Genomic DNA, 57671 nt, shown 5'->3' with positions numbered 1-57671 from the left:
CGGCGAACACCACGACCAGCGCGATCGCACCCAGCCACCCGGGCCGCAGCAAAAACTTGAGACGCACACCCCCACGGTAGGCCGCGTGGCGGAGGAGGCGGCTGAGACCCCGTCTCAGTGTGACCAGGTCGGGAAGATCACCCGGCCAGCGCGCGGCGAGCGGCCTGCACGGCCTGCGAGCCGAAACCGGAGCCGAACAGCACCGCGTGCACCAGCAGCGGGAACAGCTGGTGGAGCGGGATCCGGGATCGCCACCCGTCCGCCAGCGGGTGGACCTCCTCGTAGCCGGCGATCACGCGGTCCAGCTGCGGGCATCCGAACAGGTGCAGCATGGCGAGATCGGTCTCGCGGTGACCGCCGTGCGCGGCCGGATCGATCAGCCACGCCCGGTCGCGGCCCCACAGCACGTTCCCGCTCCACAGGTCTCCGTGCAGCCGGGACGGCGGTTCGGCCGGGCCCGCCAGCTCGGCGACGTCCTCGCAGACCCGGTCGAGGATCTTCCCCGACTCCGAGCTCAGCGTGCCCTCGTCGACGGCCCGGCGGACGTAGGGCTGGACGCGGTGGCGCGCGTAGAAGGTCGGCCAGTCGTCCTCCGGCTCGTTGCGCATCGGGGCCAGCCCGATCCACGCGTCGGCGGGGCCACCGGGAGGCGGGCTGCCGAAGGCCGGAGCCCCCGCGTAGTGCAGCCGCGCGAGCCCCCGGCCCAGCTCCGCCGCCGTCTCCGCAGTCGGTGCTCCCTCCGGCACGTGCTCGGTGACCAGGCAGTGGTCGCCGTCGCCGAACACCTCGGGCACCGCCACCACGCCCGGCTCGGCCAGCCACCGCAGCGAGGCGGCCTCGGCGGCGGCCGCGCCGGGCATCGACGGTGAGGTGGACTTGGCGAACAGCTCGCCGCCGTCGTCGAGGCGCACGGCGAAGGCAGCCGCGGTGTCCCCGCCGGAGAGCCTCCGCGTCTCCGCGACGGCCCGCCCGGTGAGCCGGGACACCTCGTCGGCGATCACACCCGCTCCCGCACCCACGCCATCAGGCCCGGCATCGCGGCCTCGACCATCGCCAGCACGTCGTCGAACCCGTTCCGCCCGCCGTAGTACGGATCGGGAACCTCGGTGCCGTCGGCGTCCGGGTCGAAGGACCGCAGCAGCCGCACCCGGTCCGGATCACCGGCCAGCCTGCGCACCGCGCGGAGGTGCCCCTCGTCCATCGCGACCAGCAGATCGGCTCCCAGGTGCCGATCGTCGATCTGCGCGGCGACGTGGTCGGTGGGGTAGTCGTGGGCGGCCAGCACCTTCTCGGTGCGCGGATCGGCCGGTTCGCCGACGTGCCACGGCCCGGTGCCCGCGCTGGAGACCTCCACCTGCGAGTCCAGGCCCGCGCGGCGCAGCTCCTCGGCGAAGATCAGCGCCGCCATCGGCGAACGGCAGATGTTGCCCGTACAGATAAAAGACACATGCACGCCTCGAGGGTACGGCCGCGTTCGCCCCGTGCTCGGGAACGCTCCGACGTGGACGTTTAAACTTCCCCTGATGAGCGGGGACGATCGGGAGCTGCTGCGCCACCACGGCGACGTGGACGCCGTGCGAGGACTCGCCGACTTCGCCGTCAACGTGCGGCTGGACCGGCCGCCCGAGTGGCTGCGCGCCCGGCTCGTCGATGCGCTCGACGATCTCGGCTCCTACCCGTCGGCGGACGCGGACCTCGGCGCCCGCAGTGCCGTCGCGACCAGGCACGATCGCGATCCGGACGAGGTCATGGTGCTGGCCGGAGCGGCCGAGGGGTTCGCCCTGCTGCCCGCTCTGCGACCCAGGCTCGCCGCGCTGATCCACCCTTCCTTCACCGAGCCGGAACTGGCCCTGCGCAACGCCGGTGTCCAGGTCGAACGCGTCGTGCTCGATCCTGCGGACGGCTACCGGCTGCACGCCGATCAGGTCCCCGACGAGGCGGACATGGTCGTGCTGGGCAACCCCACCAACCCGACCTCCGTGCTGCACCCGGCCGAGGAGATCCGCGCGCTGCTGCGCCCGGGCCGGGTCGTGGTGGTCGACGAGGCCTTCATCGACACCGTGCCCGGCGAACGCGAATCCCTCGCGCACCTCGCCGAGCCGGGTCTCCTGGTGCTGCGCAGCCTCACCAAGATGTGGGGTCTGCCCGGGCTGCGAGCCGGCTACGCGCTGGGATCCCCGGAACTGCTCGCCGAACTCGGCCGCAACCGTCCGCACTGGCCGGTCAACTCCCTGGTGCTCACCGCGGTGCGGGCCTGCTGCGAGCCGCGCGCGATCGCCGAATCGCAGCGCGCCGCAACCGAGTTCACCGAGCACCGCGAGGATCTGCTCGCCGAACTCGCCGGTGTACCGGGAATCGATGTGGCGCGCACGCCCGAGGCGCCGTTCCTGCTGCTGCGGGTGCCGGACGGTCAGCAGGTGCGGGAGTCGTTGCGGGAGCGCGGCGTCGCGGTGCGCCGGGGCGACACCTTCCCGGGTCTCGACGCGGACCACATCCGGGTCGCGGTGCGCGAGCCTGAGCAGAACTCGTTGTTGGTCAAGGCTTTTCGAGACGTTGTGGAACGTGGGTGACACTGTGCGGATTCGGGACGTGATCGGCGCGCTGGAGCAGGCTTACCCCACCGGACTCGCTGAGGACTGGGACGCCGTCGGTCTCGTCTGCGGCGACCCGGAGTCGGTGGTGCAGCGCGTGCTGTTCTGCGTCGACCCGCTGGAAGCCACTGTGGACGAAGCCGTCGACTTCGGTGCCCAGCTCGTGATCTCCCACCACCCGCTGCTGCTGCGCGGGGTGCACGGCGTCCCCGCCGACGACCACAAGGGGCGCGTGGTGCACCGGCTCATCCGCTCCGGCATCGGCCTGTACTGCGCGCACACCAACGCCGACAAGGCCAGCCCCGGCGTGTCCGACGCGCTCGCCGGTGCGCTCGGCCTGTCCCGAACCCGGCCGCTGATGCCCACTGCGCCCGGCGCCGACACCGGGCTGGGTCGCATCGGAGAGCTGGCGCAGGCCGAGTCGTTCCGCGAGTTCGTCCGCCGCGTGGCCGACGGCCTGCCCACCACCACGTGGGGAGTGCGCGGAGCCGGCGACCCGGACCGCGAGATCCGCACCGTCGCCGTCTGCGGCGGCGCGGGCGACTCCTTCCTGACCGCAGCGGCCGAGGCCGGCGTCGACGCCTACGTCACCGCCGACCTGCGACACCACCCCGCGGGCGAACACCTCGCCCAGGCCGACGTGCCCGGCGCCTCGGTGCCTGCGCTCGTCGACGTGGCGCACTGGGCCAGCGAATGGCCCTGGTGCCAGCAGGCCGCGGACCTCGTGTCCGCCGCGCTGCCGGATACAGTCGAAGTCCTCGTTTCCACCCGACGCACCGACCCGTGGACCGTGCACGCCGGTGCGACACCAGACCCAGGGAGGGCGCACGCGTGAAAGCCGACCCCGCCGTTCAACGACGGCTGCTCGATCTCGCGGACGCCGACGCGGAGCTCAACCGCGTCGTGCACCGCCGGCGCACGTTGCCAGAACTCGAGCAGATCGGTGAGGCCGAGCGCGACGTCCAGACCAAGCGCGACGAGCTGGTGGTCGCCCAGACCTCCTTCAGCGACCTCGACCGCGAGGTCAAGCGGCTGGAGACCGAGGTCGACAACGTCCGCAAGCGCGAGGCTCGCGACCGCGAGCTGATGGCCTCGGGCGGCCCCGCCAAGCAGCAGGAAGAGCTCGAGCATGAGCTGCAGACCCTCGCGCGCAGGCAAGCCGTCCTCGAAGACGAGCAGCTCGACGTCATGGAGCAGCGCGAAGCGCTGGAGACCAACGTGACCAAGTCGCGCGAGGCCGTCACCGAAGCCGAGCAGCAGCTCGCCGAGATCCAGTCCCGCCGCGACGAAGCGCTCGGCGAGCTCGAAGTCGCCGAGACCCGCCGTCAGACCGAGCGCGACCTCATCATCAAGGCCCTCCCGGACGACCTCGTGGCCCTCTACGAACGCGTCCGCGGTCAGCGCGGGGTGGGCGTCGGCCTGCTCCAGGGCGCGCGCTGCGGCGCCTGCCGCATCGAACTCGACCGGCACGCCCTCAACGAGGTCCGCGAGGCAGCCCCCGACGACGTGGTCCGCTGCGAGGAGTGCGGCGCGATCATGGTCCGGGAGACCAAGTGAGCGCACGCGTCATCGTCGAGGCCGACGGCGGATCGCGCGGGAACCCCGGCCCCGCCGGCTGCGGCGCGGTCGTGTTCGACGCCGACTCCCGCGCGGTCCTCGCCGAACGCGCCATCGGGCTCGGCGAGACCACAAACAACGTCGCCGAGTACCAGGGCCTGATCGCCGGGCTGCGCGCGGCACGGGAGCTCGGCGCGTCCGAGGTCTCGGTGCGGATGGACTCCAAGCTGGTCGTCGAGCAAATGGCCGGCCGCTGGAAGGTCAAGCACGCCAACCTCCAGCCGCTCAACGCCGAGGCGCGGCAGCTCGCCGGCGACTTCGAGCGCGTCGACTACGAGTGGATCCCGCGCGCCGAGAACTCCGCCGCCGACAAGCTCGCCAACGACGCGATGGACGGCAAGACGGAGGAAACCGGCCAGGTCACCGAGTCCGAGAGCGCTTCGGCGCGGACCCGGCCGTCCGGCTGGCAGAACCTCCGCGGAGCCCCGACCAAGATGCTGCTGCTGCGGCACGGCCAGACCCCCATGTCGGTCGACAAGCGCTATTCCGGTCGCGGCGACGTCGAGCTGACCGAGCTGGGGGAGCGGCAGGTGCGCGCCGCAGGCAAGCGCCTCGCAGCCATGGACGGCGTCGTCACGCCCGACGGCCCGGCCCCGATCATCTCCTCTCCGCTCGCCCGGACCCGGCAGAGCGCGCAGGCCGTCGCCGACGCCACCGGGAGCGAGCTGGAGCTCCACGACGGCCTCATCGAGACCGACTTCGGGGCGTGGGAAGGCCTCACCTTCCTCGAAGCCGCCGACGAGTACCCGGACCTGCACCGCCGCTGGATCGGCGACCCCACTGTCGAGCCACCGGACGGCGAGAGCCTCGAAGCAGTGCACCAGCGGGTCACCGCCGCCCGCGACGACCTCGTCGAGCGCTACGCCGGCAAGACGATCATCGTCGTCAGCCACGTCACGCCGATCAAGTCCCTGCTGCGCACGGGCCTCGGCGTGGGTGCGGAGATCTTCTACCGGCTGCATCTGGACCTGGCATCGCTGTCCATCGTGGAGTTCTACCCGGACGGCAACGCCTCGGTCAGGCTGGTCAACGACATCTCCCACTGGGCCTGATCCAGCGGCCCTGGCCGGGAGCCGCAGCGGGCACAGCGGTAAAATCTCCGCTGCGGAAGAGTCGGTTGGGCGATCGCGGCGGGCCACGACCCGTCGAGGAAAGTCCGGACTCCACAGAGCAGGGTGGTTGCCAACGGCAACCCGGGGCGACCCGCGGGAAAGTGCCACAGAAAGCAGACCGCCCGGCGCACGCGCCGGGTAAGGGTGAAACGGTGGTGTAAGAGACCACCAGCACCTCGGGTGACCGAGGTGGCTCGGTAAACCCCACCCGGAGCAAGGCCAAGATGGGCGCCATCCGGCGCCCGCGCGGACGATCGAGGGCTGCTCGCCCGAGTTCGCGGGTAGGCCGCACGAGCTCACCGGCAACGGCGGGCCTAGATAGATGGTTGCCGAACGGACGGCTGCGAAGCCGCCGGGAACAGAATCCGGCTTACAGGCCGGCTCTTCCGCCTTACTTCTCTGTTCTCGGGCCTTCTCGGGTCGTCTTCCTGCGTGCGTTGCTGTTCGTGTTGGGTCGGGTTCACTGCAACTACTCAGTGGTCCCTCTGCTTGGCGGTGCCAGATGCGGAACCTCAGACGCCTTCTGGCTCCGGGATCCGAGGCTTATGTATGCCAATACACGACACGTCGGCTGTCCTCCCCAGAAGGCGTCTGAGAACCCGCGGCGGTGCGGGTTGCTTGGGTGGGGCACTGAGGAAGCACCTTCGGTGCTTGCCTGGCCTGGGTTTGGTTGGGTGATTCGGTGCTGCGGAACCGGCTTCGCCGGTTGCCTGGCGTTGGCTTGTTCGGCGTCAGGGCCTTCGCATGTGGAGGAGCGGGTAGGGGCGTCCCTGGGCGTCGTGTTCGGAGCGGCCGATCTGGACGAAGCCGTGGCGTTCGTAGAAGCGGCGGGCGGACGGGTTCTGCTCGTTGACGTCCAGCGCGACCTCGGACATGGGGCCGGTCACCGAGGTGAGCAGTGCGGTACCCACGCCCTGACGGTGCGCGGCCGGATCGACGAAGAGCGCCTCCACCCGGGTGCCGTCCACCCCGACCCAGCCGACGGGTGCCCCCTCGGGCCACTGGGCAACGGTGATGGTCAGGCCCGGGAGGGCGTGCTTCCGGACTTCGGCTTCGATCTCGTCGACGTCGGCGCGGGTCAGGAAGTCGTGCGTCGCTTCCACCGCGCGGCGCCAGATGCGCAACAGGTCCGGCTGGTCGTCCGGGGTGGATGCGCGGAGGAGCACGGGATCGTCGTTCATGGGGTCATCGTGCTCCTCGCGGTCAAGCAGGTTCTCGGCCCCGGCGGCGCGGGTGCACCGCCGACCGCTCGACGGTGCGAGTTGCCTTGGTGAAAGCGACTTCGACGCTCGCCCGACGTTGATCGGGAGGGATGCCGCCCTCACCCGTCCGTTGGCCCTTTTGGGCTAGGCACTTTCGGCTGAACGGTCTCCGGGTGAAAAGTGGTGCCCTGGGGGGAACTCTTCGTGTGGGTGCCGTTACCCTGATTCGTGCGCGCCAAGATCACCCGTCCCTTTCGGGTTCGGTGATCACGTCGAGTGATCCAGTCGGGTGCTTCCTGGTGCGATGTGCGGAAATCCACTGGACCGCCGGAACGATCACGGTGCGTTACGAAGGAGCTCGCAAGCGGGTGAACAGCCACGAGAATCAGGCTCAAATCCGGCCCACTATGCGGCATTTCCGCGATGGCCAGCTGGTGATCGCTTGCTCGAATGGCCTATTCGCTGCGTGATGGCCGATGTGTCGTCCCGCTGTAACCCGCCACACCCGAGCTCGCAACCACTACTTCTGGTGACCATGTCATGTTCTACTCGTATCGGCGCGTTGCGGATCACCGCGACGCGCTGAGGCACCGGCCCGCAGACACTCCGCGCACTCAGGGGTAAAGAGATGACCGCCATGCCGCTGGAAACACTGGCGCACCTGGACGTACTCGCCCAGCAGTCCCAACTGGGCACCGATGGCATCCGCGGTTGGATCCTGGACAACGTGCTGCCGCTGCTGCTGCTGACCGTTGCGATCCTGCTGCTGTGGCTAGGTGGCGGCAAGGGCGACAACGCGGGCGTGATGCGCCGCGTCGGCGGCGTGCTCGTCGCGCTGGCGATCGTCGGTATCGCGGTCACCAACGCGGGCATCGACATCGGCACCTTCATCGCACAGCTCTTCAGCACCAGCGGGTGATGTCCAGTGCGGATACGCACCGATGACGAGGTTTACCGGGTAGACGCCGTCTGGCTCGGCCCGCCGAAGGCGACCTTCCCCTTCCGCGCGCGCTACGTCGCGTGGGGCGTCGGCACGTTGGTGTTCCTGCTGGTCCTCGCGGTCGAACGCCGGATGAACATCGGATTCGGCTTCTTCTCGACGGCGTGGGCGCTGGTGATCACCATCGCCCTGACGCGGTTGATCACCGCGAAGATCGGGCACGAGCGCCCGCTCGGCGCGGTCCTGACCATGTGGGTGCGAGAGCTGACCGCTCCCGGGGAGAAGTCCCAGGCGGAGGGCGGCGCGGCCAGCGCCGCCCGAGTGCGGGTCCGACGACGTCGTCCCGTTCCCAAGAACAAGCGCCCCCGCCGGGGGCAACCTCGGCAGCGGCAGACCCAGCAGCAGTCGCAGGGCAGGAAGCAGCACACCCGGCAGGCGCAGCAACAGCCGCGCTCCACCCGGTCCACGCAGCAGGTCGGAAGCAGGCGCACGCGTAGCAAGGAGGTTCGCGGTGTTCGGTCGCCGTCGAGGCGGTGAGCAGCAGCCGCAGCAGGTTCCCCGCGGCTCCAGCGGCAAGATCCGCGGTGCCAACAAGGGCAGCGGCAAGCAGCGCAAACGCGCGCGGGGTCTGGGAGACGAGCAGTCCATCCCGACCTACACCCCGTCGATCGCCGCACGCACCATCGACGGGCACCTGCTGCGAACGGGCCAGGACGTCTTCGCCTGGTACCGGCTCTCGCCGCAGCGCTGGTCCTTCCGCTCCGATTCGCAGCGCCAGGACCTCGTCGCCGCCATCGCGGGCCAGTACTCGGAACTGCAGGGGCGCTGGATGCACCTGCGGGTCACCAATCGGCCCTACCCCATCCGGATGTGGGCCGAGGCGCACGTGCACAACGCGCGCAACCCGCTGCCCGACGCCGAGGGCGCGCTGTCCTTCGACGACTACATGGTCGGCGAGCAGCAGCAGCTGATGGGCCGCTCCATGGCGGAGAAGGAGGTCTACCTGGGTGTCCAGGTGCAGACCCGCAACGTCGTGGACCGAGCGGTGGAACGCGCGGCGCCCCTGCTGCACAAGGTCTTCCCGGAAGCCGTCGATGCCGAGCTCATAGCGCTCGACAGCGAGATCGAGCACCTGGACCAGGTGATCGGCTCCGCGGGGCTGGACGGCCGTCCGGTCACCGCCGAGGAGGTCTCCTGGCTGATGCACCGGTCCTGCTCCCTGGGCCTGCCCGCACCGCGCAACCTGCCTGCGGTTCCCGGCGCGCCGTGGGAGCCCGAGGACCTCGCGTCGTTCACCGACGCCTCCGACATGCACCAGGACCCGTACGCGCCGACGGTCACCGTGCGCGGCCGGACCGGTTCCAACGCCGGGGTCACCCGGCACGTCGCGGTGCTCACGGTCGGCCAGACGCACGGCCTGCAGATCCCCGAGATCGACGATCCCTGGATGCAGCACTCCGACCGGCTGCCCGCGCCCGTGGAGTGGTCGGCGCGGATCTACGTGCGGCGTCCCGAGGACGTCGGCGGTGAACTCCAGCGGCAGATGAACAAGGTCCGCTCCCAGGTCCGGCACTACACCGAGGAGCACGGCCTGGAGCCGCCGACCTCGCTGGCCCGCCAGGCGGGCCGGGTGCTGGAGATCGACGACGAGATGACCTCCGGCTTCACCGCCCTGGCCACCCGGGTCAAGTCCTGGTGGCGGATGTCGGTGTCCGGCCCCACCGAGCGCGACGCGCTGCGGCTGGCCCAGCAGATCCTCGACCTGTACAAGCCGAAGGTCGCCATCGAGCACCCCGAGGCGCAGTACGCGATGGCGCGCGAGTTCATCCCCGGCGAGCCGCTGGCCAACTCCGCGTACCTCCGGCGAGGCTCGGTGGTGTGGGCGGCTTCCGCGGTGCCGCAGGCGACGGCGGAGGTCGGTGACCGGCGCGGCATCCTGCTCGGCGAGACCTGCACGGCCACCCGGCGTCCCGTCGCCTGGGACCCGTGGATGGCCCAGGAGGTCCGCGACGCCTCCGGTCTGACCGCCATGGTCGCGGGACTGGGCGGCGGGAAGAGCTTCCTCGGCGGCGGCATGGTCTACAAGACTTTGCGCGCCGGCGCCCACTGGACGCTGCTGGACCCGTCGGGGCCGCTCGCCGAGCTGTGCAACCTGCCGGAGATCAAGCCCTACGCCCGCAACATCAACCTGCTCAACGCCCAGCCCGGCATCCTCAACCCGTACCGGGTGGTCGCCGAGCCGGAGCTGGAGCACTTCGTCGACGAGGAGGACCCGGAGCGCGGCTGGCGGCGCGAACGCGCGCTGGCCGCCGCGACGCGGCGCCGACTCGTGCTCGACGTGCTCACCGGGCTGCTGCCCTACGAGGTGGCGAAGCTGCCGCAGACCCGGATCGTGCTGCTGCGCGCGGTCCGCGCCGTCGGCGGCCGGGTCGACGCGCACCCGGGCATGGTCTTCGAGGCGCTGCGCCGCGACGCCAGCGAGCACCACGAGCACGCGGTGGTCGTCGCCGACTTCCTCGACGAGATCCGGGAGCGCATGGCGCTGCTCATCCCGGAGAACGACGCCGACCCCTACTCCGAGACCCGCGACGACCGGCTCACGGTGCTGACCATGGCCGGGCTGACGCTGCCCAAGGACGGTGTCGGCCGCGAGCACTGGACCGACGCCGAGGCGCTCGGCGTGGAGATGCTCAACCTGGCGGCCTGGCTGACCCAGCGGTCGATCTACGAGCGGCCCAAGGGCGAGCGCAAGGGCGTCTGGATCGACGAGGCGTTCTTCCTCTCCGAGGTGCCGACCGGTCGAGTGCTGATGAACCGCTTCGCTCGTGACTCGCGGAAGTGGAACGTCCGAGTGCTGCTCTCCAGCCAGCTCCCGGCGGACTTCCTGCGCATCCAGGGCTTCGTGTCGCTGCTGGACTCGGTGTTCATCGGCCGCCTCGACGACGACCAGGCCCAGGCCGACGCGCTGCGGCTGCTCAAGGTGCCGGTCGACGCCGGCTACGAGCAGGTCGTCTCGGCGCTGGGCCGACGCCCCGGCCCGGCCCGCAACGCCACCCAGCGCGACCGCTCGCCGCGCCAGTTCATCTTCGGCGACGGCGCGGGCGGGGTGGAGAAGATCCGCATCGACTACTCCGGCCCGCACCTGGAGCACCTGCGCGACGCGCTGGACACCACCCCGGCGTCCGAGCCCGACGCGGAACCGCGGGAGCTGCAGGCCGGTCCCGACGGCGACGGCGTCAACTCCGACTCGAGCACGTCCGCGCTGAACCCGGCGGAGGACGACTACGGGGACGACTTCGAAGCGTTCGACGAGCTCGAACTCGAAAGCGTCGGCATCGGTTCCGATGACGGCACCGAGAGCTCGACCCGGCGGCCGGGCGAGCGGGGTGGGGACGACGCGAGGTGAGCGGCGCGGTCTTGGGCATCGTGGTGATCGCCGCTGCGCTCGCAGCGCTGGTCGGCGTGCTGGTGATCAACCGTCGGACGCGTTCGGCGGAGGTGTTGAACCCGCGTCGCCGTAAGGTCTACCTGCTGATCGCGGGCATGCTGGCGATGCAGTCGATGATGGCGGGTCCCGCATGGGGCCAGGACTTCGACTGCAAGGAAGCACCGAACCCGGAACGCCCCGGCTCCGGCATGGTCGGCGCACTGGACCCGGCGCCGATGGGCGCGGGCAACCCGGGCAGCGCCTACGACGAGGTCGGGTACGCCGGTCTGATCTGGCACACCTACGACCTCGGCTGCGGTCCGCAGGGAGTGACCAGCCCGGACGCCCTCGCCGACACCTGGGTCGGCAACGAGCTGTTCAACCTCGCCAAGAACCTGGTGGGCGCCACCAACGGGCTGCACTACGCGCTGCTCAACGGCGACCTGATGGACCCGCTGGACGAGGTGATCGCCACCGGCACGGTCGCCCTCTACGACAGCGTCTTCGCGCCCTGGTTCGGCCTGGTCGCCCTGGTGCTGGCGGTGGTGCTGTTCCGCTACATCTGGCAGGGCGACCTGGCCAGCATCGGCAAGCGCGGCATGTGGGCGCTCGCGGCGCTGTGGTTCGCCTCGGCGACCTACCTGACGCCGCTGGTCTACACCCACGCGCTGGACGAGATCGTGATCACCGGCACCTCGGCGGTGCAGGCCGGTTTCCTGCACGAGGTCGGCGTGGACGAGGCCAACGCGCTGCCGACGCTGCTGCACGACCAGGTCATCTACCGCAACTGGCTGCGCGGCGAGTTCGGGTCGCCGGACTCCCCGCAGGCCCAGCAGCTCGGCCGCGAACTGCTGCGCGCTCAGGCGTGGACCAAGCAGGAGGTCAACGCCGGGGCCGACGGTGGATCGCCGGAGCCCAAGAAGCAGGCGTTCGAGGACGTCGCGGGCAAGATGGGCAGCGCCTACGGCTACTTCCAGGGAGTCGACGGCAGCCGCGTCGGCGCGGGCGTGCTGGGCAGCGTGCAATCGCTGGCCTACGCCTCGTTCCAGCTGCTGGCCAAGGCGACCATCCTGCTCGCGCAGGTCCTGCTGCGGGTGCTGATCCTGGCCGGTCCGCTGATCGGCCTCGTCGCGCTGGTCTACCACCAGATCCTGCGGATGATCGGCCGGGTGGCCGGTGCCGCGGTGCTCAACGTCGTGATGGTCTCGGCCCTGGCCGGCCTGCACACGCTGCTCCTGACCTGGATCTTCGACCCGACCCGGGGCTTCTCCGCGCTCACCCAGATCCTGCTGGCCGCGCTGATCACCATCGTGTTCCTGATGATCGCCAGGCCGATCCGGCGGATCGCGCAGATGGTCGAGCTGTCCGTGGGCACGGTCGGCCGTGCCGCACCCGCGCAGGGCGGGATCTTCGCCCGCTTCGGCAGGCGCGGTGACAACCCGTCGGGCGGGCAGTTCTGGGAGCAGGTCCGCGACGGCGACTCCGACGAGGAGTACGCCGGCGGCGACGGGCCGCGCAGGCGGCGTCCGGAAGCGCTGCTGCCCGCCGTCGCCCAGCGGCTCGACCGCGAGGACGGGCCCGCGCCGCAGCAGACGTCCATCCCGGGCGGTGCGGCGGCCGGTGCGCTGCCCGCGAGCGGTGGTTCGCCGCGCCGGCCCGGCGGGATGTCCGGTGCCGCGGAGATGCGCACGCCCAGCCGGGTGGTCGATACCAACCCGGTGGCGGATGCCAAATGGGATGGGAACGACGAAGATCCGGTGTTGATCCCGTCGCGCTCGACGGTGGAGCGGGTGCAGGACCAACCGGCCGGCACCGAGTCACCGCGCCTCGCCGAGCGCGAGGTCGTGCAGGGACGTCCCGTGCACGTGATCTACCGGCCCTCCCGAGGGCTGGAAGTGGCCGATGGCTGACCGGAAGAGGGGGAGCTGATGCCGATCCGGACGCACCGCGGGAGAGCCGCGGTGTACCGCAGGTTCTGGGGCTGGCCGCTGCGCTCGCCCAAGCACCTGGCGGCCGCTCTGGTCGTGGTGGGCGCGGTGGCGACCGTCATCGGACTCGTGCTGCCCGAACCACCGCCGAGCCGCAACGTGGCCGCTGGTGGCCGCACCACCGAGCGCGAGCAGCCGTCGCAGCACTCCGCGGTCGTGCCGACGACCAAGCGACCACCGACGATCTCCGTGCCGCAGGCGGGTCCCACCCCGACGGCTCCGGACCCGGCGGGCGTCGCGATCGTCGAGAAGTGGGGCGAGGCCTGGGTGAACCACCCGGTCGGCGCCGACCGGCAGCAGTGGGTGAGCGGGCTGCGGCCGCTGACCACCGACGAGTTCCTCACCGAGCTCTCCACCGTCGACCCGGTGAACGCGGGCAACGTGATCACCGGAGCACCGGCCGCGGTGACCTCCACCGCGGGCACGATGGTCGTCCGGCTGCCCACCGACATCGGGGTGCTCAACGTGACCGTGAACAAGACCCCGGCCGGATGGCGGGTGGCCCAGTACGACAAGGAAGGTTGACGCATGCGCAAGCTCGTGGTCGCTTTCATCGTGCTCGCGGGTTTCGCAGGAATGATCGGTCTCGGTGCGCTGACCATGCTGATCAGCAGCAGCAGCGGCAACCAGGGCTGGTCCAACTGCAGTGCCAACCTCGGACCGTGGGGTGACGGGGCCGGGCGAGGCGAGAGCGACGCGGGCTCCCTCAAACCCGAGTCGGTCGCGGTGGCCAAGCGCATCATCGACATCGGGAAGCAGCGCGGGATGCCGCCGCGCGCTTGGCAGATCGCCATCCAGGCGGGCAAGACCGAGTCGAACCTCGCCAACCTGACGCACGGCGACCGCGACTCGCTGGGGATCTTCCAGATGCGGCCCTCGATGGGCTGGGGATCGATCACCCAGGTCACCGACGTCGACTACCAGATCAACAAGTTCTACGACGTGCTGCAGGCCGTCCCCGGCTGGGAGGAGCTGCGGCCCGGCACCGCCGCGCAGCGCGTCGAGCGCTCCGCGTTCCCGCTGCGCTACCACCGCTGGGAGCCGATGGCCGCGCACCTGGTCAGCGTCGAGGGCAACGTTCCCGGTGTCACCGCCTGCGACGACCTCCCCGGTTCCAGCGTGCTGGGCGGCCAGGCGCTGTCGTTCGCGAAGGCGCAGCTGGGCAAGCCCTACGTGTGGGGCGCGGCGGGGCCGTCCTCGTTCGACTGCTCGGGTCTGACCCAGCAGGCGTGGAAGGCCGCGGGGATCGAGATCCCCAAGTACTCGCAGACCCAGTACTTCCAGGGCGGCGTCCACGTGCCTCTGGCACAGGCCCAACCGGGTGATCTCGTGTTCTGGGGATACGGCCGAGATCCGCACGGAATTCACCACGTCGGCCTCTATTTGGGTGACGATCAGCTGCTGCACGCTCCGCAACCGGGTGAATCAGTCGAGGTCACGAAGCTGTGGGACGGCGGGCAGCTGCTGCCGATGGTCGTGCGGCCGGCAGCGGACACGCCCGCACCGCCCGGCGCGGTACCCGCCGCCGGGGGCGTGCGTTAGGTAAGAATGGCGTCGGCCTGCTGAAACTCCCGAAGGGGTTGCTCATGTTCACGCCGGACCCGATTCCGCGGCCGACCGGTCCGCCCGCGTCGAGCACGCCACTCGGTGACTACCTGAACCAGTCACCGCCCGGAGGTTCCTCGGGTTACGCGGTGTTACCGCGTTCGCTCGCCGAGGCGATGCCGCTGCCGTGGCAGCACCAGATGCGCAACCTGCTCGCGGAGTTCCACCAGGCGTTCGGGCACGTGCAGTGGCCGGTCTACCGGGTCGTCCCGTCCCGCTACGAACGGCTTGCCAACCTCGACGACGACCAGCTGGCCGAGGTCGGGTGCACCGTCGAGGTCGGCGACGACGGCGAGCTGGAGTACCGGATGCGTGACGGCCGCCGGATCGAGGACCCGGAGAACCACCAGGTGCTGGTGTCCTGCCTGGACCCGATCCCGCCGCGCGGCACCCAGCCGCCCGCCGCGCCACCGCCGCCCCCGGCCTGGTGAACCTCAGCCGAACGGCGTTCGGACATCTCGGTCGTTCCAGCGCGCCAGGCGTGACAGGTGGGCCTTTGCGTGCGAGGCTCGAAGCATGGCCCGCGGAGGTTGGTACTTCTGTTTGAAGCATCGGCAGGTCGAGCCCAAGTCGGGCTGTCGTGCCGCCGATCGCTTGGGCCCGTACCCGGATCAGGAGACCGCGGCCCGTGCGCTCGAGATAGCCGAGGAGCGCACCGAGGCGGCCGATGAGGCCGACCGCAGCTGGAAAGACGAGGACTGAGTTCTCGTGACGGCGGCGGAGAGGTTCCCGGACGGTGTCCACGCTGTTCCTCCCGTTGCCGCGCATCAATTCGGCCTGGACTTCGCCGCGGTCCGCCGCGAGCTGAATCTGCCGCGCGATTACCCGACCGGCGCGCTCGCCGAGGTCGAGCAGACCGTGGCCCAGCCGTTGCCGACCGGCGTCCGCCACGACGCGATCGATCTCCCGCTGGTGACGGTCGACCCGCCGGGCGCCAAGGACCTCGACCAGGCGGTGCTGCTGCGGCGTCGTGGCAGCGGCTACCGGGTCCACTACGCCATCGCCGACGTGGCCGCGTTCATCCCGCCGGGCGGTGACCTCGACAAGGAGGCTCGCCGCCGAGGTCAGACCCTCTACCTGCCGGACGGCAACATCCCGCTCCACCCCACGAGGCTCTGCGAGGACGCCGCGAGCCTGCTGCCGGATCAGGTGCGCGCTGCGGTGCTGTGGACCATCGACCTGGACTCCGACGGCTCGCCGGAGCGGGTGGACGTGCGGCGAGCGCTGGTGCGCTCGGTCGCTCGCCTCGACTACGAGGGCGTGCACCGCTCCCTCGCGCAGGGCTGCGCGCACCCGTCGATCGAGCTGCTGCCGGAGGTCGGCAGGCTGCGGCGCGAGCAGGCGCTGCGGCGCGGCGCGATCGAGCTGGGGCTGCCCGAGCAGCAGGTGGAGTCCGACGGCGAGGGCGGCTGGCGGCTGGCCTTGAGGCCGCGACTGGTCGTGGAGGAGTGGAACGCCGAGATCTCGCTGCTCACGGGCATGTGCGCGGCAGAGATCATGCTGGAGGCCGGGGTCGGCGTGCTGCGCACGGTTCCGGAGCCGGACGTGGCCACCGTGGACGTGCTGCGGCGCTCGGCCAACCAGCTCGGCGTGCACTGGCCGGTCGGTGTGCCTCCCGCCGAGGCGCTCGCGGAGCTCGACCCGGCCCGCCCGGAGGCGCTGGCCGTGCACGTGGCCGCGACCAGGCTGCTGCGCGGTGCCGGCTACACGGCGTTCGCGACCGGAGCGCCCGCCAAGTCGGGGCACGCCGGCATCGGAGCCTCGTACGCGCACGTGACCGCCCCGATCCGCCGCCTGGTCGACCGGTACTGCGCCGAGATCTGCCTGGCGGTGACCGCCGGGCGCGAGATCCCGGAGTGGGTCACCGAGGCGTTGGGCGAGCTCCCGTCCGCGATGGGCGTGTCGGACCGGTCGGCCACGCAGGTCGAGCGGGCCTGCATCGCTCAGACGCAGGCGTGGTCCCTGGCCTCGCGGGTGGGGGAGGAGTTCCCGGCGACCGTGCTGCGGGTGCCCAACGGCGTGGCGGGCGAGGTCTTCGTCGCCGATCCGCCGATCATCGCTCGCTGCACCGGTAGCGGCCTCGGCGAGGGGCAGCAGGTCCGGGTGCGCTTGGTGACCGCCGATCCGGAGCGCCGCGACGTCGAGTTCGAAGTGGCCTGACGCACACCTCGTGGCATTCTCGTGGCCAGTGGGTCGATTGTGGATCGTGACTGTCGATGGCGACGAGAGGGGCCGTGAAGGTGACTGGTGTGCGGGAGATGACCGTCGGGGTGCTGGGCGGTACCGGGGCTCAGGGCCGGGGACTGGCGATCCGCTGGGCCAAGGCGGGTCTGAAGGTCGTGATCGGGTCCCGCAACGCGGAGCGCGCGCAGCAGGCCGCCGATGAGATCAAGGAGATCGCGGGCGGCGACGTCACCGGCGCCGACAACGCGGGCTGCGCGGCGGCCTCCGACCTGGTGCTCGCGGCGCTGCCGTGGGAGGGCCACGCGGACACGCTCAAGGCCTTGCAGACCGAGCTGGCGGGCAAGATCGTCATCGACTGCGTGAACCCGCTCGGCTTCGACAAGAAGGGCCCCTACGCGCTGCCCGTCGAGGAGGGCAGCGCAGCCCAGCAGGCGGAGCAGATCCTGCCCGACTCCCGGGTCACGGCCGCCTTCCACCACGTCTCGGCGGTCACCCTCGCGGACCTGTCCGTGGACCACGTCGACCTCGACGTCCTGGTCCTGGGCGACGACCGCGAGGCCACGGACACCGTCCGCGAACTGGCCGACGTCGTCCCGGGCGTCCGCGGCATCTACGGCGGCCGCCTCCGCAACGCTCACCAGGTCGAGGCCTTCACCGCCAACCTCATCGCCATCAACCGCCGCTACAAGGCCCACGCAGGCCTCCGCATCACGGACGTGTAGGGAGTCCGTGGTTTCTTCGCTCGGCGGTGCGGGTAGCGGAACCTGACACGCCTTCTTGCTCCGGGATCCGAGACTGATGTCCCCGGAAGACGTGTCAGACCCCGCGGCGGTGCAAGCCGAGTCTCACACCTGAAACAACGGCCCTGACGTGGCACGGTGGGTCCGGAGGTGGTTCGGGTGCTGCCGGAGGAAGCCAGCTGCTGGAGCGATGACGAGCGGGAGCGGGCGGACGCGCTGCTGGACGGGCACGCCGTGGTGGTCAACGTCCGCAAGGACGGACCGCACAAGCACCTGGTCCCGTGGCTGCTCGACCAGGACCTGCTGACCTACGTGGGGCATTCGGGCCCTCGGCACGGGTGGCCCCAGTCGGACTTCGCCAGCCCGTTCGTCTCCGAGGCCAAGACCGACCGCGAAGCGATGGTCCGGCACTACGACCAGTGGCTCGACGATCGCCCCGACCTGCTCAAACGAATCCGAGAAGGCGAGCTCGACGGCCGCGCGCTCGGCTGCTGGTGCGCCCCGAAGCCCTGCCACGCGGACGTCCTCGCACACCGAACGCGCTGACGGCCAGGAGTCGGGGCACGCGCGCGGCGCGCCCCGGCTCGAGGCGTCGTCTCAGTGGAAGGAGTGCTCCGGGCCGGGGAAGTTGCGGCCCTTGACCTCCGCGGCGAACTGCTCGGCCGCGCCGGAGAGGACGTTGCCGAGCTCGGCGTACTTCTTGACGAACTTGGCCGTGCGACCGGTGTTCATGCCTGACATGTCGGTCCAGACCAGGACTTGGGCGTCGCAGTCCGGGCCCGCGCCGATGCCGACGGTGGGGATGCGCAGCTCGTTGGTGACGCGCTTGGCGGCTTCTGCGGTGACCATCTCCAGCACCACCGAGAACGCGCCGGCCTCCTGCACCGCCAGGGCGTCCTCGAGCAGCTGGTCGGCCTGGTCGCCGCGGGCCTGCACCCGGTAGCCGCCGAGGCCGTGCTCGTGCTGCGGGGTGAAGCCGATGTGCGCCATCACCGGAACGCCCGCGCTGGTCAGCGCTTCGATCTGGGGAGCGAAGCGGCGACCGCCTTCCAGCTTCACGGCGTGCGCGCGGCCTTCCTTCATGAACCGGGTCGCGGTTTCCAGGGCTTGCTGGGGGGACGCCTGGTAGGAGCCGAACGGGAGGTCGGCGACCACGAGCGCGTGTTCGACGGAGCGGGTCACGGCGCGGGTCAGCGGCAGCATCTCGTCGACGGTCACCGGGAGCGAGGTCTCGTAGCCGTAGACGTTGTTGGCCGCCGAGTCACCGACCAGCAGGACCGGGATGCCCGCCTCGTCGAAGATGCGGGCGCTGTACATGTCGTAGGAGGTGAGCATGGGCCACGGTTCCCCGCGCTCCTTGAGCTGCTGGAGGTGGTGGATGCGAACCTTGCGCCGGGTCGGCCCCGATCCGTACGGGGCCTGGGTCTCGCCCTGGTCGTGGGCAGCAGTCATCGTTGACCGTCCTTTTCCCTCGAGGCCCGAAACGGGTCCCCGGGTCGTCGCGGATGGTGGTACTCGCCAGCGTCGCACGAGGACACCGGCGAGGCGATGACTGCTGACTCACATCACAGCGGCTCAGCCGAGCCAGGGCGCTGCGAAGCGCTGGTACGTGCCGTCGTTGCGCGCGATGGTCAGGTAGTGGTTCACCCACTGCTGGAACACCACGTCGCCCTTCGGCAGCAGGTACGCCTTCTCGGCGAAGGTGAACGGCTGCTCCGGGTGCACGGGGCACAGCTCCGGGTGCTGCCTGGCTTGCCAGCGGGTTTCCGAGGAGTCGGTCATCATCAGGTCCGCGTTCCCGTCGATGACCTGCTGGAAGATGGTGTTGTTGTCGGGGTGGCCGACGATGGTGGCGCGCTTGAGCGCCGACCTGGCGAACTTCTCGTTCGTCCCGCCCGGGTTGACCACGGCGCGCACGCCCGGCTGGTCGATCTGCTCCAGCGTCTGGAACCGGGAGACGTTCTCGCAGCGGGTGATCGGCGTCTTGCCGTCCACCCCGAACGACGTGCTGAAGAACGCGCGCTTCGCCCGCTCCAAGGTCACCGAGACGCCGCCGACGGCGATGTCGCAGCGCGAGTCGAAGTCGTCCAGCAGTGTCTTCCATGTGGTGGGCACGATGGTGGCCCGCACGCCGAGCTCGCGGGCCATGTCGTGCGCGACGTCGATGTCTATGCCGCTCCACGCGCCGGAGGGGTCCCGGTAGGTGAAGGGCCGGTAGTCGCCGGTGCTGCACACCCGCAGCTCACCTCGCCGAGCCACCTCGTCCAGCCGGTCAGGCGCCGGTTGCGCTGCGGGTGGCGGCGCGGAGCACCCCGCCGTCACCATCGCGGCCACGGCCAACCCGATCCCGAACTTCACCCAGCGCATGTGCCCTCCCGATCTTCGTGCGGGACAAGACATAACCCGTCGGTGCTCCGAAAGCCAGACCCCGGGGGAGACGGGTGCGGCAAAAACGGGAAATCGAAACAGGCAACCTCGCGGGGTGGGAAGCGTCTAACGGATGGAGCGCGTGGGAGCCGTGCCACAGTCGGGGAGGGGAGCCACCTGGGGGTACTCCCCTCCCCGAACCACGTGTCAGCCGGTGAACGCGCGGTAGGCGGGTCGCAGCAGGTCGGTGACCGGCGTGCCGCCCACCGTCAGCGGGAGCGGCTCCAGCTCGTCCAGCACGAGGGCGTCGGCGGCCGGGACCTCGGGGGTTCCGGCGGGTGCGGGGCTGGTCCAGAAGTCGTGCAGGTGATCCGCCAGCGGGTCCTCGTCGGTGGCCACCTCCGCGGTGACCTGCTGGGTTCCGCGCAGGGTGCGCAGTCGGTCGAGCAGCTCCTCCCTGCCGCGGCCGCGCCACGCCAAGATCTGGAACGGGTCCTCGTCGAAGGACTCCGCCAGCAGGTAGCAGGTCGCGGCGAGGTGCTTGCACGGGATTTCCCAGTCCGGGCACGAGCAGTCCATCGTCAGCTCGCGCATCGTCGTCGGGAACAGCTCCAGCCCGAGGTCGGCGAACACCTGCTCCAGCCCGGTAGGCATCTCCCCGGCCAGCAGCTTCGCCGCGTACAGCGCTTGACCTGCCAGCTCCCGCTCGATGTGCGCCCACTGCTGCGAGCTGAAGGCCTTGATGCCGATCCGCGCCCGGTACGGCTCCGGCCGCGAACCCTGCACCAGCCCGACCACCACGCTCGTCGACAACGTCAGGTTGAACACCTGGCCGGAGCGCGCGTAGTTCTTGCCGCGCTGCAACCGGCCGCCCATGCCGAAGGACTCCAGCACCTCGATGAACCGCTGGGACCACCAGGTCTGCGCGATCGTGCCGCGCTTGCTGCGCGCCTGGATGCCGTCGTCGCGCCGGATCGGCCCGCGAGCGTCGAACTTCCACTGCTCAGGCACCGGTCGCCTCCGCGTCCAGCGTGACGAGCTCCCGCAGCTGACGGGTCGAGAGCTCGGTCAGCCAGTTCTCGCCGCTGCCCACCACGAGCTGCGCCAGCGCCTTCTTGTCCTCGATCATCTTGTCGATCTTCTCCTCCAGGGTCCCGATGCAGGTCAGCTTGCGCACCTGCACGTCGCGGCGCTGCCCGATGCGGAACGCCCGGTCGGTCGCCTGGTCCTCGACGGCCGGATTCCACCAGCGGTCGAGGTGGATGACGTGGTTCGCGGCGGTCAGGGTGAGCCCGGTGCCGCCCGCCTTCAGCGACAGCACGAAGATCTTCGGGCCGTCCGGGTCCTGGAAGCGCTCGATCATGGCGTCGCGGGCCTTCTTCGGCGTTCCGCCGTGCAGGAAGGGGACCTCGGTGTCGAAGCGCGCCGACAGGTGCGGCACCAGGTGCCCGCCGAACTCGGCGAACTGGGTGAACACCAGCGCCTTGTCACCTTCGGCGACAACGGAGTCGAGCAGTTCCTCCAGCCTCGCCAGCTTGCCGGAGCGGCCGGGCAGCGCCGAGCCGTCGCCGAGCAGCTGGGCGGGGTGGTTGCAGACCTGCTTGAGCTTGGACATCGTCGCCAGCACCAGGCCCCGGCGCTCCATGCCCTCGCTGTCGGCGATCCGCGCGAGCATGTCGTCCACCACCGCCTGGTACAGCGTCGCCTGCTCGGAGGTGAGGTTGCACAGCTGCTTCATCTCGATCTTGTCCGGCAGATCGCTGATGACCGCGGGGTCGGTCTTGATCCGCCGCAGCACGAACGGACCCGTGACCGCGCGAAGCCGGGCCGCCGCGTCGGTGTCTCCGTCGCGTTCGACGGGCACGGCGTAGCGCGCGCGGAAAGTGCTGAGCGAACCGAGGATCCCCGGGTTCGCGAAGTCCATGATGGACCAGAGCTCGGCCAGCCTGTTCTCCACGGGCGTTCCGGTCAGCGCGATCCGTTGCCGGGCCGACAAGACGCGCACCGCTCTGGCCTGGCGGGACCTGCTGTTCTTGACGTTCTGCGCCTCGTCCAGGACGACCCGCTCCCAGCGGATCTCGCGCAGCGCCTCGGAATCGCGGGCGGCCAGCGGGTAGGTGGTGATCACCAGGTCGTAGCGCTCCACCTCGTCGCGCAGGTCCTCGCCGCTGAGCCGGCCGCCGCCGTGGTGGACGTGCACCCGCAGACCGGGCGCGAACCGCTCGGCTTCGCGCTGCCAGCTGCCGACCACCGACATCGGGCACACCAGCAGCGTCGGCGGGCGCGCCTCCTCCTCGCGGGTCAGGGCTTCGAGCGCGAGGAGCTGCACCGTCTTGCCCAGCCCCATGTCGTCGGCCAGGCATGCGCCGAGCCCGAGCCGGTTCAGGAACACCAGCCACGCCAGCCCGCGCCGCTGGTAGGGGCGCAAGGTCGCGCCGAAACCGGCAGGCGGGTCGACGGGTTCGAGGAGCTGGTCGGCCTGACCGGACATCAGCTCGCCGAGCCACCCGCTGGCGTTGACCTCCACCACCGGCAGCGGGCGCTGCTCCTGGTCCTCGCCGCCGGCCTGCTTGAGCAGGTCGAGCGCGGTCATCTGGCCGGTCGCGTCCTGCTCCAGCATCGCCAGACCCGCGGCGAGCCGCTTGCGGTCGACCTGGACCCAGCGGCCGCGCATCCGCACCAGCGGGACCTTCGCGGCGGCCAGCTCGGCGAGCTCATCCGGGGTCAGGGTCTCGTTGCCCAGCGCGAGTTCCCAGCGGTAGTCGATCAGCGCGTTCTTGTCGATGCCTGATTCCTTGGTGACCGTGCCTGCGGTCCCGGTGCTGGAGGCGTTGAGCTTCAGGCCGAGTTGCCGCTGACTGCGCCCCCACCAGGACGGCAGCAGGACGGCGAATCCGGCCTGGTCGAGGTGGGCCGCCCGGCTGAGGAACTCGTAGGCGCCTTCGGTGTCGAGCACCAGCTCGGTCGGGTGCGAGGAGCGCAGCGCGGCGTCGAGCTCCGGGCAGATCCGGCTGGCCCGGCCGAGCTCGGTGAGCAGCAGCTCCTGCGGTTGGTCGACCCAGCGCCTCAGCACCTGGGGGTCGTCGGCCCACACGTCCTGGGCGGAGATGAGCACGCCCGGGTCGTCGACGGCCTGCAGCATGAACTCCACGATCCAGTCCGAGTCGTCGTCCTCCGGGGCGTGGAGCCGGAAGCAGGTCCGCAGCGGGCTGTCGCCGATGAGCCCGTCGCGCCAGGACTCGAGCTGTCCGGCCAGCTTGCGCAGCTGTGAGCGGTCGGCGTTGATGTGCGGGTCGCCGCTGAGCGCGTTGAGCCACGACGCGGTGGAGCCCTTGCCCTCGGTGAGGGCGCCGGTCAGCCTGCTGCGGGCGAGGTCGTCGACGAGCGCGTTGAGCGCGGTGTCCAGCACCTGTTCCGGGGTGTCGTCGCTCGCGGCGCGCAGCGCGTGCGGCATGGCGTCGCGCAGGGCTGCGAACCTCGCCGAGTCCGCGCCCGAGAGCGCGGGAACCCACCGCGCGGCGGGCCGTTCGCCCTCGAAGATCAGCGAGGGAAGCACCCGGCCGCCCGCGACCAGGCCTTCGGAGAAGGCTGCGAGCTCGCCGAGGAACCGCGCGTCCGTTCCGATCCGGCACCCCGGCAGCTCCGCGGCCAGCAGTTCGGGCAGGGCGGAGGGCCGGATCGACACGGCCCGCACCTGCCAGTGGCGCAGCCGCAGCTTTCCGCGCGGTGCTGATCCTGCGGTCAGCGGGTCGCGCACCAGCTCTGGTGAGGAGACCGGCGCGGAGGCGAACGACGGGAGCGCGAGCTCAACGCCGTCCACCGGGTCGCCGTCGACGGGAAGCGCGTCGAGCAGGTCGTCCCTGGCGACGGTGAACGGGTGCGGCAGGACCCCGGCAGGTGCCCGGCCGGGAAGCCGGCTCGGCAGCTCCGAGTCCTCCGCCCACACCAGCAACCGGTCCGCGGAGTCGCACAACGCGTGCACAACCCACACAACCGGCCCCCAATACCTTCGGACGAACCAGGGCGGCGCCCCACAGCCCCGAACAGAGTTCCCGCGAGTCTAGGCCTCGGCAGATCGCCCCCCGTTCGGGTGGCATCTGCAGGAGCAGCCCAGTTTTAGTCCAAACCGAGCCAGGATCATGTCCGTTTTGTCGGCTCAGTTTGGACTAAAACTGGGAGGTGCCGGGCTCACGGAGCCACTTCGCGCCAGCGGTTGGTGATCGGGAGGCGGCGGTCGCGGCCGAAGGCCTTGAAGGTGATCTTGGTGCCCGGCGGGTACTGACGACGCTTGAACTCAGCCCGGTCGACCATCCGCAGCACCCGTTCGACCAGCTCCGCGTCGAAGCCGTCCGACACCAGGTCCTGGTAGCTCTTGCCGCCCTCGACGTAGCCGTCGAGCACCACGTCCAGCACGTCGTAGTCGGGCAGCGAGTCCTGGTCGGTCTGATCGGGGCGCAGCTCCGCCGAGGGAACCTTGCTGATCGAGTTCTCCGGGATCGGCGGCACCTCACCGCGCTTCTCGGCGGCGGCGTTGCGCCACCGCGCGAGCTTCCACACCAGCGTCTTCGGCACGTCCTTGATCGGCGCGAACGCGCCCACCGCATCGCCGTAGATCGTCGAGTAGCCGACTGCCAGCTCGGTCTTGTTGCCGGTGGCCAGCACGAGGTGGCCGTGCTGGTTCGACAGCGCCATCAGCAGGACCCCGCGCACCCGGGCCTGCACGTTCTCCTCGGCGAGCCCGGTCAGCTCCAGCTGACGCACGTAGCCCTCGACCAGTTCGGCGACCGGGTGCGTCTCGTAGTGGCAGCCGAGCCGGCGCGCTAGTTCGGCCGCGTCCGAGCGCGAGTGCTCCGAGGAGTACACCGACGGCATCGACACGCCGTAGACCGAGTCCGGCCCGAGCGCGTCGACGGCCAGCGCCGCGCTCACCGCGGAGTCGATTCCACCGGAGAAGCCGAAGGTCACCGTCCGCGCACCGTTTTTGTGCACGTAGTCGCGTAGGCCCGTGACCAGCGCGCCCCACACCTCGGCCTCGTCGGACAGCGGCTCGGCGGGCGGCGGCAGCGGACGCGGTTCGTAGCTCGGCACCAGGTCGGGCTGGAGCACGATGCGGCGCACGTCGAATGCCGGCATCCGCATCGGGCCCGGCTCGGCCGGAACCGTCGTCGAGGTGTGCCCGCCCGCGGTCAGTTCCAGATCGGAGATCAGCAGGTGCTCGGCGAACTGCGGTGCCCGGGCGAGGACCTGCCCCTCGGCGTCGGTGATCAGCGAGTCGCCGTCGAAGACCAGCTCGTCCTGCGCGCCGACCAGGTTCACGTAGGCCAGCGGAGCGCCGGCCTCGGTCGCGCGGCGGGCCAGCAGCGGAACCCGCTGGTCGTCCTTCGAGCGCTCGTAGGGCGAGGCGTTGATGCACACGACCATGTCGACGCCGACCTCGCCGAGCGCCGTCACCGGACCGCCGTTCTGCCAGATGTCCTCGCAGATCACGATGCCGACGTCGATGCCGTGCAGCTTGACGATCGGCAGGTCGAAACCGGGGGCGAAGTTCCGCGCTTCGTCGAAGACGCCGTAGTTGGGCAGGTGGTGCTTGTTGTAGGTGGCCACGATCTCGCCGCCGTAGAGCATCGACGCGGAGTTGCGCGGCCCCTCGTCGTCGTGCCCCAGGTGGCCGACGACGACCAGCGCATCTCCGCAGCCGCCGGACTGGAGCTCGCGAGCCAGGTTCTCCAGCGCGTCGCGGTTGGCGGCCGCGAACGACTTGCGCTGCGTCAGGTCCTCGATCGGATAACCGGAGAGCGTCATCTCCGGGAACGCCACCACGTGGGCGCCGTCCTGAACAGCCCGGCGGGTCCATTCCAGGACCATCGAGCTGTTGCCGGCAACGTCGCCGACACACGTGTTGACCTGTGCGAGTGCGATCCGCAACTGGGGCATGCGCCCATCTTGGCGCACCCGGCCAGGTGGTGTGCCCCTGCCCGAGATGAATCACACGGGCATGTTCGTGTCACGATCTCGACATGGCCCGCCCACACAGAGTGCTGACCGCGATGGTGCTGCTCGTGCTGGCCGCCGGAGGTTGCGGCGGCCCGAGCGCCCAGACGTTGCAGCCGCACCACGAGCGCAAGGGGCCGGTCGGTCCGGTTCCCACCGGACTCGAGCGGTTCTACGGACAGGAACTGGCGTGGGGCCCGTGCTCCGACTACGCGACGACCTCGACCGATCGGACGGCGTTCGCGGACTCGACTCTGGAGTGCGCGAAGCTGGAAGTGCCGATGGACTACGCGCACCCGGAGGGCAAGACGATCCGGATCGGCGTCCTGCGCAAACCGGCCGCTGACCAGGAATCGCGGATCGGCGCCCTGATGGTGAACCCGGGCGGGCCGGGCGCGTCGGGCATGAGCGCTGCCGCGAGCCTCACCACGAGCACCAGCGACAGCGAGGTCGGGGACCGCTTCGACCTGGTCGGCTTCGACCCGCGGGGCATCGGTGCGTCCGAACCCGCGGTGCGCTGCCTGACCGATTCCGAGCGCGACGCCGAGCGCCTGGACTCCGACGCCGACACCTCGCCGAAGGGCGTGGCCGAGTCCGAGCAGGAGGAGCGCGAGTACGCGGGCAAGTGCGCCGAGCGCACCGGCGAGGACATGCTCGCCAACGTCGGAACCCGTGACGTGGTCCGGGATCTGGACGTGCTGCGCTCCGCGCTGGGCGAGCAGAAGCTGAACTACCTCGGTTACTCCTACGGAACCCGGATCGGTTCGGAGTACGCCGAGAGCTTCCCCGGCAACGTCCGCGCGATGGTGCTCGACGGCGCGATCGACCCCGGTCAGACCACGGTGGACGCCCTCGTCGCGCAGGGCGCCGGTTTCCAGCGTGCGTTCAACGACTTCGCCGCCTGGTGCGCGGGCCGCTCCCGGTGCGCGCTCGGCAACGACCCGAAGCAGGCCGTTCACCGGTTCCAGGAGCTGACCCGGCCGCTGGTGACAGCGCCCGCGCAGGCGGGCGGCGGTCGCGAGCTGTCCTATTCGGACGCCACGATGGCGGCGATCCAGGGCCTCTACGCGCCGTCGCTCTGGGAGACCCTCGACACCGCGCTCACCGAGCTCCAGCAGGGCCGGGGTCAGACCATGCTGAGCCTCGCCGACAGCTACTTCGGCAGGGAGAGCAACGGCAGCTACAGCAACACCACGGACGCCTTCGACGCGATCCACTGCGTCGACGACAAGCGGGTGATGAACCCCGAGGAGGTCCGCGCCGCCGATCGCCGCTACCGCGAGGCCGCGCCGTTCCTCGACGACGGGAACCCGCCGAGCTCGGCTCGCGACATGTGCGCGTTCTGGCCGGTCCCGATGACCGGTGAACCCACTCAGCCGCAGGTCGGCGCGCTGCCGCCGGTGCTGGTCATCTCGACCACGGCCGACCCGGCCACGCCGTACCAGGCGGGCGTGCAGCTCGCGCAGGCGTTGCACGGCAGGCTGCTGACCTACGAGGGCACCCAGCACACGGTGTTCCTGCAGGGAGTGGACTGCGTGGACCGCGCGGGAGCCAAGTACCTGGTCGATCTGGAGGTGCCCGTCGAGGGGACCCGCTGCTCGGGTTGATCGGTTCCGCTGATCATCACCATGGTGAAGCAGATCACATCACGCCTATCGTCTCCGCATGGACCATGCGGACGAAACGGGCGCGAGACCCGCGGAGCAGAGCGTGACCTCGGTGCTGCTGTCCGGCAGCACGTACAAGAGCCTCGGTGAACAAGTCCTGTCGCCGGCGGAGGAGCGGTTCGAACGTGCCCGCCGCACCACGGGACTGTTCCTCGCACCGGCGCTGACCATCCTGTTCCTGCTGCTGCCCACCCAGCTCGAACCCGCGCAGCACAAGCTGGCCGCGGTGCTGCTCGGCGTGATCGTGCTGTGGGTGTGCGAACCCGTGCCGATCCCGGTGGGCGGGCTGCTCGGTGTCGCGGCCGTGGTGGTCCTCGGCGTGATGCCGCCCGACGACGTGCTGGAACCGTTCGGATCGTCGACGGTGTTCACCTTCATCGGCGCGTTCATCCTCGCCCAGGCGATGCTGCGGCACGGCGTGGCGAGGCGGTTCGCGTTCACCATCCTGTCGTTGCCCGGTGTGGGCAGGAGCGCATGGCGGGTCATCGTCGCCTTCGGCGCGATCACCGCCGTGCTGTCGGCGGTGGTGTCCAACACCGCCACCGTCGCCATGCTGCTGCCCACCGCGGTCGGCATCCTCGCGGTCATCGCCGAACTCGTCCGCAAGCAGCTCCCCGAAGGGCAGCCGTTCGACCCCTTGCGGCTGCGGGTGGGCGTGGCGCTGATGCTGATGCTCGCCTACGGCGCGAGCGTCGGCGGCCTGCTCACCCCGATCGGCTCGCCACCGAACCTCATCGGCCGCGGCCTGATCGAGGAGGTCACCGGGCAGCGCGTGTCGTTCCTGCAGTGGATGGCGATGGCCGCGCCGGTCTGCCTGCTGATGTTCGCGGTCCTGGCCCTCGTGCTGCTGCTGCTCAACCGGCCCGAGATCAACCGGCTGACCGGTGTGGAGGAGTACGTCGCCTCCGAGCGCGCCAAGCTCGGCCCGCTCTCCCGAGCGGAGAAGAACACCTTGATCGCCTTCACGATCACCGTCGCGCTGTGGGTGACGCCCGGGTTCGTCGCGCTGTTCGCGGGCAACGACTCCGCCGCCTACGACCTGGTCAGCGACCGGCTCGACGAAGGCATCGTGGCCGTGCTCGGCGCGGCCCTGCTGTTCCTGCTGCCCACCGACTGGTCGCAGCGGAAGTTCACCCTCACCTGGACCGAGGCCTCCCGCATCGACTGGGGGACCGTGGTCCTGTTCGGCACCGGCATCATCTTCGGCTCGCTGCTGGCCGACACCGACCTGGCCAAGACCATCGGCGAGGGCACCGCGGGCGCCCTCGGCCTGACCAGCGGCGTGGCGATCACGATCTTCGCGATCGTGCTGGCCGTGCTGGTCTCCGAGACGACCTCCAACACCGCCGCGGCATCCGTGGTGGTGCCGATCGTCATCCCGGTGGCCCTCGCGGCGGGCACCAACCCCTTCGTGCCCGCGTTGGCGGCGACCTTCGCGGCGTCCTTCGGGTTCATGCTTCCGGTCTCCACACCGCAGAACGCCGTGGTCTACGGCTCGGGTGCGGTGCCGATCACCAAGATGATCCGATCCGGCGCGGTCTTCGACGTGGCCGGAGCGATCCTGATCGCACTGGTGCTGCCGCTCATGGTCGCCGCGCTCGGGTTCGGGTGATCGGCGCGGCACCAGACCACGCCGATCAAGACGATCCCGAGACCAGCCGGTTAGAGTGCGGAGCATGAACCGCCAGCAGGAGTTCGTGCTCCGCACCTTGGAGGAACGTGACATCCGCTTCGTGCGGCTGTGGTTCACCGACGTCCTCGGCATGCTCAAGTCGGTGGCGATCTCGCCCGCCGAACTGGAGGGCGCCTTCGCCGAGGGCATCGGGTTCGACGGCTCGGCGATCGAGGGATTCGCCCGGGTCTACGAATCGGACATGGTCGCCAAGCCCGATCCGAGCACGTTCCAGGTGCTTCCCTGGGAAACCGCCGACGGTGAGCACTACTCGGCCCGGATGTTCTGCGACATCCAGATGCCCGACGGATCGCCCTGCTGGTCGGACCCCCGGCACGTGCTGCGCCGGACCCTGTCGCGCGCCACCGAATCCGGCTTCACGTGCTACGTGCACCCGGAGATCGAGTTCTTCCTGCTCAAGAACCTCCCCGCGGACGGCAGCGAGCCCGAGCCCGCGGACTCCGGCGGCTACTTCGACCAGGCCAGCCACGACGCCGCGCCGCACTTCCGCCGCAACGCCATCGAAACGCTCGAGGCCATGGGCATCTCGGTGGAGTTCAGCCACCACGAGGGCGCCCCCGGCCAGCAGGAGATCGACCTGCGCTACGCCGACGCGCTGACCATGGCCGACAACGTGATGACCTTCCGCTACGTGGTCAAGGAAGTCGCGATCACCCAGGGCGTGCGCGCCTCCTTCATGCCCAAGCCCTTCAGCACCCAGCCGGGGTCGGGCATGCACACGCACTTCAGCCTCTTCGAAGGCGACCAGAACGCCTTCTACCACCCCGAAGACCCCTTCGAGCTGTCCGAGACGGGCCGGGCGTTCCTGGCCGGCATCCTGCACCACGCGCGCGAGATCAGCGCCGTGACCAACCAATGGGTGAACTCCTACAAGCGCCTCGTCATCGGCGGCGAAGCGCCGACCGCGGTGTGCTGGGGCCACGCCAACCGGTCCGCGCTGGTCAGAGTGCCGATGTACTCGCCGGGCAAGTCCTCGTCGCGCCGAGTCGAGGTCCGCAACCCCGACTCGTCCTGCAACCCCTACCTGGCCTACGCCGTCATCCTCGCCGCCGGTCTTCGCGGCGTGGAGAAGGGCTACGAGCTGCCGCCGTCCACTGAGGACGACGTCTGGAGCCTCACCGAGCACGAGCGCAAGGCGGCCGGCTACGCCAACCTCCCGCAGAACCTGACCGAGGCGCTCGACGAGATGGAGAACTCCGAGCTCGTCGCCGAAACCCTCGGCGAAGAGGTGTTCAACTTCTTCCTCCGCAACAAGCGCGAGGAGTGGAACAACTACAGGAGCCGGGTGACCCCCTACGAACTGTCGTCCATGCTGCCTGTTCTCTAGAGCTCTGTGGTCGATCTGCTGGGCGGTGCGGGTGGGGGAACCTGAGCGGCGCCGTGGACTCCGCGCGCCACTCCTGATGTATGTCCAATACACGGCGTCGCGGCGTGCTCGCCACAGCGCCGCTCAGAACCCCCGGCGGTGCCGGTTGCTCGGGTGGGGCAGTGAGGAATCACCTTCGGTGCTTGCCTGACGGTGTGCTGGCGGGCTGAGGGGACTCCGCTTTGATGGGGGCGTTCTTTTGTTGTTGTTGGGGCGATAGGTTGCGGTTGTGACTGATTCGCAGCCGCAACCTGAGCCAGACGAAACGCGCTCCGGCGAGTCCGCTGTCGAGCTGCAGTCGGGTGTTCTGGAGCAGTCGGCGGAGTCGTTCGAGCCGAGGTGGCCCGCTGAGCAGCCCGCAGCAGCCCAGGCCGCCGCGCTCACCCTGCTCGGCTGCACCCTGGCCTGTCGCGATCAGCTGCCCGCCGCGCGGGTCCTGCGCTCGACCTTCCGGAAGCACCACCCGGAGGCCGGATTCGTCCTGCTGGTCGTCGACGAACCCGGTGCGGTCCGCGACGAACCCGACGCCTTGTCGATCGCCGACATCGGCGTCGACCCGCAGGAGTTCGCCCGGCTGGCGATGGGCTGCACCGCCGAGGAGCTGCGCGGAGTCCTGCGCCCGCGACTGCTCAAGCACCTGCTCCGGTCCGGGTCGACCGTGCTGCACTTCGAACCGTGGGTGCAGATCTTCGGTCCGTTCGACGAACTGCTCACCGGGCTCACCGCGGAGCGACCGGTCGCCCTGGTCCCGAGGGTGCTGCACCCGCTGACGGCCGACGGGCTGCGCCCCGGCCCCGCCGACCTCGCCGAGTCCGGCACCTTCGACTCCAGCGCCTTCGCCGTCCGGCCCGGCGCCGAGGACCTGCTGGCGACCTGGATCGAGCAGCTGCGCACCGACCCGACGATGACAGCACCGGTGCTCGACGGCGCTCCCGCGCTGGTCGACCACAAGGTGATCCGCGACCCCGGTGTGGGCCTGTCGGTGTTCAACGCCGCGCAGCGCGCACTGGACGTCAGCGACGGCGAGCACGTCGTGGACGGGTCGTGGCTGCGCAGCGTGCACTTCGACGGTTTCCAGCCGCAACGACCGTGGCTGCTGTCAGCCGACTACGCCGACAACCCGAGGTCGCTGCTGTCGGAGAACCCGGTGCTCGCGGGGCTGTGCGCCAGCTACCGCAACGCGCTGGTCGAAGCCGGTTACAGCCGCGAGCAACCGCACCCCTTCGACGCTCTCGCCGACGGGGTCCTGCTTCCCGCCGGCCTCCGCCGCCAGTACCTCGACGCGTGGCTCGGGGGCGGCGACGCGCCGCCGAGCCCGTTCGAGCCCGACGGAGCGGACGCGTTCGAGGAGTGGGCCTGCGCGCCCGCGGACGACAGGCAGCGCAGTGCCGGCGGATCCCGCTGGACGGCGGCCGTCTGGTCCGACGACGACCTGCTCCGAAGCGACTACCCGGATCCCTTCGGAGCCGATGCCGAGGCGTTCCACGAGTGGTGCGCGGGGGTCGGCGTTGCCAGCGGAAGAGTGCCCGCCGACGCCGTGCACCGCCGCACCGGCGGCAACCTGGCCCTGGTCGATCAGCTCGGCGTCGCCGTCCTCGGCGGCGGACCGCTGGCCGACATGATGCGCACCGCCGTCGGTGCCTCCGGACTGCCCTCAGCCGACACCGCCTACTACCCGGTGGTGCTGCGCTGCGCCCCCGACCTCGACGTTCCCGCGGGTCGCTACGTCATCGACGTGCACACCGGCAGCGGCGGCGGCGAGTCCACCGCGGCCGAGACCTGGGTCCTGTCGGAGAGCAGCAGGGCCGCGGTCCGCCGAAGCGGGACCAAGACCCGCGTGGTCACCCTGCCCGCGCCCGAGCGCGAGCCCATCGACCTGCCCACGCGCAAGGGCGCCCGCGCGCGGTTCGAGCTCTCCGACGAGTTCGTCATCGCCGCCCACGTGGATCACGCCGCGGAACGCGCCGACAACGCGCTCGGCGTCGTCTCGGCCTTCCTCACCGCGTTCGCCGAGCGCGACGACGTGCGCCTGCTCGTGGGAGTCACCGGTGCCGCGCGGCATCCGGAGGCGTCCGAACGGCTCCGGCTGGCCACCGCGTCGGACCCCCGGATCAGGCTCGTCGAAAGCCGCGTCGAACTGCACGAACTGCTCGGCGCCGCGGACTGCTTCGTCTCGCTGCACCGGGGCGACGCGGGTGACGAGCACGCCCTCCGGCTGATCGAGGTCACCGCTCACGGCGTGCCGGTGATCGCCGGTGAGCACGGCGCGGTCGCCGAGCTGCTCGGCGCCCAGTGCGCGCGCCTCGTGCCCTGCCAAGGAGTCGGTGAACCGGACGTCGAAGCCGCGGCCGAGGTCATGCGCGCGGCCGCAGACGATCCTGACGGAACCGCGGCGTTCGGCATCGCGGCGAGGGAAACGCTGCTGGGCACGCACACCGTCGCCCGCGCGGGCGCGCGCCTGCGGGAACGGGTCGAGCACGCCTACCGCAACTGGCGCACCAAGTGGTCGGGCGACAAGCACGGGCAGTTCGACGATCCGCTGCGCCCGCTGCTCGTCGCCAGGCACGCCCTGCACCGCGCCCCGGACGTGGGTCAGGGCGGGGCCAACGCGATCGCTCCGGCCCTGCGCAAAGCGGTTCTCCGCGCGCTGAGCCACTACGACGACCATATCCGCGACGTCCTGCGCTCGCTGGTCGACGGCGTCGAGCAGACCGCGGGTGAACTCCTCCGGCGCCAGTACGAATCGGACGGCGACGGCGATGTCGAGGCCATCCGGACCGAACTCGCGCAGCTGCTGCGCAGGCAGGACCAGTTCGGCGCGCAACTGGTCGGAACCGACGACGGCATGGTCCGCGCCCGAGCGGACCTCGCTGACCAGCACCGCAGGCTCCGACGTCTCGAGGAGGCGGGAGCTCCGGCCGCCAACGGGGGTTCGGACGAACGCGTCGACGCCCTGGCCGAACGCATCGACGGCCTCACCGGTGCGCTGGAGAAGGTCCTCGACCGCATGGACGCGATGGAGGCGCGCCAGCCCGGCAACGACCTCGAATCCGGAGTCCGCAGCGCGGCGGGCGACGCGGCGAACGCGTTGCAGCGCACGGACGTGCTGCAACGGATCTTGCTGCGCGAGCACGAGCGGGCCACCGGCGGAGGTGACGGCAGCACGACACCCGTGCTGTGCGACGCCGGCCTCATGCGGCTGCCCGCCGACGACGCGCTGATGCTGCCGTGGCTCTCGTCGAACCCCTCGTGGGACGACGACACCTCCGCGCTCATCGATTCGCTGCTCGAACCGGACGGGATCTTCCTCGACGTCGGTGCCTACGTCGGATACCAAGCGGTGCGGGTGCTCAGCAGGCTGGGCAACAGCGGCGCGGTGGTCGCCGTTGAACCCAGCCCGCAGGCCCGAGCCCTGCTCAAGCACAACGTCGAGATGAACGTGCCCGCGGCGTGGGCGAACCGCCTGCTGCTCATCGAGGGCGCGGCGTGGGACGGACCGGGAGAGCTGCGCGGTGAACCCGCACTCGCCGGCGGCATGTCGGTGAGCCCGCTCGACACGAACGACGAGCAAGAACCCGGGGAGCGCGTTCCCGCGTTCCGGCTGGACAAGGAGCTGGAGAACCACCCCTCGCTCGAGAAGCTCAAGCTCTCCGTCGTGCACGTGGACGTCGGAGCCCGGGTTCACCGGGTGCTCGGCGGGCTGGTCCGGGCGCTGCGCCGGGATCGTCCCTCGATCGTGTGCTCGTTCACACCGGACGCGATCAGCGGGCTCGGAGACGATCCGGCGGCTGCTCTCCGTGAGTTCGGAACGTGGGGTTACGAGCTCGTGCCGATCGGTCGCGACCGGCCTGTCGAAGCCTCTGACCTGCTCGAAGCCATGAAGTCGGCGGGTGAGGGCAGTACCGTGAAGCTCTGGTTGCGGCCGAAGCAGAAGTGATCGACGCTAGGCCGAACGAGTGGTGTCAAGGCGTGAACTGGCGATTTGACATTGACGGAGAGTGTGCGTAACTTTCTCTTCGTCGCACGGAAAGCCGAACGCCGCGAGTTGTTCGCGGAGAACGGCACCGGGAGCGCCGCGAGGTTCCGAACCTGGTTCGGGTCCGCGTGACAGCGCAGACCGGTTCGGGGCGCGCGGGTTTGACACCGCGAAGCGCACCGGGTAACGTGAGGCGGTCGCTGGGGAGAAGCGGAACTTCGGTTCAGCATCCGACCGGCAGTTGATAACTCGAATAAGGCTCGCACTCACGGCGAGGAAGTAAGGGACCCCCCTGAAAACGCCGAATTGAGAGCCTGCTAGAGTTACCAACACAAGAACGAGGAAATGACTCCCCGGAGTTTGCGGCCCTGATGGGTTGTGGGTGATGGTGTGGGTGTGTTCTTTGAGAACTCAACAGCGGATCATTTTGGTTAGTGTTCTTTTATGCCCCTGACCAGCATCTTTTGGTGGTGGTTGGTGGTTTCTTTGAGTATCACGCTCCAACCTGTTGTGGGTTGTTGAGTGTGTGCTGGGATTGTTTCAACAAAGCATTGTTGGAGAGTTTGATCCTGGCTCAGGACGAACGCTGGCGGCGTGCTTAACACATGCAAGTCGAACGATGAAGCCGCTTCGGTGGTGGATTAGTGGCGAACGGGTGAGTAACACGTGGGTAATCTGCCCTGCACTCTGGGATAAGCCTTGGAAACGAGGTCTAATACCGGATATGACATACGGCCGCATGGTCTGTGTGTGGAAAGTTCCGGCGGTGCAGGATGAACCCGCGGCCTATCAGCTTGTTGGTGGGGTAGTGGCCTACCAAGGCGACGACGGGTAGCCGGCCTGAGAGGGTGACCGGCCACACTGGGACTGAGACACGGCCCAGACTCCTACGGGAGGCAGCAGTGGGGAATCTTGCGCAATGGGCGAAAGCCTGACGCAGCAACGCCGCGTGGGGGATGACGGCCTTCGGGTTGTAAACCTCTTTCGACAGGGACGAAGCTTTCGGGTGACGGTACCTGTAGAAGAAGCACCGGCTAACTACGTGCCAGCAGCCGCGGTAATACGTAGGGTGCGAGCGTTGTCCGGATTTATTGGGCGTAAAGAGCTCGTAGGCGGTTTGTCGCGTCGGCCGTGAAAACCTGCAGCTTAACTGTGGGCGTGCGGTCGATACGGGCAGACTTGAGTTCGGCAGGGGAGACTGGAATTCCTGGTGTAGCGGTGAAATGCGCAGATATCAGGAGGAACACCGGTGGCGAAGGCGGGTCTCTGGGCCGATACTGACGCTGAGGAGCGAAAGCATGGGGAGCGAACAGGATTAGATACCCTGGTAGTCCATGCCGTAAACGTTGGGCGCTAGGTGTGGGGATGGGTTCCACCGTTTCCGTGCCGTAGCTAACGCATTAAGCGCCCCGCCTGGGGAGTACGGCCGCAAGGCTAAAACTCAAAGGAATTGACGGGGGCCCGCACAAGCGGCGGAGCATGTGGATTAATTCGATGCAACGCGAAGAACCTTACCTGGGTTTGACATGCACTAGACAGCCGTAGAGATACGGTTTCCCTTGTGGTTGGTGTACAGGTGGTGCATGGCTGTCGTCAGCTCGTGTCGTGAGATGTTGGGTTAAGTCCCGCAACGAGCGCAACCCTTACCCTACGTTGCCAGCGGGTTATGCCGGGGACTCGTGGGGGACTGCCGGGGTCAACTCGGAGGAAGGTGGGGATGACGTCAAGTCATCATGCCCCTTATGCCCAGGGCTTCACACATGCTACAATGGCTGGTACAGAGGGCTGCGATACCGTGAGGTGGAGCGAATCCCTTAAAGCCGGTCTCAGTTCGGATCGGGGTCTGCAACTCGACCCCGTGAAGTCGGAGTCGCTAGTAATCGCAGATCAGCATTGCTGCGGTGAATACGTTCCCGGGCCTTGTACACACCGCCCGTCACGTCATGAAAGTCGGTAACACCCGAAGCCCATGGCCTAACCCTTTGGGAGGGAGTGGTCGAAGGTGGGACTGGCGATTGGGACGAAGTCGTAACAAGGTAGCCGTACCGGAAGGTGCGGCTGGATCACCTCCTTTCTAAGGAGCAAGATAAACCCAGCGTTTTCGCTGGAGTTTCCGAGTGGAGTGGCCGCATGTGTCACTGCTCGGGTGCTCGATGGATTGTGGAACACACTAACTTTCGCCGGCTGTGTGCTGGTGCTTTATGGTCCGCTGTTGGGTGTCTGAGAGAGCACACCGCCTCCACGTTGTGTGGGGGTGTGTTGTGGTCTCGGGTTGTTGTTTGAGAATTGTATAGTGGGTGCGAGCATCTTTGTGGCCAAGTTTTTTAGGGCACATGGTGGATGCCTTGGTACCAGGGGCCGATGAAGGACGTGGTAGGCCGCGATAGTCCTCGGGGAGTTGTCAAACGAGCTGTGATCCGAGGGTGTCCGAATGGGGAAACCCAGCCCGAGTGATGTCGGGTTACTCATGCCTGAATGTATAGGGTGTGAGGGGGAACGCGGGGAAGTGAAACATCTTAGTACCCGTAGGAAGAGAAAACACTGGTGATTCCGTGAGTAGTGGCGAGCGAAAGCGGAAGAGGCTAAACCGTGCGCGTGGGATACCTGGTAGGGGTTGCGTGTGCGGGGTTGTGGGACACTGTTGGAAGGCGCTACTGAGCCTTCAGCGTGTCAATGGTGGCTAGTTGAACAGGTTGGGAAACCTGACCGTAGACGGTGAGAGTCCGGTAGGCGAAAGTCATTGTTGAGCGTGTGGTGGTGTTCCCGAGTAGCAGCGCTTTCGTGGAGGGTGCTGTGAATCTGGCGGGACCACTCGCTAAGCCTAAATACTTCCTGGTGACCGATAGTGGATAGTACCGTGAGGGAATGGTGAAAAGTACCCCGGGAGGGGAGTGAAATAGTTCCTGAAACCATGTGCCTGCAATCCGTCAGAGCGGTCTTTGCAACCGTGATGGCGTGCCTTTTGAAGAATGAGCCTGCGAGTTACTGCTGCGTGGCGAGGTTAACCCGTTGGGGGTAGCCGGAGCGAAAGCGAGTCTGAATAGGGCGTTGGAGTCGCGTGGTGTAGACCCGAAGCGGAGTGATCTACCCATGGCCAGGGTGAAGCGCGGGTAAGACCGTGTGGAGGCCCGAACCCACCAGGGTTGAAAACCTGGGGGATGAGCTGTGGGTAGGGGTGAAAGGCCAATCAAACTCCGTGATAGCTGGTTCTCCCCGAAATGCATTTAGGTGCAGCGTCATATGTTGCTTGGGTGGGGTAGAGCACTGGTTGGTTGATGGGCCTTCACGGGTTACTGAGATCAGCCAAACTCCGAATACGCCTGAGTTGAGTGTGGCAGTGAGACGGCGGGGGAGAAGCTTCGTCGTCGAGAGGGAAACAGCCCAGAGCATCGGCTAAGGCCCCCAAGTGTGCGCTTAGTGGGAAAGGATGTGGGATCGCTTAGACAACCAGGAGGTTGGCTTAGAAGCAGCCATCCTTGAAAGAGTGCGTAATAGCTCACTGGTCAAGTGGTCCTGCGCCGACAATGTAGCGGGGCTGAAGCGCACCGCCGAAGCCATGCCAATTCAACTTTTGTTGGGTTGGGTAGGGGAGCGTCCTGCACGAGGTGAAGCGTCCGCGTAAGCGTGGTGTGGATTGTGTGGGAGTGAGAATGCAGGCATGAGTAGCGAGTGAAGAGTGAGAATCTCTTCCGCCGGATGACCAAGGGTTCCTGGGGAAGGTTCGTCCGCCCAGGGTGAGTCGGGGCCTAAGGCGAGGCCGACAGGCGTAGTCGATGGATAACGGGTTGATATTCCCGTACCCGTGCATGCGCGTCCATGATGAATTCTTTGATGCTAACCATCCGCGATATGTGGATCCTTCGGGTGAAGCGTGGAGTGCATGGGACCCGATGGGATAGTAGTCAAGTGATGGGGTGACGCAGGAGGGTAGCTCTGCCAGTGAATGGTTGTACTGGTGTAAGCCTGTAGCCCGGTGTGTAGGTAAATCCGCACATCTTGTGGGTGAGAGGTGATGCGTAGCCGTTGTGGTGAAGTGAGTGATCCCACGCTGCCGAGAAAAGCCTCTAGCGAGTGTGTGCACGGCCCGTACCCGAAACCGACACAGGTGGTCAGGTAGAGAATACCGAGGCGGTCGGGTGAACTGTGGTTAAGGAATTCGGCAAATTGCCCCCGTAACTTTGGGAGAAGGGGGGCCACTGCTGGTGAACGCCCTTGCGGTGGGAGCTGGTGGTGGTCGCAGAGGCCAGGGAGAAGCGACTGTTTACTAAAAACACAGGTCCATGCGAAGCTGTAAGGCGATGTATATGGACTGACGCCTGCCCGGTGCTGGAACGTTAAGAGGACCCGTAAAGCCATTTCGGTGGTGTAGCGGAGAATTTAAGCGCCAGTAAACGGCGGTGGTAACTATAACCATCCTAAGGTAGCGAAATTCCTTGTCGGGTAAGTTCCGACCTGCACGAATGGCGTAACGACTTCTCCGCTGTCTCGACCACAGGCCCGGTGAAATTGCAGTACGAGTAAAGATGCTCGTTTCGCGCGGCAGGACGGAAAGACCCCGGGACCTTTACTATAGCTTGGTATTGGTGTTTGGTTCGGCTTGTGTAGGATAGGTGGGAGACTGGGAAGCTATCACGCTAGTGGTGGTGGAGTCGTTGGTGAAATACCACTCTGGTCGTTCCGGGCATCTAACTCGGGTCCGTGATCCGGATCGGGGACAGTGCCTGGTGGGTAGTTTAACTGGGGCGGTTGCCTCCCAAAGGGTAACGGAGGCGCCCAAAGGTTCCCTCAGCCTGGTTGGCAATCAGGTGTTGAGTGTAAGTGTATAAGGGAGCTTGACTGTGAGACTGACGGGTCGAGCAGGTGCGAAAGCAGGGACTAGTGATCCGGCACTGGCTGGTGGAAGCGGTGTCGCTCAACGGATAAAAGGTACCCCGGGGATAACAGGCTGATCTTGCCCAAGAGTCCATATCGACGGCATGGTTTGGCACCTCGATGTCGGCTCGTCGCATCCTGGGGCTGGAGTTGGTCCCAAGGGTTGGGCTGTTCGCCCATTAAAGCGGCACGCGAGCTGGGTTTAGAACGTCGTGAGACAGTTCGGTCCCTATCCGCCGCGCGCGTAGGAGACTTGCGGAAGGCTGTCCCTAGTACGAGAGGACCGGGACGGACGAACCTCTGGTGTGCCAGTTGTTCTGCCAAGAGCACGGCTGGTTGGCTATGTTCGGGAGGGATAACCGCTGAAAGCATCTAAGCGGGAAGCCTGTTCCTAGATGAGGTCTCCCACCCCTTTGTGGGTTAAGGCCCCCGGTAGATGACCGGGTTGACAGGCCGGATGTGGAAGCACAGTAATGTGTGGAGCTGACCGGTGCTGATAGGCCGAGGACTTGCTCACAAAGATGTTACGCACCCACTATACGATATCTGAGACAACAACCCAGGGTTGTTAACTCAATATGTGTCAACGTTGTTGGCGCCCATAGGTTTCCCGTTTTCGGACGGGGCTGAGGGTTGTCGGTGGCGATGGCGGGGAGGGTCCGCCCGGTCCCATTCCGAACCCGGTAGCTAAGCTCCCCAGCGCTGATGGTACTGCACTCGCTAGGGTGTGGGAGAGTAAGACACCGCCGACACATTCCTTGAAAAAGAAGGGGTGGGGTGGACAGAGTGATCTGTCCACCCCACCCCTCTTTGCATTTCCAGAAAAGCCGGGCGCGTCGACTCCTGCGTTTTCCGGGGGTGGTGGTTTCTCCGGGTTCGGGAGACGTAGTGTCGGGGGCATGAGCGGGGTTCGGATTCTCGTGGTGCAGCCGTCGCGTTCTGACCCTCCGGGGCCGCTCGGTGAGTGGTTGCGCGGTGCCGGCGCGGAACTGGACGTCGTGCTGCCGGTGGAGCAGGACTTGCCGAGCTTGGACTCGTACGACGCGTTGGTCGTGCTCGGCGGTGAGATGGGCGCCTACGACGACATCGACTTCCCGTGGCTCGCCGACGTCCGGCGGATGTTGAGCGGCGCGGTGGCTCAGCAGCTTCCCGTCCTGGCGATCTGCCTCGGGGCGCAGCTGCTGGCCGCGGCGACGGGGGGCCAGGTTCGCCCGATTCGCAAGGGCCCCGAGGTCGGGACGCTGCTGGTGGCCAAGCGCGACGTGGCCGCCGAGGATCCGCTGCTCGGTCCGCTGCCGCTCACACCTGATGTCGTGCAGTTCCACAACGACGAGTTCAGCCTTCCCCCGTCGGCTCAGCTGCTGGCCTCGTCGCCGAAGTGCGACAACCAGGCCTTCCGGTTGGGCGAGTGCGCCTACGGCCTCCAGTTCCACATCGAGACCACGCCGGAGGTGGTGCTGGAGTGGGCCAGGACCTCGCCGGACATGGCGGATGCGGCTCGACCCGGTCAGCTCGATGCGGACCACCTCGCCGAGTTCCACGAGGATCTCGCGGACACCTGGCAGCCGGTGGCGGAGCGATTCGTTCGCATCGTCGGAACGCCCCCGGAGGAGCGCAAGGCGAGCAGGTTCCTCCCGCTGGCGTGACCTTGCGCAGGCGGCTCCACGGAGGGGGCCGCCGCGGGCTACGGTTCGGTTATGGCCCACAGCAACTCGTCCAGGTCCGGCTCGGTTCCGTCGACGGCCAGGTACGGGTTCAGCGACGCTGAACGAGCTGAGGAGCAGTTGCGGCGAGCCGGCTGGTGGTCGGATCGCGGTCCGGGTGAGGCCGAACCGATCATCGCGGCCCTGTCCCGCACACCTGATCCCGATCTCGCGCTGCACTCGTTGGAGCGCATGCAGGAAGCGTCGCCGGAGGAGTGGGACGCGTTGGCCGCTGCGGTGGCCGAGGACGTAGGACTTCGCGGCCGGCTGTTCAGCGTGCTCGGCGAGTCCACCGCCTTCGCGGATCACCTCGCGGCGCACCCGGGTGACTGGGCCCGCCTGACCTCCGATGCGACGCCACCCGAGACCGTCGACGAGTGGTCCGCCGCGCTGCTCGCAGCCGTGGGTGCGGAAGGTGACGGCGAGCCGGGGACCGAAGGTGGCCCGGTGGCGAAGCTGCACGGGCCGGAGGCGGTCCGCGCGCTGCGAGCGACCTACCGCGCGCTGCTGCTGGACGTCGCGGCGCGCGACTTGGGGAGCATCGCCGAGCCGGGACTCCCGACGGTTCCCTACGACGAGATCGCCGACATGCTCTCGGACATGGCGGTCGCCGCGCTGAAGGCGGGTCTGGCGGTGGCGCTCGCCGAACTGGGCAGCGCAGAGATCGAGGACTTCCCGAGGCTTTCGGTCATCGCGATGGGCAAGTGCGGCGGACGCGAGCTGAACTACGTCAGCGATGTCGACGTCGTGTTCGTCGCTGACAGCGAAGCCGACATCGCGGTCGGGACGCGTTTGGCGAGCCTCATGATGCGAGTCGTGGGGCCGGCCTTCTTCGACATCGACGCCAACCTGCGGCCGGAAGGCAAGGCGGGCGCGCTGGTCCGCACCCTCGACGGGCACCTGAGCTACTACCGCCGGTGGGCCAGGACCTGGGAGTTCCAGGCACTTCTGAAGGCACGCCCGGTGGCCGGCGATGCGGAGCTGGGGCTGCGCTACCTCGAAGCGGTGCGGCCCATGGTGTGGACGGCCGCCGAGCGGGATGACTTCGTGGCCGATGTGCGCTCCATGCGACGCCGCGTCGAGGAGCACGTGCCATCGGATCTGGCGGAGCGAGAGCTGAAGCTGGGACGCGGTGGGCTTCGCGACGTGGAGTTCGCGGTGCAGCTGCTGCAGATGGTGCACGGGCGCAGCGACGAGTCGTTGCGGTCGTCGTCCACTTTGGAGGCTCTGCGCGGTCTGGGCGATGGCGGCTACGTGGCCAGGGCCGATGCCGCGGACCTGATCGACTCCTACCGTTTCCTGCGGACCGTGGAGCACCGGTTGCAGCTGCGTCAGCTGCGTCGCACCCACTTGTTCCCGGAGTTCGACGACGCCGAGGCGCTCGGCGTGCTCGGTCGCGCGGTCGGGTTCCGCTCGAGCGGTCGCAACAGCGCGGCGCAGGCGCTGGTCGCGGAGTTCCGGCGGCACGCCAAGCGGGTTCGCCGACTGCACGAGAAGCTCTTCTACCGCCCGTTGCTGGAGGCGGTGGCGAACGTCCCCACCGAAGCGATGCGGCTGACGACGTCCGCTGCGGCGGAGCGGCTCGCCGCGCTCGGCTACACCTCGCCGCAGGGAGCGTTGACGCACATCGGTGCGCTGACCTCGGGTGTGTCGCGCCGGGCGAGCATCCAGGGGACGCTGTTGCCGGTTCTGCTGGACCTGTTGGGCAACACGCCGGATCCCGACGGAGGCCTGCTGGCGTACCGCAAGGTTTCCGAAGCTCTGGCCGAAACCCCGTGGTACCTGAGGCTCTTGCGGGACGAGGGCGTGGTGGCGGAACGGCTCGCGCAGCTGCTGGGGACGTCGAAGCTGGTGCCGGAGCTGCTGATCCGCGCTCCTGAGGTGTTGCGGCTGCTCGCGGACACGCCCGCGCTGGCCGAGCGGGACTCGCGCGAGGCGGCGCAGTCGCTGCGCAGCACGGTCGCCCGGTACGCCGATCCGCAGCGGGCGGTGGCCGCTGCGCGTTCGCTGCGCAGGCACGAGCTCTTGCGCATCGCCTGCGCCGACCTGCTGGGCCTGGTCGAGCTGAACACCGTGTGCCAGGCGTTGTCGAACATCTGGGTCGCGGTGCTGGAATCGGCGCTCGACGTCGCGTTGCGGGACACCGCTTCTCGCTGGGGAGGCGAGGTCCCCGCCAGGATCGCGGTGATCGGGATGGGCAGGCTCGGGGGCGCGGAGCTCGGCTACGGTTCGGATGCCGACGTGCTGTTCGTGTGCGAGCCGGTCGGTGACGCCGACGAGGCGAGGGCGTCGAAGTTCGCGGGCTCCGTGGTGGAGCAGGTGCGCAGGCTGCTGGGAGCGCCGAGCCAGGATCCGCCGCTGGAGGTCGACATCGACCTGCGCCCGGAGGGCAAGCAGGGGCCGCTGGTGCGGTCTCTGGATTCCTACCTCTCCTACTACCGGCGTTGGGGCGAGGCGTGGGAGTTCCAGGCGCTGTTGCGGGCTCGCGCGGTGGCCGGCGACGCGGACCTGGGGGAGCGGTTCTGCCGGGCGATCGACCCGATCCGGTATCCGGAAGGCGGGCTCGAGGAGGCCAAGGTCCGGGAGATCCGCCGGATCAAGGCCCGCGTCGACGCCGAGCGCCTCCCGCGCGGCGCGGACCCGGCGACGCACACCAAGCTCGGGCGGGGCGGCCTGGCGGACGTGGAGTGGACGCTGCAGCTGTTGCAGCTCCAGCACGCCCACGAGAACCCGGCGCTGCGGACCACCTCGACGTTGGACGGGCTGCGGGCGGCGGCGGAGGCAGGCTTGCTCGAGGAGTCCGAGGCTCAGGAGCTCATCGACGCGTGGATGCTGGCGACCCGCTTCCGCAACGCCGTGATGCTGGTCCGCGGCAAGCCGGGCGACCAGCTGCCCAAGCACGTGCAGGAGCGCGTTGCGGTGGCGGCGGCGCTGGGATACCCGGCCGAGGTCGACACGGGCGAGGTCGTCGACGACTACCTGCGGGTCACCCGCCACGCGAGGGCGGTCGTCGAAGGGATCTTCTACGAGCCGTGAGGATCGGCTGGTTCGACGAATTCTTCGCACTCGTTCAGCATGTTCGGGGAGCGCAGAACGGGTGCTGATCTCGAATTCCACCGGTGCTGTGGAAGTCGATCGCGCGAATCGGCAGAACTCCGTGCGGGTGCAATGACGACGCAGCTGATGATGCTCGCGTCCGTTTCTCCGGCGAAGTGGGCCAGACCAGGAGAGCGCGGAAACCCGCCGGTCGGCGGTCCCCTGCAGCTGAATGGATCCCTAATCTGATCGAGGCACCGCGGCCTGGGATAAGGGGACTGGAATATGTCCGAGGACTTCGAGCTGCTCGTCGACCGACAGGCCCTTTGCGGAGCGGGTCCGCTTTGGACGTCCGCCCAGAATTGCGTGTATTGGGTGGATCTGCTGCGCAGAGAATTGCACACCTTCTACCGCGATACCGGGGTGGACGAGGTTCGGGTGCTCCCGCGCAAGGTCACCGCGCTCGCGGCCACCCGGCAGGGCCAGCTCATCGCCGCGGCCAACGGCGGGTTCTCCCGGGTGCACCTGGGACGTTCGGGGCTGGAGCCGGTGGTGCAGGTGCGCAACGGGGACCGGATGAGCGTCGGGGGCTGCGATCCGGCGGGTCGCTTCGTGGCGTGCACCACCACTCACGCGGCCGACCTGCGGGCCAGCGGGTGCTACGTGCTGGACGGCAACAGGGCGCGGCTGCTGGTGGACGGCTTGACCGCGCCGGGCGGGGTGGCGTGGAGCCCTGATGGCAGCCGGATGTACCTGGTGGACATGCGCACCATCTGGGTCTACGACTACGACGCCCAGCGCGCCCGCGCGTTCGCCGGACGCAGGTGGGTGGTGTGCGCGGAGGCCGACGGCAGTCCGGAAGGGCTGGCGGTCGACTCGGAGGGCTGCGTGTGGGTGGCGATGCACTGGTCGGGCCGAATACACCGCTACTCGCCGGGCGGTGATCTGGAGACGATCTTGTGGGCGCCGACGAGGCGCGTCACCGGACTCGCCTTCGGCGGTTCCCGCCTGGAGGAGCTCTACGTGACCTCGGCCTGCTTCGGCTACGACGAGCCGGCGATGAACGCTGACCCCTACGCGGGCTCGTTCCTCCGCTTCCGGCCCGGTGCCACGGGCGCACCCCTGATGCCCTGGCAGGGGATCTGACCCGCTGCGCGCATTCGATGATGATCACCGGCTGGTGATCATCCAATGCTAATAGCGGATCGACATCGGCCCCGGACGCGAAGAGGCCCCGCCGGTTCCGGCGGGGCCTGCTCGCACTGGTCATCGACTCACACGTCGAAGTACAGCGAGAACTCGTGCGGGTGCGGGCGGAGGCGGATCGGGTCGATCTCCTCCTCGCGCTTCAACCGGATCCAGGTCTCGATCAGGTCCGGGGTGAACACGCCGCCCTCGAGCAGGAAGTCGTGGTCGGCTTCCAGGTTGTCGATGGCCTCGGCCAGCGAGTTCGGGACGGTCGGGACGTTCTTGGCCTCTTCCGGCGGGAGCTCGTAGAGGTCCTTGTCGATCGGCTCGGCCGGCTCGATCTTGTTCTTGATGCCGTCCAGACCGGCCATCATCATCGCGGCGAACGCCAGGTACGGGTTGCCGGACGGGTCCGGGCAGCGGAACTCGACCCGCTTGGCCTTCGGGTTCGAACCGGTGATCGGGATGCGCATGCACGCCGACCGGTTGCGCTGCGAGTACACCAGGTTCACCGGAGCCTCGTAGCCCGGCACCAGGCGGTGGTAGGAGTTCACCGACGGGTTGGTGAAGGCCAGCAGTTTCGGGGCGTGGTGCAGGACGCCGCCGATGTAGTGGCGCGCCATGTCCGACAGGCCCGCGTAACCGGCCTCGTCGTAGAACAGCGGGCTGCCGTCCTTCCACAGCGACATGTGGCTGTGCATGCCCGAACCGTTGTCCTCGAACAGCGGCTTGGGCATGAAGGTGACGGTCTTGCCGTTCTCCCACGCGGTGTTCTTGATGACGTACTTGAACAGCTGCAGGTCATCAGCCGCGTGGAGCAGCGTGTTGAACTTGTAGTTGATCTCGGTCTGACCGCCGGTGCCGACCTCGTGGTGGGCGCGCTCGATCTCGAAACCGGACCCCTGCAGCTGCACGACCATCGTGTCGCGCAGGTCGGCGAAGTGGTCGTACGGCGAGACCGGGAAGTAGCCGCCCTTCATCCGCGTCTTGTAACCGCGGTTGCCGCCCTCCTCGTCGCGACCGGTGTTCCACCAGCCCTCGATCGAGTCGACCTCGGCGAAGGTCTTGTTCGGCGCCTCGCCGAACTTGACCGAGTCGAAGATGTAGAACTCGGCCTCGGCACCGAAGAACGCGGTGTCGGCCACGCCCGACTCCGTCAGGTACTGCTCGGCCTTGCGCGCGATGTTGCGCGGGTCGCGGCTGTAGGGCTCCAACGTGAACGGGTCGTGCACGAAGAAGTTCAGGATCAGCGTCTTCTCGGCCCGGAACGGGTCGACGCGCGCGGTGTAGGGGTCCGGCAGCAGCAGCATGTCGGACTCGTGGATCGACTGGAAGCCGCGCACCGACGAACCGTCGAAAGCGAGACCGTTGGTGAACGAGTCCTCGTCGAACGCGCCGGCGGGCACCGTGAAGTGCTGCATGACGCCCGGCAGGTCGCAGAACCGGACATCGACGAACTTCACGTCCTCATCGGCGATGAAGCGGAGGACCTCGTCTGGATTCTTGAACAAGCTGGGTGGCTCCTTCACGCAGTCGTACAGCTCACCGGTGCCACCTCGAACAGTCGCCGCCGGCTCGTCAATGACGGTATGTCACCGGTGTTGCCCCGGCGTCTCCTGAATGTTTCGCGGGCGTTAACGGACACCTGAACGGGTGACTCAGGTTACACTGCGCTGTTGAAGCCGATGCTCTGACCGGCCCTGGGGAGCCGGTGCGTACCCTGGATGACGTGCGAAATGTCCTCGGCTCGTGGCTCGATGGCCCGAGAAGCGCAGTGAACCAGGCGCGTGACCAGGCCAACGAGAAACGGCCGGCGTTCCGCGGCGAGAACCTCGGCCTGCCCGAGTCCGGACCCGGCGCAGCTGCGCCGCTGGGCAAGCGCCTGCTGGCGTTCGCGGTCGATCTGGTGCTCGCGGCGCTGATCACCGCCGCCTTCACCGTGCCCCACTTCCCAGGTGACTGGAGCCTGCTCACCTGGCTGGTCATCACCGTCGTACCCGTGTCGTTCTTCGGAGCGACCCCGGGCATGGCGCTCACCAAGATCTGGGTCGCGCGGGTGGACTCCACCACGATGGTCGGCCCCCTGCGCGCCGTGCTGCGCGGGCTGCTCACCGTGCTGATCATCCCGGCCGTGATCTGGAACTTCGACGGTCGCTCCTGGCACGACCGGATCAGCGGCACCATCGTCCTGCGCCGCTGACCTGCAGACGAAGAGCGGGCCCGGGGAAATCCACCCCGGGCCCGCTCTCGTTGGCTCCGCGCTACTTGGCGCGACGCATCGCGCGCGAGACGTTGCGCATCTTGGCTCCCTGCGGAACCGGGCCCTTCGGCATGGCGTTGCCGCGGCTCGCCAGAGCGGCCAGGCGGTTCTCGATGCTGTCGATCTGGGCCGGGCTGATGTTGCGCGGCAGCTTCATGAGCCGCTGCTGCAACTTCGGCAGCGGGATCTGGCCCTCCTCGTTGCCCACGATCACCTCGTAGATCGGGGTATCGCCGACCAGGCGCGCCACCCGCTTCTTCTCCTGCGCGACCAGGCTTTTGACGCGACTCGGCGAGCCCTCCCCGACGAGCACGATGCCCGGCCGGCCGATGATCCGGTGCACCGCGTCGAGCTGCTGCGTCCCGGCCACGGCCTGGGAGACCACCCAGCGCCCGCGCAGGTTGTCCAGAGCCCAGCCCGCAGCCCCCGGCTGGCCCTCGGCCTTGCGGTAGACCGTCGACTGCACCCGGCGACCGAAGATGATGACGGCCGCGAGCAGGCCGAACGCGATGCCCACCGGCGAGAACACCCAGTGCAGACCCCAGATCAGGCCCAGCAGGAACACCACGACTGTCACGCCGAAGAACGCCGCGAGCATCAGCGGGAGGAGGAGCTTGTCCTCCCGGCGCTGCATCTTGAACGCCTCGAAGATCTGCTTGACGCGGCCTGCGGAAGCCTGACGTCGCTGTTTGGCCGCCTCTTTCTTGGCGGCCTTGTCCTGCTTGGCCATGCCCACCAGGATACGGCTCTCTTCTGCGAGGTTGTAGTTGCGTCCCTGGTGCCGTGATCGAGATGTGTTCGGTCACGTGAAGTGGGGGGTGGGGAAGTTTTCATGAAAACTTCCCCACCCCCCACACCACTGAGCAAGGCGACCGCGGAAGGTCGGGTACCTCAGCGGTTGAGCAGGCTGCTGGCTTCCTGCGCGGCCGTGCCTGCCTGGGCGAGGTGGGCCATGTTGTCCGGGAGGGGCATGCCCCGGTGGACGGTGGCCTTCGCGAACAGGCGGCCCGCTCGGTAGCTGGAGCGGACCAGCGGTCCGGCCATCACGCCCGGGAAGCCGATCTCCTCGGCCGCCTGGGTGTGCTCGACGAACTCCTCCGGCTTCACCCAGCGGTCGACCGGGTGGTGCCGCGGGCTCGGCCGCAGGTACTGGGTGATGGTGATGATGTCGCAGCCCGCGTCGCGCAGATCCTGCAGCGCCGGACGCACCTCGTCGGGCGTCTCGCCCATGCCGAGGATCAGGTTCGACTTGGTGACCAGGCCGGCGTCGCGCGCCTGGGTGATCACCTCGAGGGACCGCTCGTAGCGGAATCCGGGACGGATCCGGCGGAACACGCTGGGCACGGTCTCCAGGTTGTGCGCGAGCACCTCGGGCCGGGAACCGAAGACTTCCTCCAGCTGGTCCGGCTCGGCGTTGAAGTCCGGGATGAGCAGCTCCACACCGGTGCCCGGGTTGAGGTCGTGGATCTGGCGGACCGTCTCGGCGTAGAGCCAGGCCCCGCCGTCCTCCAGATCATCGCGGGCGACACCGGTGACCGTGGAGTAGCGCAGGCCCATGGCCTGCACGGACTCGGCGACCTTGCGCGGTTCGGAGGTGTCCAGCGCGGCAGGCTTACCGGTGTCGATCTGGCAGAAGTCGCATCGCCGAGTGCACTGGTCACCGCCGATGAGGAACGTGGCCTCGCGGTCTTCCCAGCATTCGAAGATGTTCGGGCAACCCGCCTCTTCGCAGACGGTGTGCAAGCCCTCGCGCTTGACGAGTCCCTTGAGCTCCTTGTACTCGGGACCCATCCGCGCGCGGGTCTTGATCCACGACGGCTTCTTCTCGATCGGAGTCTGGCTGTTGCGGGCCTCCAACCGCAGCAGCTTGCGACCCTCAGGCGCCACAGTCACGCGCCCAGGCTACGCCCTCAACCCCCGGTCTTGGTCAAGGGAGTCCGGCTGATCAGCGAATATTTTCGCAGGTGGTGACCGCTGTCACCGATGCTCCACGGCCTGTGCGCAATGCTGCCCCGCAGGCCCGCGAACCGGGCACAGTGCACAGCCCCGGAGGGCGTGGGGGGTTCAACGCGAGCGCGCGGTGCGAACGGGACCAACCCCCAGGCCGGTACCGTTCGCACCGCGCGTGTGGGGGTGCGGGTCAGAGGCTCGGGATGAGCTTGCGGAGCCCGCTGGGGCGAGCGCGCTCGCCCGGCTCGGGCGTCGCCCGCAGGAGCTTGAGGAACGCGCGGCCGACTCGGGTGATGTCCTGCGCGGGTTCGTGCTCCTCCGCGAGGCCTGCGGCGATCGCCAGCATCCGGTGCTCGCGGGCGGTGGCCTCGGCCAGCGTCGGGTCGTCCGAGTGCACGTCGAGGGCGGCTCGCAGGCCCGGGTTGGCGTTGACGGTGTGGCGCCAGGCCATCGTGACCGCCTTGACCCGGTCGTCGTGCGGTGCGTCCTCGGTGTCGTCCAGCGCGACCTCGACGCGACCGGTCAGCTGCTGCATCCACTTGTGCTGCAGGGCGGCGAGCAGTTCGCCGGTGTCGCGGAAGGGAGTCGGGACGGTGTCGAAGGCTGCTGAGAGGTCTCGACGAGCGCTGTCGAGGGTCTCGGCCAGCGCCTGCTGCCTCTGGTGGAAGTCGTTCCAGCTCATGGCGCTCTCCAGGGATCGGGGATACCCGAGGTGCAGCGACATACTGCCGGTATGTCGCTGCACCCACGGTAGCACGGCGTCGTACCGTCGGTATGTCATAAGGTTGTGAGCATGCCTACAGCTCGTCCGCGGCGCATCGAGTACTCCGAATCCACCAGGCAAGCTCTGGTGGATTCCGCTGTGGAGCTGTTCACCGAGCACGGCTACTCGCAGACGTCTCTCGAAGAGATCGCCAAGCGGGCGCGGGTCACCAAAGGCGCCCTCTACCACCACTTCGGCGGCAAGCAGGCCCTGTTCGAGGCGGTCTTCAGCGCCGTGGAGGCCGGGGTGGTGGCACGCCTGTCGGAGGTCGTGTCGGACTCCGGGGACCCGTGGGAAGCCACCCGGTCCGGGCTGAGGGCATTCCTGGAGGTCTGCCTGGAACCCTCCTACCAGCGCGTCGTCGTGCAGGACGGGCCCGCCGTGCTGGGGTGGGGCCGCTGGCGCGAGGCGGAGGAGGCCCACACCTTCGGCGTGCTGCGCGCGGTCGTGTCGAACCTCGTCGCCTCGGGGGAGATCGGTGACGACCTGCCGGTGGACGCGCTGGCGCGGATCATGTTCGGCGCGCTGTCGGCGGGCGCGATCGCGATCGCCGGGTCCGATTCGCCGGTGCAGGAGCGCGCCGACATCGCCGTGTGCGTCGAGCGGGTGCTCAACGGTCTCCGCGTGGCCTGACCACCTCCCGGCGGGGCGCGGCCCCGCCGATTAGCCTCGGAGATCGTGACAGAGAACTTCAAGTTGCGGATCTTCACCGAACCTCAACAGGGCGCCGGCTACGAGGACTTGCTCCGCGTCGCCACGCACGCCGAGGACACCGGTTTCGACGCGTTCTTCCGTTCCGACCACTACCTGAAGATGGGGTCGGTCACCGGCGAGCCGGGGCCGACCGACGCCTGGGTGACCCTGGCCGGGCTCGCGCGCGAGACGAGCAGGCTGCGGTTGGGCACGCTGATGACCGCCGGCACCTTCCGGCTTCCCGGGCCGTTGGCCATCTCGGTGGCGCAGGTCGACCAGATGTCCGGCGGCCGAGTCGAGTTCGGCCTCGGCAGCGGGTGGTACGAGGAGGAGCACACCGCCTACGGCATCCCGTTCCCCTCGCTGAAGGAGCGCTTCGACCGCTACGCCGAGCAGTTGGAGATCATCACCGGTCTGTGGGAGACCCCGGACGGCGAGAGCTTCTCCTTCGACGGGGAGCACTACCAGCTCGCGGATTCGCCGGCGCTGCCCAAGCCCGCGCAGCGGCCGCGCCCGCCGGTGCTGATCGGAGGCGCGGGCAAGAAGCGCACGCCCGCGCTGGCAGCCCGGTTCGCCGACGAGTTCAACCTGCCGTTCGTCGACGTCGACACCGCGGTCGCGCAGTTCGAGCGCGTCGACGCCGCCTGCCAGGCGATCGGCCGGGACAGCGGCGAGATCGTCCGGTCCGCGGCGATGGTCCTGTGCGTGGGCAAGGACGAGGGAGCGTTGGCCCGTCGTGCCGAGGCCATCGGCCGCGAGGTCGCCGAGCTGCGCGCGAACGGTCTCGCGGGCACGCCGGACGAGGTCGTCGACAAGATCGGATCGTGGCGCGAGCGCACCGGCATCACCCGCCTCTACCTCCAGGTCCTCGACCTCGCGGACCTCGACCACCTCGACGTCGTGGCCGACCAAGTGGCCCCGCAACTCTGAGAGCGTCCCCGGCAAGTCCCAGTTTTAGTCCAAACCGAGCCATGATCATGTCCGAAATGTCGGCTCAGTTATGACTAAAACTGGGACTTGGTGGGTGTCGTTGCTTCAGGTGTGGGACTCAGCTGGCACCGCCGCGGGTTCTCACACGTCGTCTGGCGAGTACGCCGCGACGCCGTGTATTGGCATACATCAGGAGTGGCGCACGGAGTCCAGGCGGCGTGTGAGGTTCCGCTACCCGCACCGCCAAGCAAGGTGATTCTGCAATGACCCCTAAAACTAGGACTTGGTGAGGTCAGCGGAGTTGGTCGGCGATGTCTGAGGCCGCTGTGAGCAGGACCAGTGCGGGGATGGTCGCCTGGGGGCGCAGCCGGTAGGAACCGCGCTTGTCCTGTTCCACGAGGTGGGTCGCGGTGAGGGACTTCAGGTGGTGGTAGAGCCGCCCGGTCGAGCCGAGGTCGGCCGCTTCCTGGAGCGCGGCCGCCGGTTGGGGGCCGTGGGTGGCCAGGAGGCGGACGATCGCCGCGCGCGCCGGGTGGCCCAGGGCGGCCAGGACGTCGGTGCGCGGACCGTCGGGCAGCTCGAGCACTCTCGCCGGATCGACCTGGATGGTCCAGTCCAGCTCCGCAGGTTCGGCGAGGTGACCCTCGTAGTGCAGGTGGCCGCCGCTGGGTCCGGCGGCGGGTTCCGAGCTCGCCGAGCGCTCGGACTCCAGGTCCGCCAGGCGGGCTTCGAGGGCTTCGACGCGCTGTTGCAAGTCCACTCGACGAGCTTGCCTCAGCCGCCCAGCGCCGTCGCGAACCGGTCCCGCCAGCGAGGGTCCTGGATCGCCATCAGCAGCGGCAGGCCGGGGTCGCCGGTGCTCAACTGCTCGGCGGTGATCTCCCCGTGCGCCAGCAGCGCGCCCCACCCGGTCGAACCGTCCTCGCGACGCACCGAGATTCCGCAGGTCAGCACGTGGGGAAGGCTGCCTCCCTTGAGCCCGACGCCGCTCACGCCCGGCGGCAGCGAACCGGCCAGCGCGTGTTCCAGGTGTCCCCGAGCGAGGCCGCCTTCGCCGCTGAGCGCCCGGTGAACGGCGGCCACCCGGGCGCTCGAACCCGACGCTGTGGTCGAGGCCCACGCGATCTGCTCGGGGTAGGTGGGCAACTGGGTCTGCAGTCGTCTCAGCACCTCCTGCCGCAGCGCCGGGTCGTCGCGGTGGCGCTGCTCCAGGGCGAAGCCCCACTCCTGGCGGGCGGCCTGCGGGATCCCCGCGGGCGGCGCGGTTTCCGGCAGCACGAGGAACAGGTACTCCGCGCACAGCGATCGCACGTCGGCGTCGGGCCAGCCGCGCGCCGCGCCCGCGCGCGTCACCGCGTGCGCGCCCAGCCGGTCGCGCAGCAGGTCGGGTGCGGCGCTGTCGCTGAAGGCGATCATCACCGCGACCACGTCGTCCAGCGTGACCCGGCGCTCGGGATCGGCCGCGTGCAGCCCGGTTTCGTCGAGGGGCACGCCGAGGTGTTGGAGGGCGGCCGGGTGCGCGCCGCCGTCGGTGGGCACGTAGTAGCGCTCCCAGTCGCCGACCCGGACATCTTCGCGCGGGTCGAGCGCGCCGCTCGCCACGGCGTTCTGATAGGCCGCGAGGTGCAGCACCTTGACCGCGGAGGCGAGCGGCTGCGCGGCATCGGCGCGGTGGGCCAGGCGGCCTCCGCGACCGTCGTCGAGCACCAGTCCCAGGCCGTCGCGGTGGGCGGCGGCCCAGGCCAGCCAGCCTTCGGGCGTGGCCAGATCGGGTGGCGCGGCGAAGGCTGGGCGGGCGAGCAGCAGGGGAGTCGCGGCTCCGGCCGCGATGAGCAGGCTCCGACGGGAAAGCGGCACGACCACTCCTCTAGTGTTCCGATTTTCCGGAATACTAGAGGAGTGGAGAGCGCGTGTCAGCGGAGGCTGGGATCCAGTGCGAGCGTGACGCCCGCCGCTGCGGCTCGGGGACGGGCGATGTTGCGCTCGCTGAGCTCCAGCCGGCCGTCCAAGGCGTCCTGCACCGCTTGCTCGACCAGCGGATACACCTCGTCGACCGGGACGTCGCGGCCGAGTTCGGCCGAGAGCGACGTGGTTCCGGCGTCGGCGATGCCGCAGGGAACGATGCGGTCGAACTCGCGCAGGTCGGCGTTGCAGTTGAGCTCCAGCCCGTGCATGGTCACGCCGCGCTGGACTCGGATCCCGATGGCGGCGATCTTCCGCTCCGGCCGTCCGTCCGCGGCCGCCAGCCACACGCCGCTGCGGCCCTCCACGCGCCCGGCGTCGAGGCCGAACCGGTCGCACACGTGGATCAGCGCCTGTTCCAGGCGGCGCACGTAGTCCACGACGTCGATCGGGTCGGACAGCTCGACGATCGGGTAGCCGACGATCTGGCCCGGCCCGTGCCAGGTGATCTTGCCGCCGCGGTCCACGTCGATGACCGGCGTGCCGTCCGACGGGCGGTCCTCCGGCTGGGTGCGCTTGCCCGCGGTGTAGACCGACGGGTGTTCCAGCAGCAGCAGGGTGTCCGGGTTCGCACCCTCGACCCGGCCGGTGGCGATCTCCCGCTGCAGGTCCCAGGCGTCGAGGTAATCGATGGTTCCCAAGTGCTGCACGGACATCGGCTCGGACGACGCGCGGCAGGACGAATTGGCACGACTCACGGCGCCAGGCTACGCCTCGCGGACGCCCCGCCGGCCGAAGGTCGGTTACCTCCCGGTAGCCGCGGCCAGCGCCGCTCCGAGGGTCGGGTGCTGGAAGGTGAAGCCGTTGGCCTCCAGCACCGTCGGCATCGCTCGCTGGCCGGTCAGCGCGGTGTCGGCGAGCTCGCCCATGACGGTCCGGAGCGCGAAACCGGGCACGATCCACGGCGCCGGGCGGCCGAGCGCTTCGCCGAGCGCGCGGGTGAACTGGGTGTTGGTGACCGGGGCCGGCCCCGTGAGGTTCACCGGTCCGGTGATGTCGGAGTTCTCCAGGGCGAAGCGGATCGCGGCGATCTCGTCGTCCAGCGAGATCCACGGCATGTACTGGGTTCCCGGCCCGAGCCTGCCGCCGAGCATCAGCGAGAACAGCGGCCGCAGCTGGCCGAGCAGACCGCCGGAGGGCGAGATCACCAGGCCGGTGCGCAGCAGGACCACGCGCGCCCCGGCATCGGCGGCGGGAGCCGTCGCCGCCTCCCAACGGCGGCACAGCCCCGCTAGGAAGTCCGATCCGGGAGACGAGGTTTCGGTGACCGGGTGCGAACCGGTGTCGCCGTAGAAGCCGACCGCCGAGGCGTTGGCCAGAACGGGAACTCCGCTGTCGGCCACCGCTTTCGCGAGCACCTCGGTGGACCGCACCCTGGCCTGCAGCAGGTGGCGCTTGCGCTCGGGACTCCAGCGCTTGGCCCCGATGCCCGGTCCGCTGAGGTTCACCACCGCGTCGGCGCCGTCCAGGGTGTCGGCGTCCAGCCTGCCGCTGTCGGGGTCCCATCTCCGCTCGTCCGGAGCGGCAGGCACACGGCGGACCAGCCGAACCACCTGGTGCTCACCCTGGCGGAGTCCGGCCACCAGTGACGTTCCGATCAGTCCCGACGAACCGGCGACGACGACGCGCATGCCCGGCATCGTCCCGCACCGGTTGCGCCCACGCGAACCTTTCGGATGCGAAAAGGAGCGGCCGCCCACCGCAAACCGGTGAGCGGCCGCTTCCCCTGCGAAGGGCTCAGAGACCGAGGTCGGCCTCGAAAGCGCCCTCTTCCAGTCGCTGCTTGAGCGTGGCCAGGAAGCGGGCGGCGTCAGCGCCGTCGACCAGGCGGTGGTCGTAGGACAGCGCCAGGTACACCATCGAGCGGATGGCGATCGTGTCGCCGCCGTTCTCGTCCGCCACCACGACCGGGCGCTTCACGACGGTGCCGGTGCCCAGCATGCCCACCTGCGGCGGGTTCAGGATCGGCGTGTCGAACAGCGCGCCGCGGCTTCCGGTGTTGGTGATGGTGAACGTGCCACCGGAGAGCTCGTCGGGCTTGATCTTGTTGTTGCGGGTCCGCGCCGCCAGGTCGGCGATCTTGCGGGCCAGCCCGCCGAGGTTGAGGTCACCGGCGTCGTGCATCACCGGCGAGACCAGACCGCGCTCGGTGTCGACCGCGATCGCCAGGTGCTCGGCGCCGTGGTAGGTCACCGAGCTGCTCTCCTCGTCGATCGAGGCGTTGAGCTTCGGGTGCAGCTTCAGCGCCTCGGCCGCGGCCTTGGCGAAGAACGGCAGGAACGAGAGCTTGACGCCCTCGGACGCCTCGAAGCTGCCCTTGGCGCGGTCGCGGAGCCGGGCGATGCGGGTGACGTCGACCTCGATCACCGTGGTCAGCTGCGCCGCGGTCTGCAGCGACTCGACCATGCGGCGGGCCAGCAGCTGCCGCAGTCGCGACATCTTCTGCGTGGTGCCGCGCAGCGCCTTGGCCTCGTCCGACGGCTCGACCGCGGCGGCCGGGGCGGAGCTCGGGGTGGCGGCGGCAGCAGCGGCCGGGGCGGCCGGAGCCGTCTGAGCCGGAGCCTGCTTGGCGTCGATCGCCGCCTGGACGTCCTGCTTGCGGATGCGTCCGCCGACACCGCTGCCCTTGATCGAGGTCAGGTCGATGCCGTGCTCGTTGGCCAGCTTGCGCACCAGCGGAGTCACGTACGGAGCTCCGCCGTTGTTCGCCGGTTCTTCCTCGGCGGGTTCCTGAGCCGGAGCCGAAGCGGCCGGCTGAGCCGGAGCCGAAGCGGCCGGCTGAGCCGGAGCCGCGGGCTGGGCCGGAGCCGCAGGGGCAGCCGGAGCCGCGGGCTGAGCCGGGGCAGCCGGAGCGGCCGGAGCCGGGGTGTCGGCCGCTTGGGCCGGGGCCTGCTGCGCGGGCTCGGCAGCGGGTGCCGAAGCGGCGGAACCGGCGGCACCGATCACCGCGAGCTTGGCGCCGACCTCGACGGTGTCGTCCTCACCGGCGCTGACCTCCAGCAGGGTGCCGGCGACGGGCGAGGGGATCTCGGTGTCGACCTTGTCGGTGGAGACCTCCAGCAGCGGCTCGTCGACCTCGACCGAGTCGCCGACCTGCTTGAGCCACCGGGTGATCGTGCCTTCGGTGACGCTCTCGCCCAGGGCGGGCATGGGCACGTCGGTGCCCTGCGCGTCACCGGCCGGGGCGGGCTGCGAGGCGGGCGCCTCGGCGGCCGGGGCCGGAGCGGGCTCGGCCGGAGCCTCAGCGGCGGGAGCGGGCTCGGCGGCCGGCTCGGGCTCGGCCGCCTGAGCCGGAGCGGCGGCGGGAGCAGAGGACTGCTCACCGGCGTCACCGATGACGGCGAGCTCGCCGCCGATCTCAACGGTGTCGTCCTCCTGGGCGACGATGCGCTGCAGCACACCGGCGGCGGGGGACGGGATTTCGGTGTCGACCTTGTCGGTGGAGACCTCCAGCAGGGGTTCGTCGACCTCGACGGTCTCGCCCTCCTGCTTGAGCCACCGGGTGATCGTGCCCTCGGCGACGCTCTCGCCGAGCGCCGGCATCTGAACGGAGAAGGCCATCGGTTGCTGACTCCTCGTGGGTGTGGCGGGGTGCGGCTGTCTTTTCGCTGCTGTCGCGTGCGCTGCGGGTCAGCCGTGCACGTGCAGCGGCTTGCCGGCCAGGGCGAGGTGCGCCTCGCCCAGAGCTTCGGTCTGGGTGGGGTGGGCGTGGACCAGGGGAGCGACGTCCTCCGGCAGCGCCTCCCAGTTGTAGATCAGCTGCGCTTCGCCGATGAGCTCACCGACGCGGTCGCCGACCATGTGCAGGCCGACGACGGGGCCGTCGGTCGCGCGGACCAGCTTGACCG

General features: G+C 69.1%; 44 protein-coding genes, 3 rRNA genes and 1 other RNA gene (2 of these 48 cut by a window edge). 29 read left to right on the top strand and 19 right to left on the bottom strand.

What is annotated here, in order from left to right:
* The 3 genes from FHU35_RS21400 to FHU35_RS21390 form a co-directional block, all read right to left on the bottom strand.
* On the bottom strand, positions 1-67 hold the start of the coding sequence (locus FHU35_RS21400) for an SURF1 family cytochrome oxidase biogenesis protein (protein WP_145742484.1). The gene continues 860 nt to the left of window position 1, outside the view; only the first 67 of its 927 coding nucleotides appear in the window; its start codon is at positions 65-67; the stop codon falls past the left edge of the window.
* Between the two features lie 70 nt (positions 68-137).
* Entirely contained in the window at positions 138-998 is an 861-nt protein-coding gene (locus FHU35_RS21395; protein ID WP_222429464.1) for a fructosamine kinase family protein, read from the bottom strand.
* A complete protein-coding gene (locus FHU35_RS21390) occupies positions 998-1453 on the bottom strand; it encodes a low molecular weight protein-tyrosine-phosphatase (protein WP_145742478.1) in 456 nt (151 codons plus the stop codon). Before FHU35_RS21390 ends, FHU35_RS21395 begins: the two co-directional genes overlap by 1 nt.
* 67 nt (positions 1454-1520) lie before the next feature.
* Here FHU35_RS21390 and cobC point away from each other — a divergent pair, with 67 nt between their 5' ends.
* The 5 genes from cobC to rnpB all read left to right on the top strand — a co-directional run bounded on the left by cobC (position 1521) and on the right by rnpB (position 5709).
* Positions 1521-2570, top strand: a complete 1050-nt coding sequence (gene cobC / locus FHU35_RS21385) for an Rv2231c family histidinol phosphate aminotransferase CobC (protein ID WP_145742706.1) — start codon at positions 1521-1523, stop codon at positions 2568-2570.
* Entirely contained in the window at positions 2563-3426 is an 864-nt protein-coding gene (locus tag FHU35_RS21380; RefSeq protein ID WP_246110465.1) for a Nif3-like dinuclear metal center hexameric protein, read from the top strand. Before cobC ends, FHU35_RS21380 begins: the two co-directional genes overlap by 8 nt.
* On the top strand, positions 3423-4148 hold the full coding sequence (locus FHU35_RS21375) for a zinc ribbon domain-containing protein (protein WP_145742476.1): 726 nt from the start codon (positions 3423-3425) through the stop codon (positions 4146-4148). The genes FHU35_RS21380 and FHU35_RS21375 overlap by 4 nt, the downstream gene beginning before the upstream one ends.
* Positions 4145-5260: a bifunctional RNase H/acid phosphatase gene (locus FHU35_RS21370; protein WP_145742474.1), complete on the top strand. Its 1116-nt coding sequence runs from the start codon at positions 4145-4147 to the stop codon at positions 5258-5260. Before FHU35_RS21375 ends, FHU35_RS21370 begins: the two co-directional genes overlap by 4 nt.
* A 57-nt stretch (positions 5261-5317) precedes the next feature.
* An RNA gene (gene rnpB / locus FHU35_RS21365) (RNase P RNA component class A) lies at positions 5318-5709 on the top strand.
* A 342-nt stretch (positions 5710-6051) separates the two neighbouring features.
* On the opposite strand, the gene FHU35_RS21360 is transcribed toward rnpB, so the two are convergent.
* Complete coding sequence (locus tag FHU35_RS21360; protein WP_145742472.1) at positions 6052-6501, bottom strand: acetyltransferase; 450 nt, start codon at positions 6499-6501, stop codon at positions 6052-6054.
* A gap of 649 nt (positions 6502-7150) precedes the next feature.
* On the opposite strand from FHU35_RS21360, the gene FHU35_RS21355 reads away from it, so the two are divergent.
* The 11 genes from FHU35_RS21355 to FHU35_RS21305 all read left to right on the top strand — a co-directional run bounded on the left by FHU35_RS21355 (position 7151) and on the right by FHU35_RS21305 (position 17952).
* Positions 7151-7441 (top strand): hypothetical protein, encoded by a 291-nt coding sequence (locus FHU35_RS21355; protein ID WP_145742470.1) that lies wholly within the window; start codon positions 7151-7153, stop codon positions 7439-7441.
* A gap of 6 nt (positions 7442-7447) precedes the next feature.
* On the top strand, positions 7448-7999 hold the full coding sequence (locus FHU35_RS21350; protein ID WP_145742467.1) for a hypothetical protein: 552 nt from the start codon (positions 7448-7450) through the stop codon (positions 7997-7999).
* Entirely contained in the window at positions 7974-10868 is a 2895-nt protein-coding gene (locus tag FHU35_RS21345) for an ATP-binding protein (protein WP_186459531.1), read from the top strand. Before FHU35_RS21350 ends, FHU35_RS21345 begins: the two co-directional genes overlap by 26 nt.
* Entirely contained in the window at positions 10865-12799 is a 1935-nt protein-coding gene (locus FHU35_RS21340; RefSeq protein WP_246110464.1) for a hypothetical protein, read from the top strand. Before FHU35_RS21345 ends, FHU35_RS21340 begins: the two co-directional genes overlap by 4 nt.
* 18 nt (positions 12800-12817) lie before the next feature.
* Complete coding sequence (locus FHU35_RS21335; RefSeq protein WP_145742465.1) at positions 12818-13402, top strand: hypothetical protein; 585 nt, start codon at positions 12818-12820, stop codon at positions 13400-13402.
* A 3-nt stretch (positions 13403-13405) separates the two neighbouring features.
* The gene (locus FHU35_RS21330; RefSeq protein ID WP_145742463.1) at positions 13406-14419 is read left to right on the top strand and encodes a C40 family peptidase; all 1014 of its coding nucleotides are present in this window, start codon (positions 13406-13408) and stop codon (positions 14417-14419) included.
* 152 nt (positions 14420-14571) lie between these two features.
* Positions 14572-14913: a hypothetical protein gene (locus FHU35_RS21325; RefSeq protein WP_246110463.1), complete on the top strand. Its 342-nt coding sequence runs from the start codon at positions 14572-14574 to the stop codon at positions 14911-14913.
* Positions 14914-15025: 112 nt separating this feature from the next.
* The gene (locus FHU35_RS21320; RefSeq protein WP_425474163.1) at positions 15026-15184 is read left to right on the top strand and encodes a hypothetical protein; all 159 of its coding nucleotides are present in this window, start codon (positions 15026-15028) and stop codon (positions 15182-15184) included.
* A gap of 6 nt (positions 15185-15190) precedes the next feature.
* On the top strand, positions 15191-16642 hold the full coding sequence (locus tag FHU35_RS21315; protein WP_145742457.1) for an RNB domain-containing ribonuclease: 1452 nt from the start codon (positions 15191-15193) through the stop codon (positions 16640-16642).
* 80 nt (positions 16643-16722) lie between these two features.
* Positions 16723-17388 carry an NADPH-dependent F420 reductase gene (gene npdG, locus FHU35_RS21310; RefSeq protein ID WP_222429462.1) on the top strand — a complete coding sequence of 222 codons (666 nt, stop codon included), beginning with the start codon at positions 16723-16725 and terminating at the stop codon, positions 17386-17388.
* Between the two features lie 177 nt (positions 17389-17565).
* On the top strand, positions 17566-17952 hold the full coding sequence (locus FHU35_RS21305) for a DUF4326 domain-containing protein (protein WP_246110462.1): 387 nt from the start codon (positions 17566-17568) through the stop codon (positions 17950-17952).
* 51 nt (positions 17953-18003) lie between these two features.
* Here the strand turns inward: FHU35_RS21305 and panB are convergent, their stop codons facing one another.
* The 5 genes from panB to FHU35_RS21280 all read right to left on the bottom strand — a co-directional run bounded on the left by panB (position 18004) and on the right by FHU35_RS21280 (position 25707).
* Positions 18004-18858 carry a 3-methyl-2-oxobutanoate hydroxymethyltransferase gene (gene panB / locus FHU35_RS21300; protein ID WP_145742453.1) on the bottom strand — a complete coding sequence of 285 codons (855 nt, stop codon included), beginning with the start codon at positions 18856-18858 and terminating at the stop codon, positions 18004-18006.
* Between the two features lie 123 nt (positions 18859-18981).
* Positions 18982-19773 carry a transporter substrate-binding domain-containing protein gene (locus FHU35_RS21295; RefSeq protein WP_145742451.1) on the bottom strand — a complete coding sequence of 264 codons (792 nt, stop codon included), beginning with the start codon at positions 19771-19773 and terminating at the stop codon, positions 18982-18984.
* A gap of 207 nt (positions 19774-19980) precedes the next feature.
* Complete coding sequence (locus FHU35_RS21290) at positions 19981-20784, bottom strand: SWIM zinc finger family protein (protein WP_145742448.1); 804 nt, start codon at positions 20782-20784, stop codon at positions 19981-19983.
* On the bottom strand, positions 20777-23764 hold the full coding sequence (locus tag FHU35_RS21285) for a DEAD/DEAH box helicase (protein WP_145742446.1): 2988 nt from the start codon (positions 23762-23764) through the stop codon (positions 20777-20779). The genes FHU35_RS21290 and FHU35_RS21285 overlap by 8 nt, the downstream gene beginning before the upstream one ends.
* Positions 23765-23961: 197 nt before the next feature.
* Positions 23962-25707, bottom strand: a complete 1746-nt coding sequence (locus FHU35_RS21280; RefSeq protein ID WP_145742444.1) for an NAD+ synthase — start codon at positions 25705-25707, stop codon at positions 23962-23964.
* A gap of 83 nt (positions 25708-25790) precedes the next feature.
* Between FHU35_RS21280 and FHU35_RS21275 the strand changes: the two genes are divergently transcribed.
* The 10 genes from FHU35_RS21275 (at position 25791) to FHU35_RS21230 (ending at position 45223) form a co-directional block, all read left to right on the top strand.
* Positions 25791-27371, top strand: coding sequence for an alpha/beta hydrolase (locus FHU35_RS21275; RefSeq protein WP_145742442.1), 1581 nt, complete (start codon positions 25791-25793; stop codon positions 27369-27371).
* Between the two features lie 58 nt (positions 27372-27429).
* A complete protein-coding gene (locus tag FHU35_RS21270) occupies positions 27430-29043 on the top strand; it encodes an SLC13 family permease (RefSeq protein ID WP_145742439.1) in 1614 nt (537 codons plus the stop codon).
* A gap of 64 nt (positions 29044-29107) precedes the next feature.
* A complete protein-coding gene (locus tag FHU35_RS21265; RefSeq protein ID WP_145742438.1) occupies positions 29108-30451 on the top strand; it encodes a glutamine synthetase family protein in 1344 nt (447 codons plus the stop codon).
* 268 nt (positions 30452-30719) lie between these two features.
* Positions 30720-34427, top strand: a complete 3708-nt coding sequence (locus FHU35_RS21260) for an FkbM family methyltransferase (RefSeq protein WP_145742436.1) — start codon at positions 30720-30722, stop codon at positions 34425-34427.
* A gap of 590 nt (positions 34428-35017) precedes the next feature.
* Positions 35018-36540: ribosomal RNA gene (locus FHU35_RS21255) — 16S ribosomal RNA — on the top strand.
* Positions 36541-36779: 239 nt separating this feature from the next.
* Positions 36780-39855 (top strand): 23S ribosomal RNA (locus tag FHU35_RS21250).
* A 118-nt stretch (positions 39856-39973) separates the two neighbouring features.
* Positions 39974-40090: ribosomal RNA gene (gene rrf / locus FHU35_RS21245) — 5S ribosomal RNA — on the top strand.
* The 16S, 23S and 5S rRNA genes sit together here, the layout of an rRNA operon.
* Before the next feature lie 147 nt (positions 40091-40237).
* The gene (locus FHU35_RS21240; protein ID WP_145742434.1) at positions 40238-40984 is read left to right on the top strand and encodes a type 1 glutamine amidotransferase; all 747 of its coding nucleotides are present in this window, start codon (positions 40238-40240) and stop codon (positions 40982-40984) included.
* Between the two features lie 51 nt (positions 40985-41035).
* Positions 41036-44077: a bifunctional [glutamine synthetase] adenylyltransferase/[glutamine synthetase]-adenylyl-L-tyrosine phosphorylase gene (locus FHU35_RS21235; RefSeq protein ID WP_145742432.1), complete on the top strand. Its 3042-nt coding sequence runs from the start codon at positions 41036-41038 to the stop codon at positions 44075-44077.
* A 285-nt stretch (positions 44078-44362) separates the two neighbouring features.
* Complete coding sequence (locus tag FHU35_RS21230; RefSeq protein WP_145742430.1) at positions 44363-45223, top strand: SMP-30/gluconolactonase/LRE family protein; 861 nt, start codon at positions 44363-44365, stop codon at positions 45221-45223.
* Positions 45224-45351: 128 nt separating this feature from the next.
* Here the strand turns inward: FHU35_RS21230 and glnA are convergent, their stop codons facing one another.
* On the bottom strand, positions 45352-46776 hold the full coding sequence (gene glnA / locus FHU35_RS21225; protein WP_145742428.1) for a type I glutamate--ammonia ligase: 1425 nt from the start codon (positions 46774-46776) through the stop codon (positions 45352-45354).
* A 263-nt stretch (positions 46777-47039) separates the two neighbouring features.
* Between glnA and FHU35_RS21220 the strand changes: the two genes are divergently transcribed.
* Complete coding sequence (locus FHU35_RS21220; RefSeq protein ID WP_246110460.1) at positions 47040-47465, top strand: RDD family protein; 426 nt, start codon at positions 47040-47042, stop codon at positions 47463-47465.
* A 61-nt stretch (positions 47466-47526) separates the two neighbouring features.
* Here FHU35_RS21220 and FHU35_RS21215 read toward each other — a convergent pair whose 3' ends face one another.
* The 3 genes from FHU35_RS21215 to FHU35_RS21205 form a co-directional block, all read right to left on the bottom strand.
* Positions 47527-48255 (bottom strand): DUF4191 domain-containing protein, encoded by a 729-nt coding sequence (locus FHU35_RS21215; protein WP_145742424.1) that lies wholly within the window; start codon positions 48253-48255, stop codon positions 47527-47529.
* A gap of 161 nt (positions 48256-48416) precedes the next feature.
* A complete protein-coding gene (gene lipA / locus FHU35_RS21210) occupies positions 48417-49418 on the bottom strand; it encodes a lipoyl synthase (protein WP_145742422.1) in 1002 nt (333 codons plus the stop codon).
* A 247-nt stretch (positions 49419-49665) separates the two neighbouring features.
* Positions 49666-50157 (bottom strand): hypothetical protein, encoded by a 492-nt coding sequence (locus FHU35_RS21205; RefSeq protein WP_145742420.1) that lies wholly within the window; start codon positions 50155-50157, stop codon positions 49666-49668.
* A gap of 111 nt (positions 50158-50268) precedes the next feature.
* On the opposite strand from FHU35_RS21205, the gene FHU35_RS21200 reads away from it, so the two are divergent.
* Both FHU35_RS21200 and FHU35_RS21195 read left to right on the top strand, forming a co-directional pair.
* Positions 50269-50871: a TetR/AcrR family transcriptional regulator gene (locus FHU35_RS21200; RefSeq protein ID WP_145742418.1), complete on the top strand. Its 603-nt coding sequence runs from the start codon at positions 50269-50271 to the stop codon at positions 50869-50871.
* A 45-nt stretch (positions 50872-50916) separates the two neighbouring features.
* Entirely contained in the window at positions 50917-51861 is a 945-nt protein-coding gene (locus FHU35_RS21195; protein ID WP_145742416.1) for an LLM class F420-dependent oxidoreductase, read from the top strand.
* A 292-nt stretch (positions 51862-52153) separates the two neighbouring features.
* Here FHU35_RS21195 and FHU35_RS21190 read toward each other — a convergent pair whose 3' ends face one another.
* The 6 genes from FHU35_RS21190 to lpdA all read right to left on the bottom strand — a co-directional run.
* The gene (locus tag FHU35_RS21190) at positions 52154-52621 is read right to left on the bottom strand and encodes an ArsR/SmtB family transcription factor (protein ID WP_186459530.1); all 468 of its coding nucleotides are present in this window, start codon (positions 52619-52621) and stop codon (positions 52154-52156) included.
* Between the two features lie 14 nt (positions 52622-52635).
* Positions 52636-53718, bottom strand: coding sequence for a serine hydrolase (locus FHU35_RS21185; protein WP_246110459.1), 1083 nt, complete (start codon positions 53716-53718; stop codon positions 52636-52638).
* A 56-nt stretch (positions 53719-53774) separates the two neighbouring features.
* Positions 53775-54521: a lipoyl(octanoyl) transferase LipB gene (gene lipB / locus FHU35_RS21180; RefSeq protein WP_145742413.1), complete on the bottom strand. Its 747-nt coding sequence runs from the start codon at positions 54519-54521 to the stop codon at positions 53775-53777.
* A 45-nt stretch (positions 54522-54566) separates the two neighbouring features.
* Complete coding sequence (locus FHU35_RS21175) at positions 54567-55454, bottom strand: TIGR01777 family oxidoreductase (RefSeq protein ID WP_186459529.1); 888 nt, start codon at positions 55452-55454, stop codon at positions 54567-54569.
* A 106-nt stretch (positions 55455-55560) separates the two neighbouring features.
* Positions 55561-57384 (bottom strand): 2-oxoglutarate dehydrogenase, E2 component, dihydrolipoamide succinyltransferase, encoded by a 1824-nt coding sequence (gene sucB, locus FHU35_RS21170; RefSeq protein ID WP_145742409.1) that lies wholly within the window; start codon positions 57382-57384, stop codon positions 55561-55563.
* Positions 57385-57453: 69 nt separating this feature from the next.
* Positions 57454-57671, bottom strand: the end of a protein-coding gene (lpdA, locus tag FHU35_RS21165) for a dihydrolipoyl dehydrogenase (RefSeq protein ID WP_145742407.1). Its footprint extends 1153 nt past the window's final position; only the last 218 of its 1371 coding nucleotides appear in the window; its start codon lies beyond the right edge, outside the window; it ends in the stop codon at positions 57454-57456.

Origin of the sequence: Saccharopolyspora dendranthemae (assembly GCF_007829955.1) — a bacterium.
GTDB classification, from domain to species: domain Bacteria; phylum Actinomycetota; class Actinomycetes; order Mycobacteriales; family Pseudonocardiaceae; genus Saccharopolyspora; species Saccharopolyspora dendranthemae.
The sequence above is the reverse complement of the archived record's forward strand: the minus strand, read 5'-3'. Positions and strand labels throughout refer to the sequence as shown.

Coding starts and splice junctions, on each gene's coding strand:
- FHU35_RS21295 (WP_145742451.1), bottom strand. CDS start 19,773: ATGCGCTGGGTGAAGTTCGGGATCGGGTTGGCCGTGGCCGCGATGGTG.
- FHU35_RS21240 (WP_145742434.1), top strand. CDS start 40,238: ATGAGCGGGGTTCGGATTCTCGTGGTGCAGCCGTCGCGTTCTGACCCT.
- FHU35_RS21200 (WP_145742418.1), top strand. CDS start 50,269: ATGCCTACAGCTCGTCCGCGGCGCATCGAGTACTCCGAATCCACCAGG.
- FHU35_RS21205 (WP_145742420.1), bottom strand. CDS start 50,157: ATGAGCTGGAACGACTTCCACCAGAGGCAGCAGGCGCTGGCCGAGACC.
- FHU35_RS21355 (WP_145742470.1), top strand. CDS start 7,151: ATGACCGCCATGCCGCTGGAAACACTGGCGCACCTGGACGTACTCGCC.
- FHU35_RS21235 (WP_145742432.1), top strand. CDS start 41,036: ATGGCCCACAGCAACTCGTCCAGGTCCGGCTCGGTTCCGTCGACGGCC.
- FHU35_RS21215 (WP_145742424.1), bottom strand. CDS start 48,255: ATGGCCAAGCAGGACAAGGCCGCCAAGAAAGAGGCGGCCAAACAGCGA.
- sucB (WP_145742409.1), bottom strand. CDS start 57,384: ATGGCCTTCTCCGTTCAGATGCCGGCGCTCGGCGAGAGCGTCGCCGAG.
- FHU35_RS21265 (WP_145742438.1), top strand. CDS start 29,108: ATGAACCGCCAGCAGGAGTTCGTGCTCCGCACCTTGGAGGAACGTGAC.
- FHU35_RS21275 (WP_145742442.1), top strand. CDS start 25,791: ATGGCCCGCCCACACAGAGTGCTGACCGCGATGGTGCTGCTCGTGCTG.
- panB (WP_145742453.1), bottom strand. CDS start 18,858: ATGACTGCTGCCCACGACCAGGGCGAGACCCAGGCCCCGTACGGATCG.
- FHU35_RS21360 (WP_145742472.1), bottom strand. CDS start 6,501: ATGAACGACGATCCCGTGCTCCTCCGCGCATCCACCCCGGACGACCAG.
- FHU35_RS21280 (WP_145742444.1), bottom strand. CDS start 25,707: ATGCCCCAGTTGCGGATCGCACTCGCACAGGTCAACACGTGTGTCGGC.
- FHU35_RS21175 (WP_186459529.1), bottom strand. CDS start 55,454: ATGCGCGTCGTCGTCGCCGGTTCGTCGGGACTGATCGGAACGTCACTG.
- FHU35_RS21330 (WP_145742463.1), top strand. CDS start 13,406: ATGCGCAAGCTCGTGGTCGCTTTCATCGTGCTCGCGGGTTTCGCAGGA.
- FHU35_RS21230 (WP_145742430.1), top strand. CDS start 44,363: ATGTCCGAGGACTTCGAGCTGCTCGTCGACCGACAGGCCCTTTGCGGA.
- FHU35_RS21335 (WP_145742465.1), top strand. CDS start 12,818: ATGCCGATCCGGACGCACCGCGGGAGAGCCGCGGTGTACCGCAGGTTC.
- FHU35_RS21270 (WP_145742439.1), top strand. CDS start 27,430: ATGGACCATGCGGACGAAACGGGCGCGAGACCCGCGGAGCAGAGCGTG.